At 60.0% G+C, this 55,277-nt stretch carries 59 protein-coding genes and 1 pseudogene (1 of these 60 only partly in view); 34 read left to right on the top strand and 26 right to left on the bottom strand.

The window, feature by feature from the left end; translation table 11 throughout:
* Nucleotides 1–96: 96 nt before the first annotated feature.
* From HX811_RS01700 to HX811_RS01735, 8 genes are all read right to left on the bottom strand, one after another.
* Nucleotides 97–426 carry a GlpM family protein gene (locus tag HX811_RS01700; RefSeq protein ID WP_174717800.1) on the bottom strand — a complete coding sequence of 110 codons (330 nt, stop codon included), beginning with the start codon at nucleotides 424–426 and terminating at the stop codon, nucleotides 97–99.
* Between the two features lie 18 nt (nucleotides 427–444).
* Complete coding sequence (locus tag HX811_RS01705; RefSeq protein WP_003208736.1) at nucleotides 445–1,785, bottom strand: sigma-54 dependent transcriptional regulator; 1,341 nt, start codon at nucleotides 1,783–1,785, stop codon at nucleotides 445–447.
* The gene (locus HX811_RS01710) at nucleotides 1,782–3,683 is read right to left on the bottom strand and encodes a sensor histidine kinase (RefSeq protein WP_177044493.1); all 1,902 of its coding nucleotides are present in this window, start codon (nucleotides 3,681–3,683) and stop codon (nucleotides 1,782–1,784) included. The genes HX811_RS01705 and HX811_RS01710 overlap by 4 nt, the downstream gene beginning before the upstream one ends.
* Nucleotides 3,684–3,883: 200 nt before the next feature.
* Entirely contained in the window at nucleotides 3,884–4,618 is a 735-nt protein-coding gene (locus tag HX811_RS01715) for an amino acid ABC transporter ATP-binding protein (protein WP_003208734.1), read from the bottom strand.
* Entirely contained in the window at nucleotides 4,615–5,286 is a 672-nt protein-coding gene (locus HX811_RS01720) for an amino acid ABC transporter permease (RefSeq protein ID WP_003208733.1), read from the bottom strand. Before HX811_RS01720 ends, HX811_RS01715 begins: the two co-directional genes overlap by 4 nt.
* On the bottom strand, nucleotides 5,286–6,032 hold the full coding sequence (locus tag HX811_RS01725; protein ID WP_003208731.1) for an amino acid ABC transporter permease: 747 nt from the start codon (nucleotides 6,030–6,032) through the stop codon (nucleotides 5,286–5,288). Before HX811_RS01725 ends, HX811_RS01720 begins: the two co-directional genes overlap by 1 nt.
* A 195-nt stretch (nucleotides 6,033–6,227) precedes the next feature.
* Entirely contained in the window at nucleotides 6,228–7,154 is a 927-nt protein-coding gene (locus tag HX811_RS01730) for a glutamate/aspartate ABC transporter substrate-binding protein (RefSeq protein WP_008433481.1), read from the bottom strand.
* A gap of 336 nt (nucleotides 7,155–7,490) precedes the next feature.
* Complete coding sequence (locus tag HX811_RS01735) at nucleotides 7,491–9,815, bottom strand: TonB-dependent siderophore receptor (RefSeq protein WP_177044494.1); 2,325 nt, start codon at nucleotides 9,813–9,815, stop codon at nucleotides 7,491–7,493.
* A gap of 125 nt (nucleotides 9,816–9,940) precedes the next feature.
* On the opposite strand from HX811_RS01735, the gene HX811_RS01740 reads away from it, so the two are divergent.
* Entirely contained in the window at nucleotides 9,941–10,663 is a 723-nt protein-coding gene (locus HX811_RS01740) for a tetratricopeptide repeat protein (protein ID WP_003208726.1), read from the top strand.
* 48 nt (nucleotides 10,664–10,711) lie between these two features.
* Here the strand turns inward: HX811_RS01740 and glpD are convergent, their stop codons facing one another.
* The 4 genes from glpD to HX811_RS01760 form a co-directional block, all read right to left on the bottom strand.
* Nucleotides 10,712–12,250, bottom strand: a complete 1,539-nt coding sequence (gene glpD / locus HX811_RS01745) for a glycerol-3-phosphate dehydrogenase (protein ID WP_177044495.1) — start codon at nucleotides 12,248–12,250, stop codon at nucleotides 10,712–10,714.
* A gap of 173 nt (nucleotides 12,251–12,423) precedes the next feature.
* On the bottom strand, nucleotides 12,424–13,179 hold the full coding sequence (locus tag HX811_RS01750; protein ID WP_003208723.1) for a DeoR/GlpR family transcriptional regulator: 756 nt from the start codon (nucleotides 13,177–13,179) through the stop codon (nucleotides 12,424–12,426).
* 94 nt (nucleotides 13,180–13,273) lie between these two features.
* Entirely contained in the window at nucleotides 13,274–14,779 is a 1,506-nt protein-coding gene (glpK, locus tag HX811_RS01755; RefSeq protein ID WP_063027424.1) for a glycerol kinase GlpK, read from the bottom strand.
* A gap of 80 nt (nucleotides 14,780–14,859) precedes the next feature.
* Nucleotides 14,860–15,714, bottom strand: coding sequence for an MIP/aquaporin family protein (locus HX811_RS01760; RefSeq protein WP_008433490.1), 855 nt, complete (start codon nucleotides 15,712–15,714; stop codon nucleotides 14,860–14,862).
* 359 nt (nucleotides 15,715–16,073) lie between these two features.
* Between HX811_RS01760 and ybaK the strand changes: the two genes are divergently transcribed.
* Nucleotides 16,074–16,544 (top strand): Cys-tRNA(Pro) deacylase, encoded by a 471-nt coding sequence (ybaK, locus tag HX811_RS01765; protein WP_003208718.1) that lies wholly within the window; start codon nucleotides 16,074–16,076, stop codon nucleotides 16,542–16,544.
* A 10-nt stretch (nucleotides 16,545–16,554) separates the two neighbouring features.
* Here ybaK and HX811_RS01770 read toward each other — a convergent pair whose 3' ends face one another.
* Complete coding sequence (locus HX811_RS01770; protein WP_008433494.1) at nucleotides 16,555–17,664, bottom strand: ABC transporter ATP-binding protein; 1,110 nt, start codon at nucleotides 17,662–17,664, stop codon at nucleotides 16,555–16,557.
* On the bottom strand, nucleotides 17,661–18,581 hold the full coding sequence (gene argF / locus HX811_RS01775) for an ornithine carbamoyltransferase (protein WP_003208712.1): 921 nt from the start codon (nucleotides 18,579–18,581) through the stop codon (nucleotides 17,661–17,663). The genes HX811_RS01770 and argF overlap by 4 nt, the downstream gene beginning before the upstream one ends.
* 445 nt (nucleotides 18,582–19,026) lie before the next feature.
* On the opposite strand from argF, the gene HX811_RS01780 reads away from it, so the two are divergent.
* Together HX811_RS01780 and grxD are read left to right on the top strand one after the other, a co-directional pair.
* A complete protein-coding gene (locus HX811_RS01780; protein WP_177019253.1) occupies nucleotides 19,027–21,123 on the top strand; it encodes a molybdopterin oxidoreductase family protein in 2,097 nt (698 codons plus the stop codon).
* Nucleotides 21,124–21,222: 99 nt separating this feature from the next.
* A complete protein-coding gene (grxD, locus tag HX811_RS01785; RefSeq protein ID WP_003208710.1) occupies nucleotides 21,223–21,561 on the top strand; it encodes a Grx4 family monothiol glutaredoxin in 339 nt (112 codons plus the stop codon).
* 78 nt (nucleotides 21,562–21,639) lie between these two features.
* On the opposite strand, the gene bfr is transcribed toward grxD, so the two are convergent.
* Nucleotides 21,640–22,110, bottom strand: coding sequence for a bacterioferritin (gene bfr, locus HX811_RS01790; RefSeq protein WP_008433502.1), 471 nt, complete (start codon nucleotides 22,108–22,110; stop codon nucleotides 21,640–21,642).
* A 200-nt stretch (nucleotides 22,111–22,310) separates the two neighbouring features.
* On the bottom strand, nucleotides 22,311–22,529 hold the full coding sequence (locus HX811_RS01795) for a bacterioferritin-associated ferredoxin (RefSeq protein WP_003208706.1): 219 nt from the start codon (nucleotides 22,527–22,529) through the stop codon (nucleotides 22,311–22,313).
* A 237-nt stretch (nucleotides 22,530–22,766) separates the two neighbouring features.
* On the opposite strand from HX811_RS01795, the gene HX811_RS01800 reads away from it, so the two are divergent.
* Complete coding sequence (locus HX811_RS01800) at nucleotides 22,767–23,369, top strand: peroxiredoxin (RefSeq protein ID WP_003172097.1); 603 nt, start codon at nucleotides 22,767–22,769, stop codon at nucleotides 23,367–23,369.
* Nucleotides 23,370–23,432: 63 nt separating this feature from the next.
* Here the strand turns inward: HX811_RS01800 and rnt are convergent, their stop codons facing one another.
* A complete protein-coding gene (gene rnt / locus HX811_RS01805; RefSeq protein ID WP_003208704.1) occupies nucleotides 23,433–24,110 on the bottom strand; it encodes a ribonuclease T in 678 nt (225 codons plus the stop codon).
* The gene (gene pyrC, locus HX811_RS01810; RefSeq protein ID WP_177044497.1) at nucleotides 24,107–25,153 is read right to left on the bottom strand and encodes a dihydroorotase; all 1,047 of its coding nucleotides are present in this window, start codon (nucleotides 25,151–25,153) and stop codon (nucleotides 24,107–24,109) included. The genes rnt and pyrC overlap by 4 nt, the downstream gene beginning before the upstream one ends.
* 156 nt (nucleotides 25,154–25,309) lie before the next feature.
* On the opposite strand from pyrC, the gene HX811_RS01815 reads away from it, so the two are divergent.
* From HX811_RS01815 to HX811_RS01825, 3 genes are all read left to right on the top strand, one after another.
* Nucleotides 25,310–26,218 carry an OmpA family protein gene (locus tag HX811_RS01815; protein WP_177044498.1) on the top strand — a complete coding sequence of 303 codons (909 nt, stop codon included), beginning with the start codon at nucleotides 25,310–25,312 and terminating at the stop codon, nucleotides 26,216–26,218.
* A 129-nt stretch (nucleotides 26,219–26,347) separates the two neighbouring features.
* On the top strand, nucleotides 26,348–27,565 hold the full coding sequence (locus HX811_RS01820; protein ID WP_003208700.1) for an argininosuccinate synthase: 1,218 nt from the start codon (nucleotides 26,348–26,350) through the stop codon (nucleotides 27,563–27,565).
* Nucleotides 27,566–28,221: 656 nt separating this feature from the next.
* On the top strand, nucleotides 28,222–28,854 hold the full coding sequence (locus tag HX811_RS01825) for a response regulator transcription factor (protein ID WP_003208698.1): 633 nt from the start codon (nucleotides 28,222–28,224) through the stop codon (nucleotides 28,852–28,854).
* 71 nt (nucleotides 28,855–28,925) lie between these two features.
* Here the strand turns inward: HX811_RS01825 and HX811_RS01830 are convergent, their stop codons facing one another.
* The 4 genes and pseudogenes from HX811_RS01830 to metG form a co-directional block, all read right to left on the bottom strand.
* Entirely contained in the window at nucleotides 28,926–29,111 is a 186-nt protein-coding gene (locus HX811_RS01830; protein ID WP_003208696.1) for a PA3496 family putative envelope integrity protein, read from the bottom strand.
* A gap of 107 nt (nucleotides 29,112–29,218) precedes the next feature.
* Nucleotides 29,219–29,857 (bottom strand): endonuclease III, encoded by a 639-nt coding sequence (gene nth, locus HX811_RS01835; RefSeq protein WP_010170146.1) that lies wholly within the window; start codon nucleotides 29,855–29,857, stop codon nucleotides 29,219–29,221.
* A 144-nt stretch (nucleotides 29,858–30,001) separates the two neighbouring features.
* Nucleotides 30,002–30,829 (bottom strand): annotated as a pseudogene (gene rsxB, locus HX811_RS01840) (electron transport complex subunit RsxB); the annotation flags it as partial.
* Between the two features lie 121 nt (nucleotides 30,830–30,950).
* On the bottom strand, nucleotides 30,951–33,002 hold the full coding sequence (gene metG / locus HX811_RS01845) for a methionine--tRNA ligase (protein WP_017480131.1): 2,052 nt from the start codon (nucleotides 33,000–33,002) through the stop codon (nucleotides 30,951–30,953).
* Between the two features lie 172 nt (nucleotides 33,003–33,174).
* On the opposite strand from metG, the gene apbC reads away from it, so the two are divergent.
* Entirely contained in the window at nucleotides 33,175–34,269 is a 1,095-nt protein-coding gene (apbC, locus tag HX811_RS01850) for an iron-sulfur cluster carrier protein ApbC (RefSeq protein WP_177044500.1), read from the top strand.
* Nucleotides 34,270–34,766: 497 nt separating this feature from the next.
* On the opposite strand, the gene fdxA is transcribed toward apbC, so the two are convergent.
* The 4 genes from fdxA to HX811_RS01870 all read right to left on the bottom strand — a co-directional run bounded on the left by fdxA (nucleotide 34,767) and on the right by HX811_RS01870 (nucleotide 38,967).
* Nucleotides 34,767–35,090: a ferredoxin FdxA gene (fdxA, locus tag HX811_RS01855; RefSeq protein WP_003208688.1), complete on the bottom strand. Its 324-nt coding sequence runs from the start codon at nucleotides 35,088–35,090 to the stop codon at nucleotides 34,767–34,769.
* A gap of 142 nt (nucleotides 35,091–35,232) precedes the next feature.
* A complete protein-coding gene (mutS, locus tag HX811_RS01860) occupies nucleotides 35,233–37,812 on the bottom strand; it encodes a DNA mismatch repair protein MutS (RefSeq protein WP_177044501.1) in 2,580 nt (859 codons plus the stop codon).
* A gap of 232 nt (nucleotides 37,813–38,044) precedes the next feature.
* Nucleotides 38,045–38,215 (bottom strand): hypothetical protein, encoded by a 171-nt coding sequence (locus tag HX811_RS01865; RefSeq protein ID WP_003208685.1) that lies wholly within the window; start codon nucleotides 38,213–38,215, stop codon nucleotides 38,045–38,047.
* Entirely contained in the window at nucleotides 38,215–38,967 is a 753-nt protein-coding gene (locus HX811_RS01870) for a zeta toxin family protein (RefSeq protein WP_256344147.1), read from the bottom strand. Before HX811_RS01870 ends, HX811_RS01865 begins: the two co-directional genes overlap by 1 nt.
* Before the next feature lie 142 nt (nucleotides 38,968–39,109).
* Here HX811_RS01870 and HX811_RS01875 point away from each other — a divergent pair, with 142 nt between their 5' ends.
* The 25 genes from HX811_RS01875 to HX811_RS01990 all read left to right on the top strand — a co-directional run.
* Nucleotides 39,110–39,844 carry an XRE family transcriptional regulator gene (locus HX811_RS01875; protein ID WP_032899152.1) on the top strand — a complete coding sequence of 245 codons (735 nt, stop codon included), beginning with the start codon at nucleotides 39,110–39,112 and terminating at the stop codon, nucleotides 39,842–39,844.
* Nucleotides 39,845–40,454: 610 nt separating this feature from the next.
* Entirely contained in the window at nucleotides 40,455–40,793 is a 339-nt protein-coding gene (locus tag HX811_RS01880; protein WP_003208680.1) for a phage holin family protein, read from the top strand.
* A 22-nt stretch (nucleotides 40,794–40,815) separates the two neighbouring features.
* Complete coding sequence (locus tag HX811_RS01885) at nucleotides 40,816–41,331, top strand: hypothetical protein (protein WP_177044502.1); 516 nt, start codon at nucleotides 40,816–40,818, stop codon at nucleotides 41,329–41,331.
* 3 nt (nucleotides 41,332–41,334) lie between these two features.
* Complete coding sequence (locus tag HX811_RS01890) at nucleotides 41,335–41,943, top strand: phage baseplate assembly protein V (RefSeq protein WP_177044503.1); 609 nt, start codon at nucleotides 41,335–41,337, stop codon at nucleotides 41,941–41,943.
* A gap of 12 nt (nucleotides 41,944–41,955) precedes the next feature.
* Nucleotides 41,956–42,288 carry a phage baseplate protein gene (locus HX811_RS01895; RefSeq protein WP_003208675.1) on the top strand — a complete coding sequence of 111 codons (333 nt, stop codon included), beginning with the start codon at nucleotides 41,956–41,958 and terminating at the stop codon, nucleotides 42,286–42,288.
* Entirely contained in the window at nucleotides 42,285–43,280 is a 996-nt protein-coding gene (locus tag HX811_RS01900) for a baseplate J/gp47 family protein (protein WP_177044505.1), read from the top strand. Before HX811_RS01895 ends, HX811_RS01900 begins: the two co-directional genes overlap by 4 nt.
* Nucleotides 43,277–43,915 carry a phage tail protein I gene (locus HX811_RS01905; protein ID WP_177044507.1) on the top strand — a complete coding sequence of 213 codons (639 nt, stop codon included), beginning with the start codon at nucleotides 43,277–43,279 and terminating at the stop codon, nucleotides 43,913–43,915. The genes HX811_RS01900 and HX811_RS01905 overlap by 4 nt, the downstream gene beginning before the upstream one ends.
* Nucleotides 43,912–44,454: a hypothetical protein gene (locus HX811_RS01910; protein WP_003208670.1), complete on the top strand. Its 543-nt coding sequence runs from the start codon at nucleotides 43,912–43,914 to the stop codon at nucleotides 44,452–44,454. The genes HX811_RS01905 and HX811_RS01910 overlap by 4 nt, the downstream gene beginning before the upstream one ends.
* 80 nt (nucleotides 44,455–44,534) lie before the next feature.
* Complete coding sequence (locus tag HX811_RS01915; RefSeq protein ID WP_177044508.1) at nucleotides 44,535–45,152, top strand: hypothetical protein; 618 nt, start codon at nucleotides 44,535–44,537, stop codon at nucleotides 45,150–45,152.
* Nucleotides 45,152–45,412 (top strand): tail fiber assembly protein, encoded by a 261-nt coding sequence (locus tag HX811_RS01920; protein ID WP_043225896.1) that lies wholly within the window; start codon nucleotides 45,152–45,154, stop codon nucleotides 45,410–45,412. The genes HX811_RS01915 and HX811_RS01920 overlap by 1 nt, the downstream gene beginning before the upstream one ends.
* Nucleotides 45,413–45,500: 88 nt before the next feature.
* A complete protein-coding gene (locus HX811_RS01925; protein ID WP_003208665.1) occupies nucleotides 45,501–45,674 on the top strand; it encodes a hypothetical protein in 174 nt (57 codons plus the stop codon).
* A 2-nt stretch (nucleotides 45,675–45,676) separates the two neighbouring features.
* The gene (locus HX811_RS01930; RefSeq protein WP_010170109.1) at nucleotides 45,677–46,843 is read left to right on the top strand and encodes a tail protein; all 1,167 of its coding nucleotides are present in this window, start codon (nucleotides 45,677–45,679) and stop codon (nucleotides 46,841–46,843) included.
* The gene (locus tag HX811_RS01935) at nucleotides 46,843–47,349 is read left to right on the top strand and encodes a phage major tail tube protein (protein ID WP_003208662.1); all 507 of its coding nucleotides are present in this window, start codon (nucleotides 46,843–46,845) and stop codon (nucleotides 47,347–47,349) included. The genes HX811_RS01930 and HX811_RS01935 overlap by 1 nt, the downstream gene beginning before the upstream one ends.
* Nucleotides 47,350–47,400: 51 nt before the next feature.
* Entirely contained in the window at nucleotides 47,401–47,982 is a 582-nt protein-coding gene (locus tag HX811_RS01940; protein ID WP_003208660.1) for a phage tail assembly protein, read from the top strand.
* Nucleotides 47,983–48,109: 127 nt separating this feature from the next.
* Complete coding sequence (locus HX811_RS01945; RefSeq protein ID WP_177044509.1) at nucleotides 48,110–50,308, top strand: phage tail tape measure protein; 2,199 nt, start codon at nucleotides 48,110–48,112, stop codon at nucleotides 50,306–50,308.
* Nucleotides 50,308–50,691: a phage tail protein gene (locus HX811_RS01950; protein WP_003208656.1), complete on the top strand. Its 384-nt coding sequence runs from the start codon at nucleotides 50,308–50,310 to the stop codon at nucleotides 50,689–50,691. Before HX811_RS01945 ends, HX811_RS01950 begins: the two co-directional genes overlap by 1 nt.
* Nucleotides 50,684–50,896 (top strand): tail protein X, encoded by a 213-nt coding sequence (locus HX811_RS01955; RefSeq protein WP_003208655.1) that lies wholly within the window; start codon nucleotides 50,684–50,686, stop codon nucleotides 50,894–50,896. Before HX811_RS01950 ends, HX811_RS01955 begins: the two co-directional genes overlap by 8 nt.
* A 9-nt stretch (nucleotides 50,897–50,905) precedes the next feature.
* On the top strand, nucleotides 50,906–51,913 hold the full coding sequence (locus HX811_RS01960) for a phage late control D family protein (RefSeq protein ID WP_177009847.1): 1,008 nt from the start codon (nucleotides 50,906–50,908) through the stop codon (nucleotides 51,911–51,913).
* A gap of 64 nt (nucleotides 51,914–51,977) precedes the next feature.
* Entirely contained in the window at nucleotides 51,978–52,568 is a 591-nt protein-coding gene (locus tag HX811_RS01965; protein ID WP_177044510.1) for a hypothetical protein, read from the top strand.
* Entirely contained in the window at nucleotides 52,565–52,747 is a 183-nt protein-coding gene (locus tag HX811_RS01970) for a DUF2635 domain-containing protein (RefSeq protein ID WP_087695298.1), read from the top strand. Before HX811_RS01965 ends, HX811_RS01970 begins: the two co-directional genes overlap by 4 nt.
* On the top strand, nucleotides 52,747–54,243 hold the full coding sequence (locus tag HX811_RS01975) for a phage tail sheath subtilisin-like domain-containing protein (RefSeq protein WP_177044511.1): 1,497 nt from the start codon (nucleotides 52,747–52,749) through the stop codon (nucleotides 54,241–54,243). The genes HX811_RS01970 and HX811_RS01975 overlap by 1 nt, the downstream gene beginning before the upstream one ends.
* 64 nt (nucleotides 54,244–54,307) lie before the next feature.
* Nucleotides 54,308–54,655: a phage tail tube protein gene (locus HX811_RS01980; protein ID WP_177044512.1), complete on the top strand. Its 348-nt coding sequence runs from the start codon at nucleotides 54,308–54,310 to the stop codon at nucleotides 54,653–54,655.
* A complete protein-coding gene (locus HX811_RS01985; protein ID WP_102369827.1) occupies nucleotides 54,652–54,948 on the top strand; it encodes a phage tail assembly protein in 297 nt (98 codons plus the stop codon). The genes HX811_RS01980 and HX811_RS01985 overlap by 4 nt, the downstream gene beginning before the upstream one ends.
* Before the next feature lie 5 nt (nucleotides 54,949–54,953).
* Nucleotides 54,954–55,079 (top strand): hypothetical protein, encoded by a 126-nt coding sequence (locus HX811_RS31895; protein WP_010170085.1) that lies wholly within the window; start codon nucleotides 54,954–54,956, stop codon nucleotides 55,077–55,079.
* Nucleotides 55,079–55,277: the 5' portion of a hypothetical protein gene (locus tag HX811_RS01990; protein ID WP_177044513.1), read on the top strand. Its footprint extends 1,418 nt past the window's final position; only the first 199 of its 1,617 coding nucleotides appear in the window; the start codon lies at nucleotides 55,079–55,081; its stop codon lies beyond the right edge, outside the window. Before HX811_RS31895 ends, HX811_RS01990 begins: the two co-directional genes overlap by 1 nt.

Below are 55,277 nucleotides of genomic sequence, written 5' to 3' on the forward strand. Positions count from 1 at the left end.
ATTTTGCTTCTAAACACTCAAGTCGGCCGGTAAGAGCGGAACCAATATCAGCCGTTACCTAAAAAATGGATAAACACACTCATTCGGCTCCACATGTCAGGCGTGCATGCGAACCCACACGCTGACCAAAATCGTAGCCGCCATCAACCACGCCACCGCCGCCACCGCCAGCGAAGCCTCCAGGCGCATCCGGTCAACCATCACATACAACGTCGCCAGGTACACAAAGTACGGAATGATCGACCACATCCCGAACACGATAGTGGTCTTCAAATCCTCCACCGACCGACCCTTGCCAACAATGTAATGCGCAATCAACGCGAACGTCGGAAACAGCGGCACCAACCCGGCGATGTAATAATTCTTGGTCTTGGCCAGCGCCGCCAGGATCAACACCACCCCCGCACCCAATGCCGCCTTCAACAATAAATCCACAATGCGCTCCTAGTGGCTCAGCCCGTACTTCTTGACCTTGTCGAACAACGTGGTTTTGGCCATCCCCAGTTCCTGGCTGGCCTGGGTCAGGTTGCCACCGCTGCGCTGCAACGCGTCATTGAGCAGGTTGCGCTCGAACGCCTCCACCGCTTCGGTAAAGGCCAGCCCATGGTTGCCGCTGCTGGCGCCGCTTTTCTTGAACGCCGGCAAGCCGAGGGCAAACCGCTCGGCCACGTTGCGCAGTTCACGCACGTTGCCCGGCCAGTCATGGCTCATCAGGCTGGATAGGGTCTGGTTGTCGAGGTCCGGCGCGGTGCGGTCGAAACGCAGCGACGACTGCTGCAGGAAGTGTTCGAACAACTGCAGGATGTCTTCGCGGCGTTCACGCAGCGGCGGCAGTTCCAGGGTCACCACGTTGAGGCGGTAGTACAGGTCGCTGCGAAACTGGTTGGCGCGGCTCAGGTCGTCGAGGTCGGACTTGGTCGCGGCGATCACCCGGCAATCCACCGCCACGCTCTGGTTCGAGCCCAGGCGTTCCAGGGTGCGTTCCTGCAACACCCGCAGCAGCTTGATCTGCAGGTTCATCGGCATGCTTTCCACTTCGTCGAGGAACAGCGTGCCTTCGTGGGCGTGTTCGATCTTGCCGATGCGGCGCTTGCCGGCACCGGTGAACGCGTTGGCTTCGTGGCCGAAGATTTCGCTTTCGAACAGGTTCTCCGGCAGGCCGCCGCAGTTCAAGGCGACGAACTGGTGGGAGTGGCGCCGGCTGAAATCGTGCAGGCAGCGCGCGACCAATTCCTTGCCGGTGCCGGTCTCGCCCTCGATCAACACGTTGGCCGAGGTGTCGGCGACGTTGGCGATCAATTCCCGCAGGTTCTGCATGGCCGGAGAGCGACCGATGATCCGGCCTTCCAGCGAATCGCGCTCGGCCAGTTGCCGGCGCAGCGACCAGACTTCCCGGGCCAAGCCGCGTTGTTCCAGGGCGCGGCGGGCTACGTCCACCAGGCGCTCGGGAGAGAAGGGTTTCTCCATGAAGTCATAGGCGCCGTTGCGCATCGCGCCCACGGCCATGGAGATATCGCCGTGGCCGGTGATCAGCACCACCGGCAGGCTTTTATCCAGGGCCTTGAGCCGGGTCAGCAACTCCAGGCCGTCGATGCCCGGCAGGCGAATATCGCTGATGACGATGCCGGCGAAGTTTTCACCGACGAGGGTCAGGGCCTCTTCGGCACTGCCCACGCCCACGCTGGGAATGTCTTCCAGGGCCAGGGCTTGCTGGCAGCCGAGCAATACATGGGGGTCGTCTTCGACGATCAGGACGGTCAGGTCGGTGGTTTTTTCTGCGTTCATTTCGACTCGACTTGTTGAGGGCTCGCCAGCGGCAAACTCAGGACAAAGGCAGTACCACCGCTGGCCGGATGCTCGACGGCGAGGTTGCCGCCGGTCGCCGCCGCGAGGCTGGCCGACAGCGTCAGGCCGAGGCCCAGGCCTTGTTCGCCGGGTTTGGTGGTAAAGAACGGTTCGAACAAATGCTTGCGGGTCTCGGGATCAATCCCGTGGCCGTTATCGCGCACCCGCAGGCGATATTTGCCGTCGGCGATGTCGCCTTCCAGCCACAGTTCGGGGGCCGGTTGCGCCTGCATCGCGTCCAGGGCGTTGCCGATCAGGTTGACCAGGATCTGCTCCAGGCGTGTCTGGTCGATCTGCAACTGCGCGCTGCTGAAGTGGCGGTGCACCGTCAGCGGCAGGGTCTCCAGGCGACTGCCGAGGATCTGGAACGTAGCGTCCACCGCCTTGCCCAGATTGGCTTCGCCCTGGTCATCGCCACGCCGGGCAAAGGAGCGCAGGCTGGCGGTGATGCGACCCATGCGGTCGATCAGTTCGTTGATGGTCTTGAGGTTGGCACTGGCGGTGTCCAGCGCCCCACGCTCAAGGAAGCGCACGGTGTTGCCCGACAGGGTACGCAGGGCGGCCAGTGGCTGGTTCAATTCATGGGCGATGCTGGTGGACATCTGGCCGATGGCCGCGAGTTTGCCGGCCTGCACCAGTTCGTCCTGGGCCCGGCGCAGGGTTTCCTCGGCCTGGCGCCGCTCGCGAATCTGGCTCTTGAGCCGCTCGTTGCTGGCCCGCAGGTCGGTGGTGCGTTCGGCAATCCGTCGCTCCAGCTGGTTATTGGCTTCCTGCAGGGCTTCCCGGGCGGCGAGGCGGGTGGCAATCACCTTGCGGCGCTCGTTCCAGGCAATCAGCAGGAATGCCACCAGCGCAAAGGCTACGGCCACCAGGATGCCCTGGTTGATGGCGGCCCGGCGCAGGTCGTTCAGCGGGGTGAGCAGGGTGAAATTCCAGGGGGTGTCGTTCAGTGGGCGGGTCTGGGCCAGGTAGCTGACCTCATGCTCGTCGGCCACCACTTCGCTGTTGGCCGGGAAGGTCAACTTCTCGGTGCCTTCGTTGAGGCGTTCGCGGGCCAGTGGTTCCAGCTCGTTGAGCGTTGCCCAGTAATATTGCAGGCTGTGGGCGAGGCGGTCCTTGGTGTCATCGCTCAATGGCCGCACGGACTTGAGGCGACGGGCCGGGTCGCTGGAGAGAATGATGATGCCGTTCTCATCACTGACGAAGGCCTCCAGGCGCGCCCGCTGCCAGCGCTCTTCCAGCGCTTCCAGGCGTACCTTGACCACGGCGACGCCGATGATCTTGCCGTGTTCTTCCAGGCCATGGGCCAGGTAATAGCCGGGTTCGCCGTTGGTGCTGCCGATGCCGTAGAACCGGCCGGGCTGGCCGCGCACGGCATTCTGGAAATAGGCACGGAAGGACAGGTCTTCACCCTGGTAACTGTCGGCATCGCGCCAGTTACTGGTCGCCAGCACACGGCCGGTGGTGTCCATCACGTAGATCGCCCGGCTGCGACTGCGCCGGTTCAGGCCTTCGAGGTAGTCGTTGACGGTTTTGCGGGTTTCTTGATTCGGGTCTGCCAACAGCCTGGAGACGCTGGATTCCAGCTCCAGGAGACTGGGCAGGTAGGTGTATTTGCTGAGTTCGCTCTCGACGGTGCGGGCGTGCAATTCCAGTTGGCGTTCGCCGGTATCGCTGAGGGTGCGGATCCCATAGAACTCGCTGATCCAGAAGCCGACGTAACCCAGTCCGATCATCAGGGCGATGATCAGCGGCGGCAGGAACAATTGGCGAATCAGACGAGGCTTCACGGCAAGTGATGGCGGCGCGGCGCGAAAGAGGTTGGGGTCGCATTTCATCACAGATGCCTTGGGTCAACCAGAGCTGCCAGCTTGCGCGGTCCCGTGTGGGAGCAGGCTTGTGTGGGAGCTGGCTTGCCTGCGATTGCATCACCTCGGTGTAACTGACACATCGAGGCGCCTGCATCGCGGGCAAGCCCGGCTCCCACACAAGCCAGCTCCCACACAAGCCCGGTTTTCACTGGGGAGCAGTGGTGCTTTTAGTGCTGCAGGATTTTCTCGAGGAAGTGCTGCGCACGCTCGGAGCGGGCGCTGATGTCGCCGAAGAATTCCTCTTTCGGGCAGTCTTCGATGATCTTGCCGGCGTCCATGAAGATCACCCGGTCGGCTACCTTGCGGGCGAAACCCATTTCGTGGGTCACGCACATCATGGTCATGCCTTCCTGGGCCAACTGCACCATCACGTCGAGCACTTCGTTGACCATTTCCGGGTCGAGGGCCGAGGTCGGTTCGTCGAACAGCATGACGATCGGGTCCATCGCCAGCGCACGGGCAATCGCCACACGCTGTTGCTGGCCGCCGGAAAGCTGACCCGGGTGCTTGTGGGCGTGAGCCGACAGGCCGACGCGCTCCAGCAGTTGCAGGCCCTTCTTGGTGGCTTCTTCCTTGCTGCGGCCCAATACCTTGATCTGCGCGATGGTCAGGTTTTCGGTGATGGTCAGGTGCGGAAACAGCTCGAAGTGCTGGAACACCATGCCGACGCGCGAGCGCAGTTTCGGCAGGTTGGTCTTCGGGTCGGCAATGGATGTGCCATCGACCACCACGTCGCCTTTCTGGAACGGTTCCAAGGCGTTGACGCACTTGATCAGGGTCGATTTGCCCGAGCCGGACGGCCCGCACACCACGATCACTTCGCCTTTTTTAACCTCGGTGCTGCAATCGGTCAGCACCTGGAAGTCGCCATACCACTTGTTGATATTCTTGATAGAGATCATACGGCAAACCTTTTTTGCAGACGCTTGACCAGCAGCGAGGCGGAAAAGCTGATGATGAAGTAGACGACACCGGCGAAGATCAGGAACTCATTGGAGCGGCCGATGATGTCGCCGTTGGAACGGGCGGAGTTGAGGAAGTCCACCAGGCCCACGGTGTAGACCAGCGAGGTGTCCTGGAACAGGATGATCGACTGTTGCAACAGCAATGGGGTCATCTTGCGGAACGCCTGGGGCAGGATGATCAGGCGCATGGTCTGGCCGTAGGTCATGCCCATCGCTTGCGCCGCGGCCATCTGGCCCTTGGGGATCGACTGCACGCCGGCCCGCACGATTTCGCAGAAGTACGCCGCCTCGAACATCATGAAGGCCACGACGCAGGAGGTGAACGCACCGATCGGGGTGTCTTCGCCGGTGATCCAGCGCAGCACGAACGGCACCGCCAGGTAGAACCAGGTGATCACCAGCAGCAGCGGGATCGAGCGGAAGTAGTTCACGTAGGCGCCGGCCAGGCGCGACAGCAGTTTGCTGGACGACAGGCGCATCAGCGCGAGGATCGTACCCAGGATGATGCCGCCGACCACGCCCATGACCATCAACTGCAAGGTCATGACCATGCCGTTCCACAGGCCCGGGATGGCGGGGATGATGCCGCTGAAATCGAAGTCCATTATTTACCCCCCACGGAGATCAGGCCGGGCACGGCGACTTTCTTCTCGACCACGCGCATCAGCAGCATCAGGCTCATGTTCAGGGTGAAATAGATCAGCGTGGCCAGGGTGAAGGCCTCGAACAGGTTCGCCGAGAATTCGGCGGTCTGTTTGGTTTGCGCCAGCAGTTCCATCAAGCCGATCAGGGACGCCACGGAGGAGTTCTTGAAGACGTTGAGGAATTCCGAGGTAAGCGGCGGAATGATGATCCGGTAGGCCTGGGGCAGCAGCACGTTCCAGTAGATCTGCGGCAGCTTGAAGCCCATGGCGCGCGCAGCGGATTCCTGGCCCCGTGGCAGCGCCTGGATGCCGGTACGCACTTGTTCGCACACCCGGGCAGCGGTGAACAGGCCCAGGCACACGACAACGCTCAGGTAGGCCGAGGTGGTCGGGTTGAGGTCTTGTTTGTACCAGTCCTGCAGGTTCTGCGGCAGCAGGTCGGGTATCAGGAAATACCAGATGAACAGCTGAACCAGCAGCGGTACGTTGCGAAACAGTTCCACGTAGCAGGTCGCGATGCCCGATACGATGCGGTTCGGCACGGTGCGCATGACGCCCAGAATGGACCCCAGCAGCAAGGCGATGATCCATGCCACGACGGCGATGGCAATGGTCCAGCCCAAGCCGGCGATGTACCAGTCGAGATAAGTCTCGCTGCCCACGCCGGTGGACTTGAAGAACACGCCCCAGTCCCAGTTGTAATTCATTAGGGTCTCCCCTCGAGATCGATCGATGTACAAGCACCCGCTTGGGGAAGATCCTTTCCCGCCCGACGGTGAACGCCAGGCACACGCGATCGGCTCGAAAACCGCCAGGTCGAGTGTTCCAAAATTAAAGCCAGCAGGTAGCAACAGACGCCTGAGGGAGGGTTGGCTCCCTCAGGACATAAGCTTAGTCAGGTATCAGATTTTTACGTCAGGCGCTGGCTTGTCGCTTGGGTTGGCGATCAGATCCTTGACCTTGTCGCTCATCGGGAAGTTGAGGTTCAGGCCTTTTGGTGGAATCGGGCTCTCGAACCACTTGCTGTAGATCTTGTTGATCTCGCCGGACTTGTACAGGCCGACGATCGCGTCATCCACGGCCTTCTTGAAGGCTGGGTCGTCTTTGCGAACCATGCACGCGTAGGCTTCGAAGGACTGTGGAGTACCGGTGATGACCCAGTCGTCCGGCTTCTTGGCCTTGGCTTCTTCACCGGCCAGCAGGGCGTCGTCCATCATGAAGGCAACGGCGCGGCCGCTTTCCAGCATCTGGAAGGATTCGCCGTGGTCCTTGGCGGAGATGACGTTCATGCCCATCTGCTTGTCGGCGTTCATCGCCTTGATGATGCGCTCGGACGTGGTGCCGGCGGTGGTCACGACGTTCTTGCCTTTCAGGTCGGCGAAATCGCTGTAGGACGGCTTGCCTTCCTTGTCTTTCTTGACCAGCAGGCGGGTGCCGATTTCGAAGATATTGACGGTGAAGTCAACCTGCTGGGCGCGTTCGGCGTTGTTGGTGGTGGAGCCGCACTCGATATCCGCGGTGCCGTTCTGGATCAGCGGGATACGGGTTTGCGAGGTGACCAGGTTGTACTTGGTCTTCAGGTCGGGTTTGTTCAGGTCTTTTTTCAGGGCTTCAACGATAGCCAGCTGAATGTCGTGGGAGTAGCCCACGGGTTTGCCCGAACCATCCGCGATATAGGAAAACGGAATGGAGCTGTCGCGGTGAGCGAGAGTGATCGTGCCGGAGTCGTTGATTTTCTTCAGTGTGCCGGTGAGTTCGGCGGCGAAAACTGGAGTGCTGATCAGAGCAGCAGCGATAGCTGCGCCCAGGATATGGGGAACGATGCGCATCAATACTTCCTCGACATTTGTTTTTTTTATGAGACCGGTTGGGACGGCCACGTTTTTATATAAACAGTACTGCGAAAGCCTGTGACGGCTCCTGAGGCGCCTCAGGCAATCGCCTACGAGTGTAGAGCATGAGTCGTGCCAGACCAGAAATAAAAGGTTAACCATATGATTTATATAGAGATTAACTTTGTGTTACGGGTTTTTTTTCCTGTTTTGGTCCGGCAAACCGAATAGGTTGAGCTATGGCGTTCGGAAAACCGAATGGCGGCGTGGGCCTGTATCGCCCATGAAAAAGCCTCGGGAGTGTGGCTCCCGGGGCTTTTGGGTGTGGCTCTGTCAGAACGTGTAGTCGGCCGATACCACTGCCGCGCGGCCATCGCCGGGCACTGCCCAACCGTTGTTGCGGATACGGGTGAGGTACTCCTTGTCGAACAGGTTGTTGATGTTCAGCTGCAGGTTCAACTGTTTGTTGACCTTGTAACCGAGCATCGCACGCTGCACCGCATAGCCGGGCGAAGTCGGCGAGTTGGCGGCGCTGACCAGGTACTGCTTGGTTTGCGCCGTGATGCCGTAGCCCACCTGGAAGTCGTAGGGCAGGTCGTACACCGTCCAGATGCTGGCTGCATGTTTGGGGGTGAAGGTCAGCGGCTCGCCTTTCTGCACGTCGATGCCGGTGGTCGCCAGGGTGTAATCGCTGGCGCTGCGCAGCACACGAGTGTTCAGGTAGGTGTAGTTGGCGAAGACTTTCCAGCGGTCAGTAAGTTGGCCGCTCAGGCCCAGCGCCACACCGTCTGCACGTGCCTTGCCGTCGAGGGTCTGGGTGCCGCTCAGGTTGCTCGGGTCGTTGTCGGCGACTTTATAGTTGGTGCGGTCATTGCGGAAGATCGCGCCCGTCAGCGACAGGGCATTGTCGAGCAGGTCCCATTTGGTGCCGATCTCATAGCTGACGGCGGTTTCCGGGGAAACATCGCAGTTGTTGGTGGCGATGCTTGAGCTTTTGGCCGGGGTGTAGCAACCCCCATTGACGCTGGCCTGGGACGGCGTCTTGCTGTTGCCGTAGGCGATATAGAAGCTGCCGTTTTCCACCGGTTTGTAGACCAGCGCCAGGCGGTAGGAGGTCAGGTCATCCGCCTGGCCGTAGCGAGTGCCGGGCGTTTCCACGCCAGTGCTGGAATAGGCATTGGTCACCGAGCTGCCGGCGTTGTGCTCGTAACGCAGGCCGCCGTTGATTTCCCACTGTGGGTTGAGCTTGAGCGTGTCGAAGGCATAGGCGGCGCGGTTGTTCAGCGCGCCGTCAATGTGGGCGGCCCGGGTGAAGTTGACGGGGCCGGACCATTCGGAGTTCGGGTCGCTGTAGCTGACCGGTGGTGGGACGATGGTGCTGCCGTTGGCGTTGGTCAGCCATTTACCGGTATCCGCCTCGTATTCCTCGCGGCTGATGGCGATGCCGGTCACCAGCGTGTGGTCGATGAAACCGGTGCTGAAGTGGCTGGTGACGTCGGTCTGGTTGGTGAACATCTTGTTCTGGGTGTTGCGCTCGTTACCCAGTGAGCCGCCGCTTGGCTGGAAGTAGCCCGGCTGCAGGCCTGCGGCGCAAGGGGCGCCGGTGATCTGGGTGCCGCTGGCCAGGCAGCCGGTCAATGCACCTTCGGGGCCGGAAGCGCGCAGGTCCTGGCGAACGCGCTCGACGCGGGTGAAGTTGCGCACCGAGACGGCGTCGTTGAAGTCGTGTTCGAGCTTCAGGCTGAACGAGTCCGAGGTGATTTGCTGGTCATTGATGTTGTGGTAGCCGTAGTAGTCGCTCCAACCCACGCCCGGCATGGGCTTGCCGTTGTAGATCGGGATGCCGTACTGCGGCGTGTTGTTGTCTTTCTGGTGCTCGTAACTGACGGTGACACGTGTCGGCGTGCCCAGGCCAAACGCGATGGAGGGCGCGATGCCCCAGCGTTCGTAATCTTCATAATCGCGGCCAGGCACGTCGTTACCATGGGCCATCAGGTTCAGGCGGAACGCGGTGGTGTCGTTCAGCGTCTGGTTGGTGTCCAGGGTGGTGCGCTTGTAGTTATCGGTGCCGATGCCCGCACTGATGGTGGTTTTGTCGCGTAATTCCGGCTGTTTGCTCACCAGGTTGATGGTGCCACCGACCGCGCCGGAGCCGGAATACACCGAACTTGCGCCGCTGACGACTTCGACCTGCTCCAGGTTGAACGGGTCGGTTCGGCTGTACTGCGCGCTGTCACGCACGCCGTCTACGTAGATGTCGCCGCTGGCGGAGAAGCCGCGCAGGTTGATGCTGTCGCCATACCCGCTGCCGCCTTCGCCGGCCCCGAAGGTGATCCCCGGCACGGTGCTGAGCACGTCGCGCAGGGTCAGCAGGTTCTGGTCATGAATGACTTCCTTGGGCACCACCGTGATGGTCTGCGGCGTGTCGCGCAGGGCCTCGGTGTACTTGGGGGAAGAAGGCGCCACAGGGTTGTAGACGCTCTGGCTCGGGGCCTGGCCTTCGATGCTGGTCGCGCCGAGTTGGATGACCCCTGTGTTGTCTTCTGGTGCGGGCTCCGCCGCGTAACTGAATCCTCCTTGCGCAGCCACTGCCAGGCCCACTGCCGACGCGAGCAAATGCCGCGATGAGAGGGGGGCAGAACTGATGCCGGTAGCCATTGAGTAATCTCTTGTTAGTGTTAGTGAGATGCGATCGTAATTGATAAGCGATCTCAAATGTAATACTTTGTAACCAAATAAATCATGAAACTTTTTGCGGTCCTTGATCGCTACTCGGGGCAGGAATGCAGAGCGCACAGCCAGGCAGCGAGCCCTCGGATATCGGTGATAACCCGCGTGCCTATGTGCGCTGGGTGATGCATGCGGCACAGCTGGGAGATGCCGACGCACAGGCGACCCTGGCCCAGCTGCTGCTCGACGGTCGTGGCGTGCAGAAGGATGAGGCGCTGGGGTTGAGCTGGTTTCGCATCGCTGCGCGGCAGCGTCACCCCATGGCGATCAACATGATCGGGCGCTGCCTGGAGAATGGCTGGGGCTGCGAGGTCGACTTGGAAGACAGTGCGCGGCATTACCGCAAGGCCGCCGATCTGGGGCTGGATTGGGGTTTGTATAACTACGGCCAGTTGCTGACGCGTGGCCGTGGTGTGGAGCGTGACCTTGTCGCGGCATATGAACTGTTCCGCCAGGCTGCGGCCAAGGGGCACGCCAAGTCGATGAACCTGTTGGGGCGGTTCCACCATGAAGGCGTGGTGGTGCCCAAGGATGTTCAACTGGCGCGCCAGTGGTATCAGCGCTCAGCCGAGGCCGGGGATTTCCGCGGGCAATACAACCATGCTGCGGAGCTGGCTCACGACGGCGACGAAGTGCAGGCCTGCCTATGGTTGGAGCGGGCTCTCGCGACGGCCACGCCAGGCTTTTTGCAGGCGGCTTATCCCGTGTTGCTGGGCTCTGCCTTCAGCGGGATTCGTGAAATGGGCCTGCGCTATCAGCGTCATCTGCAGGCATGAAAAAGCCCCTGGACCTTTCGGTGCAGGGGCTTTTTTACGTCGGGCTGATCAGGCCGCTTCGATCTTGCCGCGGTTGTGTTCAACCTTGGACAGGTAACGCTGCACGTTCTCCTGCTCCTGCGGCGTGGTGAACAGGCCCAGCTTGCTGCGGCGCCACAGGATGTCCTGGGGCTGAGTGGCCCATTCTTCAGCGCACAGGTAATCGACTTCGCGGGTGTACAGGCCGCCACCGAGGTGGTCACCCATGTCCGCCAGCGATTGCACGCCCTCCAGCAGGCGCCAGGTGCGGCTGCCGTAAGTGGTGGACCAGCGACGGGCAATCTCGCTCGGCACCCAGTCGTATTTGCTACGGATTGCATCGGCCAGGGCTTCTGGCGTGCTCATGTTTTCGCCGCCGGGCAGGGTGGCTGTAGCCGTCCAGCTTGGGCGCATCTGCGTGAAGTAAGGCGCCAGTTGTGCCATCGCCGATTCGGCCAGCTTGCGGTAGGTGGTCAGCTTGCCGCCGAACACCGACAGCAACGGCGCCTCGCCCGAGGTGCCGGACAGCGCCAGGGTGTAGTCGCGGGTCACCGCCGACGGGTTGTCGGACTCGTCGTTGCACAGCGGGCGCACGCCGGAATAGGTGTGCACGATGTCATCGCGGCTCAGTTGTTTCTTGAAGTGCGCGTTGACCACGTTGAGCATGTAGTCGGTTTCACCTTCGGTAATCGCCACTTTCGCCGGGTCGCCGGTGTATTCGCGGTCGGTGGTGCCGATGATGGTCAGGTGATTCAGGTACGGAATGGTGAAGACGATACGCTGGTCTTCGTTCTGCAGGATGTGCGCGTGGGCGCCTTCATACAGCTTCGGTACGATCAGGTGGCTGCCCTGGATCAGACGGATGCCGTAGGGCGAATCCAGCTTCAAGTCATCCTTGATGAACTTGGCCACCCACGGGCCGGCGGCGTTCACCAGCGCTCGGGCGCGGATCGAGAACACGCTGCCGTCGGCACGTTCCATGTTCATTTCCCACAGGCCTTTGCTGCGGTGTGCGCTGACGCAACGGGTCTGGGTGTGGATGTGCGCACCCTTTTCCCGCGCAGCCATCGCGTTGAGTACTACAAGGCGGGCGTCGTCGACCCAGCAATCGGAGTATTCGAAGCCTTTGGTGATTTCGCTTTTCAGCGGGCTGTCGGGGCCGAACTTGAGGCTCTTGGAGCCTTCGAGTTTTTCCCGCTTGCCCAGATGGTCATACAGGAACAGGCCGGCGCGAATCATCCATGCCGGACGCAGGTGCGGGCGGTGAGGCAATACAAAGCGCATCTGCTTGACGATGTGCGGGGCCTTGGCCAACAGCACCTCACGTTCAGCCAGGGCCTCGCGCACCAGGCGGAATTCGTAATGCTCCAGGTAACGCAGGCCACCGTGGATCAGCTTGCTGCTCGCGGAGGAAGTGTGGCTGGCCAGGTCGTCCTTTTCGCAAAGGAATACCGACAAACCGCGACCGGCTGCGTCTGCTGCAATCCCGACGCCATTGATCCCGCCACCGATAACGGCGACGTCATAGACTTCGGCAAGCGGTGGGGCAGGCAAGGTAGAAGGGTTCATCGGCTGGCCTCGCAATCTTTTTTGTATTGGAATTCGAACATAAATGTTCATTTGCGAAAATGGTAGCTTATAAACGCAGGCACAGCCAGCCCGCTTCGATTGAAAATACTGATCGAAGGGCGAAGAAAGGAAAATTTGTGAACATCAGGGGGCAGGACACCCCCTGTATAGGCTTACACCACTTCCAGTCGAATCTTGTGCTGATTCAGCAACTGCACCAGTGCCGGGACCGGCTGCTGATCGGTGACTAAACAATCAATCAAACTGATCGGTCCCAGGCGAATCATGGCGTTGCGCCCGAATTTGCTGGAGTCCGCCGCCAGGATCACCTTGCGCGCATTGGCAATGATCGCCTGGGAAACCCGTACTTCCTGATAATCGAAGTCCAGAAGGCTGCCGTCTTCATCGATACCGCTGATGCCCACCAGGGCGAAATCGACCTTGAACTGGTTGATGAAATCAACGCTGGCCTGGCCTACCACACCGCCATCCCGGCGCACGTTGCCGCCGGTCAGGAGTACGTCGAAGTCGTCTTTGGCACTCAGCATCATGGCGACGTTGAGGTTATTGGTGATGATTTTCAGGTGGCTGTGGTTAAGCAGCGCACGCGCGATCGATTCGGTGGTGGTACCGATGTTGATAAACAGCGAGGCGTGATCGGGGATTTGCGCGGCGATGGCTTCGCCGATGCGCTGTTTTTCGTCGCGCATCTGGTCGGCACGCATGGCGTACGCGGTGTTTTCAACGCTGGAGTCATAGGCTGCGCCGCCATGGTAGCGGCGCAACAGATTGGCTTCCGCCAGTTGATTGATATCGCGGCGGATGGTTTGCGGGGTGACAACGAAGAGCTGCGCCATTTCCTCGATACTCACATAGCCGCGTTCGCGAACCAGTTCGAGGATTTGTTGCTGGCGGGGAGGCAGATTCATGGTGCGTCCTTTGGGCTGCCGTAAAAAGTGGCCCATGATGACGCAGGAATCTGCTCCCTGCCAGTTACAACCCTATGCGCGTCCGGCGCTTGGCTTATTCAGCGCCTTCGTGGGGTTCCCAGTCGCGGGTGCGGCTGACTGCTTTCTGCCAGCCGGCGTAGAGTTTTTCCTTCGCCGCTTCTTCCAGCTGCGGTTCGAATTGACGCTCGATTACCGCCTTGCCACGCAGTTCGTCCAGGCTGCCCCAGAAACCGCACGCCAGGCCGGCCAGGTAGGCGGCGCCCAACGCGGTGGTTTCGCGCATTTGTGGGCGTTCAACCTGGGTACCGAGGATGTCGGCCTGGAACTGCATAAGGAAGTTGTTGGCGACCGCGCCACCGTCTACCCGCAGGGATTTGAGGCGTTCGCCGGAATCCTGCTGCATGGCATCGAGTACGTCGCGGGTCTGGTAGGCAATCGACTCCAGGGCTGCACGAATGATGTGATCCACGCGTACGCCACGGGTCAGTCCGAACAGCGCACCACGGGCATACGGGTCCCAGTACGGAGCGCCCAGGCCGGTGAAGGCTGGCACCAGGTACACGCCGTTGCTGTCCTTGACCTTGCCGGCGAAGTATTCGGTGTCGGTGGCATCGGCGATGATCTTCAACTCATCACGTAGCCATTGCACGGTGGAACCGCCGTTGAACACGGCGCCTTCCAGGGCGTAGGCCACTTCGCCACGCGGGCCGCAGGCGATGGTGGTGAGCATGCCGTGCTTGGATTTCACCGCCTTGTCGCCGGTGTTCATCAGCAGGAAGCAGCCGGTGCCGTAGGTGTTTTTCGCCTGGCCCGGTTCTACGCACATTTGGCCAAACAGCGCCGCCTGCTGGTCACCGGCGATACCGCCGATGGCGATACCGCTTTTGGTGCGACCGTAGATTTCCGAGGAAGACTTCACTTCCGGCAGCATTTCGCGCGGCACGTCGAGAATCTCCAGCATCTTCGAATCCCATTCCAGCGTGTGGATGTTGAAGAGCATGGTGCGCGAGGCGTTGGTGTAGTCGGTGACGTGGGTCTTGCCGCCGGTAAATTTCCAGATCAGCCAGCTGTCGATGGTGCCGAACAGCAGCTCGCCGTTACGCGCACGTTCGCGACTGCCTTCGACGTTGTCGAGGATCCACTTGAGCTTGGTGCCGGAGAAGTACGGGTCGGTGACCAGGCCGGTGGTGTCGTTGATGTATTGTTCGTGGCCGTCGCGCTTGAGCTGCTGGCAGATCTCGGTGCTGCGGCGGCATTGCCAGACGATCGCGTTGTAGATCGGGCGGCCGGTGATTTTGTCCCAGACCACGGTGGTTTCACGCTGGTTGGTGATACCGATGGCCGCGACCTGGTCATGGTGCAGGCCGGCTTGTGCCAGGGCCTCGACCATCACCGCGCTCTGGGTGGCGAAAATCTCCATCGGGTCATGTTCGACCCAGCCGGCTTGCGGGTAATGCTGGGTGAATTCACGCTGGGCGGTGCAGACCACGTTGGCGTCACGATCGAAGATGATCGCCCGGGAACTGGTGGTGCCCTGATCGAGGGCAATGATGTAGTTCTTATTCTGAATGTCGGTCATGTCGATTGCCTTGGACGGAGAATAGGGAAGTCAGTAAACAGCCTGGGCCGCAAAAGGGCAGTACGGTCCAGGCTATCGCATCAGGAAGTACGGGTTTTGGCGGTGGCAGCCGCTTCGGTTGCATCAGTTGTAGCAGGTGCGGCGCTGGGCAGGTGACGGGCAATCAGCCCGCGATAGGCGGCAGCACCGAGGCAGGCGCCGACAATCGGCGCAAAGATCGGAATCAGGAAGTAAGGAATGTCGCGCCCGCCAGTGAAAGCCATTTCACCCCAACCGGCGAAAAAGGTCATCAGCTTGGGGCCGAAGTCACGGGCCGGGTTCATCGCAAAGCCGGTCAGCGGGCCCATGGCACTGCCAATCACGGCGATCAGCAAACCAATCAGCAGCGGCGCCAACGGGCCGCGGGGCAGGCCGTTGTTGTCATCGGTCAGGGCCATGATCACGCCCATCAGGATCGCGGTGATGACCATTTCCACCAGGAACGCCTGGGCCGTGCCCAGCAGCGGATGGGGGTAGGTGGAAAACACCGACGCCAATTCCAGGCTGGCCTGGGTGCCGCGAATCATGTGGTGGGTTTGTTCGTAATCGAAAAACAGGTTGCTGTAGAGCGTGTAAACCAACGCGGCCGAACAGAAGGCCCCGGCGACTTGGGCGATGATGTAGAACGGCAGTTTGCGCTTGTCGAAATCGGCAAAGATGCACAGGGCGATACTGACCGCCGGATTGAGGTGAGCCCCGGAAATACCGGCGCTCAGGTAGATCGCCATGCTGACGCCGATCCCCCAGATGATACTGATTTCCCACAACCCAAAGCTGGCACCCGCGACCTTGAGCGCAGCAACACATCCGGTACCGAAGAAGATCAGCAACGCAGTGCCCAGGAATTCGGCCATGCATTGACTTGAAAGTGAAGGCTGTTGAAGAGCAGTTGTCATGGAAAACCTCTGTTTTTGTTGTTGTCTGGCGTTTTGCCGCAACGGGCAATCGGCGATTTTCACCGTGGCGAGGATCCCCATCCTGTTCGCGGCTTACTGCTGTGAATCTGTAGGTGCATTCCTACAGTATTCGTAAACGAAAAAATATAGACAAGAATGACGGCTGTCAAAGGTCGAAAGTGAACGATCGGTCATTTTGTAATTATTGGTGTGGTGAATGATCGTGCCGTGGGCGCGGGAAGCGGCAGGGAAGGTGCGCGTGAGCGCGTGGCAGAGGGCTTCGAACTAGAGCCTTTTGCTTGTTGTTGGCCTAGAATTGGCTGTCTGTTTTTCACCTTTTTGCCAAGCCTGGAGCCCACATGACGCCCGCATTGGACCTGTTGAAAAAAGTTCGCGCCGAACATCGAATTCACAGTTACGAACATGACCCCAAGGCAGCGTCCTATGGTCTGGAGGCCGCGGAAAAATTGGGCCTGGACCCGGCGCAGGTGTTTAAGACCCTGCTGGCCAGCAGTGAAAAAGCCGAGCTGCTGGTGGCGGTTGTGCCGGTCGTCGGAAGTTTGGATTTAAAGGCGTTGGCGCAGGCGGCGGGGGTAAAAAAGGTCGAGATGGCAGACCCGGCAGCGGCGCAACGGGCCACCGGTTACTTACTAGGCGGCATCAGCCCGCTGGGGCAGAAGAAACGCCTGCGCACCTTCATCGATGTGACGGCGCAGTCGTTTCCGACAATTTTTATCAGTGCGGGGAGAAGGGGGCTTGAGGTGGAGTTGGCAGCGACAGTGCTGGCCGAACACACCCAGGCCAAGTTCGCGGAAATTGGCCGGGCGTGATGCGTTGACGTCAGGAGGCGGTGCTGTAGCGGCGAACGCCTGACTCAACCTGAGGGATTTGTGCTGCGGTGCTGCCTGAAGCCTGGAACAACACCAGGTGCTCGGCTGCAACGCGAATGCCCACGTCGGCACCGACCAAGTGATCGGCGTGGCTGGGAAAGATCGACTCCAGCTGAGCGCCTGTCGGCAGCTGCAAGCGATACAGGGTCGACGCGCCGAGGAAGGTCTTGCCGACAATCCGCGCCTTCAAGGCGCTGTCCGGTGCATAAACGATGTCGTCCGGGCGCAGCAACACATCCACCGCGCCGCCGGTTGGCCAGGTGTAGGCACGATTGCCGCGCAACTCCCCCAGTTCGGTGGTAACCGATTCCGGCGTGTTCAACTGCCCGCGAATGAAGTAACCCTGACCAATAAAGCTGGCGACAAAGGGTGTCAGCGGTTCGTGATAGAGGTTGTAGGGCGTATCCCACTGCTCCAGGCGACCTTCCTTGAACACACCGACATGGTCACTCACTGCGAAGGCTTCTTCCTGGTCGTGGGTCACCAGAATCGCACTGGTGCCCCGCGCCTTGAGGATATCGCGTACTTCGTGGCTGAGTTTGCGCCGCAGTTCGCCGTCGAGGTTGGAGAAGGGTTCGTCCAGCAGCAACAATTGCGGTTCCGGCGCCAGGGCGCGAGCCAGGGCGACGCGTTGCTGCTGGCCGCCCGAGAGTTCGTGGGGGAAGCGCTTGCCGAGGTTCTTCAGGTTCACCAGTTCCAGCAATTCAGCGACCACACGCTCTTTTTGCGGGTGCTTGCGAATGCCGAAGGCGATGTTGTCGGCCACGCTGAGGTGTGGAAACAGCGCGTAGTCCTGGAACACCATGCCGATCCGACGTTTCTCCGGGGCCAGTGTGAAACCGGCGCTGGAAATGACTTCGCCTGCCAGGCTGATCTCGCCTTCATGCACCGGCTCAAACCCGGCAATCGCTCGCAGGGTGGTGGTCTTGCCGCAGCCCGAGGAGCCCAGCAGGCAACCGATGTCGCCGGCGTTGAGGTGCAGATTGAGGTTCTGCACCACCCGTTGGTCTTGATAGCCGCATGCCAGATTGCGCAGGTTCAGCAGTAGTGGCTGGCTCATGCAGGACGGTACGCCGGCGCAACCAGAAACTCGAGCAGGGCTTTTTGTGCGTGCAGGCGGTTTTCCGCCTGGGCCCAGGCTACTGAACGTTGATCGTCCAGCAGGTCGAGACTGATTTCTTCGCCACGGTGGGCGGGCAGGCAGTGCATGAACAGCACGTCCGGCGCGGCCAGGTCGAGCAGGGCGCGGGTGACCTGGAACGGGGCGAAGAGCTTGAGGCGCTTGGCGGTTTCCTCTTCCTGGCCCATGGAGGTCCACACGTCGGTGCTCACCAGGTGTGCGCCGATGACCGCCTCACGCGGGTCGCGGACGATGGTCACGCGGTCGCCGGCCTGGGCCAGGAAACGTGCATCCGGCTCGTAGCCTTCAGGGCAGGCAACGCGCAATTTGAAGTCGAACTGGATCGCCGCTTCTATATAGCTGTTGCACATGTTGTTGCCGTCGCCGATCCAGGCCACGGTCTTGCCCTGGATCGAGCCGCGCTGTTCGAGGAAGGTTTGCATGTCGGCCAGCAACTGGCAGGGGTGCAGGTCATCGGACAGGCCGTTGATCACGGGCACTCGGGAGTTGGCGGCAAATTCGGTCAGGGTGCTGTGGGCGAAGGTACGGATCATCACCGCATCCAGCATGCTCGACATCACGATCGCGCAATCGCTGATCGGCTCGCCACGGCCCAGTTGGGTATCGCGAGGTGACAGGAAGATAGCCTGGCCGCCGAGCTGAATCATGCCGGCTTCGAAAGACACGCGGGTGCGGGTGGACGACTTCTCGAAAATCATCCCGAGCACGCGGTTTTTCAAAGGCTCGAACAGTACGCCGCGGTTACGCAGGTCTTTAAGCTCAATGCCTCGACGGAGCACGCTGACCAGCTCTTCGGGCGTGCAATCCATCAGGGAGAGAAAGTGCCTTGCGCTCATCATTAACTACCTTTTTGCAACAGACCGCAGATACTCAAAGCCTGGTTTATTTTGAAAACGGGCGAGACCTGCGGCGAAAGCCGCACGGGGCGACGAAATAGGGGAAGGCGCGATCTTATAATTAAATGTCGCGTCTTACCAATAGGGCTACAGTTTTTAGGGGAGTTCAAGGACGCGGGGAGGGCGCTTTTGAAGCCTGTTTCCTGACAGCAGCGGGTCATTTGTACACTGGCGCTGCGCCACATTGCAATGCGTGAGGGCGGGCTGAGGCCGGGCTGCGTCGGTTTCAGCGGGCTGCCGGAAGCTTCTGAAACATTTCCTGATGTTTCCTCATGGCCTGGCCTGATGCCCCTGGATTCACACGACGAACGTTGCTGGCGCTGCTGCCCCCGGCGGGCCATAGTTTTCGTCCGAAGCGCCTAGCCCACAATAAAAGAGACTGGCCATGACCAAGACTCTCCACCACCGTGCCTGCCATCTGTGCGAAGCCATCTGCGGCCTCACACTGGAGACCACCCAGGGCGAAGACGCAAGCCTGGCGATCACCTCGATCAAGGGCGACCCCCTGGATACGTTCAGCCGTGGCCATATCTGCCCCAAGGCCGTGGCCCTGCAAGACATCCAGAATGACCCGGACCGCCTGCACCAGCCCATGTTGCGGGTGGGCAGCGAATGGCAGCCGATCCCGTGGGAAGACGCCTTTGTACTTGTAGCCGAGCGCCTGGCCGCGATTCAGACGCGTCACGGGCAGAATGCGGTGGCGGTGTACCAGGGCAATCCGAGCGTGCACAACTATGGTCTGATGACCCACAGCAACTACTTCCTTGGCCAACTGAAGACCCGCAATCGTTTTTCCGCCACCTCGGTGGACCAGTTACCTCACCACCTCACCAGCCACCTGATGTACGGCCACGGCCTGTTGCTGCCGATCCCGGACATCGACCATACCGATTTCATGCTGATCCTCGGCGGCAACCCGCTGGCGTCCAACGGTAGCATCATGACCGTGCCGGATGTGGAGAAACGCCTGAAGGCCATCCAGGCTCGCGGCGGTAAAGTCGTGGTGGTTGATCCGCGCCGCAGCGAGACGGCGGCGATGGCCGACCAGCATCTGTTCGTGCGCCCGGGCGGTGATGCGGCGTTGTTGTTCGGATTGCTCAATACACTGTTTGCCGAGAACCTGACCCGTGACAGTCACCTGCCGGTGGACGGCCTGGATGACGTGCGCCACGCCGTGGCCGGATTCACCGCCGAGGCCATGAGCCGTCAATGTGCGGTACCCGCCGAGCAGATCCGCCAGTTGGCCCGGGACTTCGCCGCGGCCGATGCGGCGGTGTGCTATGGCCGCATGGGCGTATCGACCCAGGCGTTTGGCACGCTGTGCCATTGGCTGGTGCAGTTGATCAACCTGGTGACCGGTAATCTGGATCGAGTCGGCGGGGCCTTGTGCACCACGCCGGCAGTCGACCTGGTGGCTTCCACCTCCGGCGGGCATTTCAATCGCTGGCAAAGCCGGGTTTCCGGGCGACCCGAGTACGGGGGCGAGCTGCCGGTATCGGCACTGGCCGAAGAAATGCTCACCGAGGGTGAAGGGCAAATCCGCGCCCTGGTGACGGTGGCGGGCAATCCGGTGTTGTCCACGCCCAACGGCCGGCAACTGGAGCAGGCGCTGGATGGCCTGGAGTTCATGGTCAGCATCGACCTGTATATCAACGAGACCACGCGTTACGCCGACCTGATCCTGCCGTCCACCTCGGCCCTGGAAAACGATCACTACGACACCACCTTCAATATGTTCGCGGTGCGTAACGTCACCCGTTTCAATCGCGCCATCCTGCCGAAACCCGAGGGTGCGTTGCATGACTGGGAAATCTTCGTCGGCCTGGCCCGGGCGTTTGCCGAGAAGACGGGTAATACACTCAAACCGACGATGCCGCCTGCGCAGATGATCGACTTCGGGCTGCGGGCCGGGCCTTATGGCGACAGGTTGTCCATTGCCGCGCTGGCCGATCACCCTCATGGCCTGGACCTCGGGCCGCTGAAACCCAACCTCGCAGGCCGCCTGAAAACCGCCAATGGCCATCTGCAGGCCGCACCATCGGTAATCCTCGCCGACCTGGCGCGCTTTGCCGCGCAGCCGGTGCCCGAGGTGAATGAGTTGCTGCTGATCGGCCGCCGGCATGTGCGCAGCAACAACTCCTGGATGCATAACTACCACCGGCTGGTGAAGGGCAAGCCTCGCCATCAACTGCTGATGCATCCGGATGACCTTGCCCATCGCCAGTTGACTGACGGGCAGCGGGTACGGGTCAGCTCGCGGATCGGCATGATCGAGGTGGAAGTGTTGGCCAGTCTCGACATGATGCCCGGCGTGGTCAGCCTGCCTCACGGTTGGGGCCACGGCCGCCCTGGCGTGCAGATGACCATCGCCAGCGGGCAGCCGGGGGCGAGCGCGAATGACCTGACGGATGAGCGGCAACTGGATGAGCTGTCGGGCAACGCAGCGTTGAACGGCGTGCCGGTGCAGGTGGCGGCGGCGTAAGGATTGTCTGTCGGGGAGTCCGAGCGTCACGCTGGGGTTTGCGTTACAATGCGCCACCGTGCCGACCCATGAGTCGGAAAGTTCCAGCCGAGGTGTTCCATGGATATCATCGAAACGATCAAAGAGCAGATTGCCAACAACACTATTCTGCTTTACATGAAGGGCGCCCCTAACGCTCCCCAGTGTGGCTTCTCCGCAAAGGCTTCCCAGGCAATCATGCAATGTGGCGAGAAGTTCGCCTACGTGGATATCCTGCAGAACCCGGAAATCCGCGCCAACCTGCCGAAGTACGCCAACTGGCCAACCTTCCCGCAGCTGTGGGTTGCCGGTGAGCTGGTCGGCGGTAGCGACATCATCACCGAAATGGCGGCTGATGGTTCGTTGCAGGCACTGATCAAAGACGCAGCGGCCAAAGCAGCTGCGAAGACCGAAGCCTGATTTGTTTTAGGCCGCGGCAATAAAAAGCCCCGCTTCTCGAAAGAGAGCGGGGCTTTTTAGTGGCCGGGAATTGAAGGGTTATTCACCCATCTGCGATTGCAGGTAATTCTCGATAGTCACTTTGTCGATCAGGCCGATTTGGGTTTCCAGCCAGTCGATGTGTTCTTCCTGGTCTTCAAGGATATCTTCCAGCAGTTCACGGCTGCCGAAGTCGCCCTTGGATTCGCAATGAGCAATGGCGGCCTTCAGGTCGGTGTGGCTCTTGCGCTCGAAGTTCAGGTCGCAGTTGATCATTTCCTGAGTGTGCTCGCCGATGTTCAGCTTGCCCAGGTCCTGCACGTTCGGCAGGCCTTCCAGGAACAGGATGCGTTTGATCAGCGCGTCAGCGTCCTTCATGGCCTTGATGGATTCTTTGTATTCACGCTTGCCCAGCTTTTCCAGGCCCCAATCGTCATACATGCGCGCATGCAGGAAGTACTGATTGATCGCGACCAGTTCATTGGCAAGGATTTTGTTGAGTTGCTGGATGACTGTGATGTCGCCTTTCATGATTGGGGTCCTGCCCTGTATTAGCTGTATATAAGGCGGAGTTTGAGCTGCGCATTTACTACTGTCAAACCTAAGTTATTGAATAATAAATGAAAATTAATCGGAATAAGAATGTTTGTGTTCCGCGTCTTGGCGCTAACTGTTTGAATTTCGGGCATAAAAAAACCGGACACTAAGTCCGGTTCTTTAAAACACGCTGATTAAGCGTGTGTAAATTCTGCTGAGTAGGGGATCGCAGCCTGGGCAGTTTGCAGCTGCGTCAGGGTTTCCCGTACCACTTGCTTGGCGAGGCAGGCGCATTTGCCGCATTGGCTGGCAACGCCGGTGGTTTCACGTACTTCCTTGTAGCTGCAGCAACCTTCGTAGATTGCTTCGCGGATTTGTCCGTCGGTGACGCCAGTGCAAAGGCAGACATACATTAGGGAGAACCATCGCGGTTTAAGGCTTAAGTGCGACGGATCTTAATGTTAACGAGAATGATTGTCAAAGTAGTTTCTCAAGCCTTGGTGTTTGCATGCGGCTTCACTGACGAACGGCTTTTTTCCGGTATGATGGTCGGTCTTCACGAAGCGTGATCACGTCACAGGCCTGTCGTTTAGCTGCGGCACACTGGGACGGATCCTTTTACTTCAGTCACCACCATCAGGAGATACCCAATGAGCGTACTCGTCGGCAAACAAGCCCCGGATTTCGACGTACCCGCCGTCCTCGGCAATGGCGAAATCGTAGACAGCTTCAAACTGTCTGAAGCCATCAAAGGCAAATACGGCCTGGTGTTCTTCTACCCGCTGGACTTCACCTTCGTCTGCCCATCGGAGCTGATCGCCCTGGATCACCGCATGGACGATTTCAAGGCGCGTAACGTTGAAGTGGTAGCCGTTTCCATCGACTCCCATTTCACCCACAACGCCTGGCGCAACACCGCCATCAATGATGGCGGCATCGGCAAAGTCAAATACACCATGGCTGCCGACATGAAGCACGACATCGCCAAGGCCTACGACGTTGAGTCCGAAGGCGGCGTGGCATTCCGTGGCGCGTTCCTGATCGACGACAAGGGCGTTGTGCGCTCGCAGATCATCAACGACCTGCCGCTGGGCCGTAACATGGAAGAGCTGATCCGCCTGGTCGACGCTCTGCAATTCCACGAAGAGCACGGTGAAGTCTGCCCTGCCAACTGGAAAAAAGGCGACAAAGGCATGAACGCTTCGCCAGAAGGCGTTGCGGCTTACCTGACCGAGAACGCTGGCAAGCTGTAAGCCACGTTCGAAGCAAAAAAACCGGCCTGAGAGGGCCGGTTTTTTTATGCGCGGGATTTGGCTTCAGTCGCCGAAGTCTTCCCAGCCGCCCATCTGTTTCCAACGGTTGACGATGCCGCAGAACAGCTCGGCGGTCTTCTCGGTGTCGTAGCGGGCCGAGTGGGCCTCACGACCGTCGAAGTCGATACCGGCAGCCTGGCAGGCCTTCGCCAGCACGGTCTGGCCATAGGCCAAACCGGCCAGGGTCGCAGTGTCGAAGCTGGAGAACGGGTGAAACGGGTTGCGTTTCATGTCCAGGCGCGCCACGGCGGCATTGAGGAAGCCCAGGTCGAAGCTGCTGTTGTGGCCCACCAGGATCGCGCGTTTGCAGCCATTGGCCTTCAGGGCCTTGCGTACGCCACGGAAGATGTCGGTCAGCGCCGCCTCTTCACTGACGGCCATGCGCAGTGGGTGATCAAGCTTGATCCCGGTGAATTCCAGGGCCGCCGCTTCGATGTTGGCGCCTTCGAACGGCTCGACGCGGAAGAAGTGGGTGTGTTCCGGGAACACGAAACCCTGTTCATCCATGCCGATGGTCGTGGCGGCGATTTCCAGCAGCGCGTCAGTGGCGCAATTGAAGCCGCCGGTTTCTACGTCGATGACAACCGGCAGGTAGCCACGGAAACGCTCGGCCATCGGGTGACGGGAACCGCCACCACCGCCGCCGTGTTCCTGGTCGTCGTCGTAATGGTCTTCACTCACGGGTGTTCCTCCAGCAGGCGCCAGCGCAGTGTTTCACCGGCGCGCAGCGGGATAACGGTCAGCTCGCCAAACGGCAGGCTGGTGGGGGCGGTCCAGTCTTCACGGACCAGGGTAATGCGGTCGGTATTCGCCGGCAGGCCATAGAAACGTGGGCCGTTGAGGCTGGCGAACCCTTCAAGCTTGTCCAGCGCGTTGCGTTGTTCGAACGCTTCGGCATACAACTCGATCGCCGCATAGGCGGTGTAACACCCGGCACAACCACACGCGGCTTCCTTGGCGTGTTGGGCGTGAGGTGCAGAGTCGGTACCGAGGAAAAATTTCTCGCTGCCACTGGTGGCGGCATCGAGCAGCGCTACCTGGTGCGTGTTGCGCTTGAGAATCGGCAGGCAATAGAAGTGCGGCCGAATCCCGCCCACCAGCATGTGGTTGCGGTTGTACAGCAGGTGATGCGCGGTGATGGTCGCGCCGACGTTGGCCGAAGCCTCGGTGACGAACTGCACGGCATCGGCGGTGGTGATGTGCTCGAACACCACCTTGAGGGTCGGGAACAGCTCGACAACTCGGCGCATGTGCTCGTCGATGAAGATCTTTTCACGATCGAACACATCGACATCGCCACGGGTGACTTCACCGTGGATCAGCAACGGCATGCCCACTTCGGCCATGGCTTCGATGGCCGGCAGGATCTTGTCGATACTGGTGACGCCGGAATCGGAGTTGGTGGTCGCGCCGGCCGGGTAGAGCTTGGCGGCGTGCACGAAACCACTGGCCTTGGCCTGGCGGATTTCTTCGGGCTGGGTGCGGTCGGTCAGGTACAGCACCATCAACGGTTCGAAGCGGCTGCCGGCCGGTCGTGCAGCGAGAATGCGCTGGCGATAGGCTTCGGCTTGCGCGGCGTTACGCACCGGAGGTACCAGGTTAGGCATGATGATGGCGCGGCCAAACGTGCGCGCTACATCGGCCACGGTTTGGGGCAACGCAGCACCATCGCGAAGATGAATATGCCAGTCGTCGGGACGCAGCAGGGTCAGGCGGTCGGACATTGGGGATTCCAGGCGGGTCAATCTGGTGGGAATGCTACCGGAAAAGACTCTTGCAGGCACTCGCTATCAAGTTTTGCAGGATGCGACCGATATCCCTGGGTATGCCTTAACGATGTATGACGCCTTGATGTGTTGTAGAAACCAGTGGAGCCTCCCGTGCGCCAGCATTATCTAGCCCTGCTCAGTGTGTTCGCCAGCCTGCCCGCGATGGCCCTCACGTTCCAGACACGTCTGGAGAATATTGAGTGGAAAGTGGAGGGCGATAAATTCGAGTGCCGCTTGACCCAGCCGATCACCGATTTCGGCTCGGGCGAGTTCGTGCGCCGGGCCGGCGAGCAGGCGACGTTTCGCCTGAAAGCCTTTAACGGCTCGTTGGGTGCCGGTTCCGCAACCCTGTTGGCGGCGGCTGCGCCGTGGCAGCCGGGGCGTGGCGATATCAACCTGGGGGCGGTGCGTGTCGGCAGTGGCGATGTGCTGTTCAACAGCTCCCAGGCCCAGGCCGGGCGTTTGTTTACCGGCCTGCTCGAAGGGCGCAGCCCGACGGTGCGTCACTATAGCCGCGACGGCGGTTACTCCGAGATCCGCCTGCTGCCGGCGAAATTCAGCAAGGCCTACAACGACTACCAACTCTGCACCACCAAGCTGCTGCCGATGAATTTCGAGCAGGTCAGACAGACCGAGGTGGGTTTCCCGGGTGGCGGCATCGAACTGGACGCGGCGGCCAGGAAAAAGCTCTCGGTGATTCTCGAATTCATGAAAGCCGACCCGACGGTCAACCACGTCGAGTTGAATGGCCACTCCGACAACAGCGGCAATCGCCTGACCAATCGCGACGTTTCGCGGCGTCGTGCATTGGCGGTAATGGACTACTTCAAGGCCAATGGCATCCAGGAATCGCAGATTACCCTGCGCTTTCATGGCGAAAGCTATCCGCTGGCGCCGAACACCAACGCGGCCAACCGGGCGAAAAACCGCCGGGTGAATATTCAGCTCGAACGGGTGGCAGCCCCCGAGAAACCGGCGCCCCAGGCCAAGGCGCCAGGCAACGCTGCCGCCACCTCATAAGGTGCGGCGTTTCGTCGCCCGCTCGACATAATCTGTCGCTTTATCTTCATTTGCTGTCGCGCCTCTGTAATTTCACGGTTTTGGTCGGTAGAATCGACGCCTTTCCGTACAACCCCGTGGAGTGATGGCATGGCCGACGTAAACAAGGTCGTTCTCGCGTATTCCGGCGGCCTGGACACTTCGGTGATCCTCAAGTGGCTGCAGGATACTTATAACTGTGAAGTGGTGACCTTCACTGCTGACCTGGGTCAGGGCGAAGAGGTCGAACCTGCACGTGCCAAGGCGCAAGCCATGGGCGTGAAAGAGATCTACATTGACGACCTGCGCGAAGAGTTCGTCCGCGATTTCGTTTTCCCGATGTTTCGCGCCAACACTGTCTACGAAGGCGAGTACCTGCTGGGTACTTCCATCGCACGTCCGCTGATCGCCAAGCGCCTGATCGAAATCGCCAACGAAACCGGCGCCGACGCCATTTCCCATGGCGCCACCGGCAAGGGCAACGACCAGGTGCGTTTCGAACTGGGCGCCTACGCCTTGAAGCCAGGCGTAAAAGTGATTGCTCCGTGGCGTGAATGGGACCTGTTGTCCCGTGAAAAGCTGATGGACTACGCTGAAAAGCACGCGATCCCGATCGAGCGTCACGGCAAGAAGAAGTCCCCGTACTCGATGGACGCCAACTTGCTGCACATCTCCTATGAAGGCGGCGTGCTGGAAGACACCTGGACCGAGCACGAAGAAGACATGTGGAAATGGACCGTCTCCCCGGAGAACGCTCCTGACAAGGCCCAGTACCTGGAACTGACCTACCGCAACGGCGACATCGTCGCGCTGGACGGCGTCGAAATGACCCCGGCCACCGTACTGGCGACCCTGAACCGTATCGGTGGCGAACACGGTATCGGCCGCCTCGACATCGTCGAGAACCGTTACGTGGGCATGAAGTCCCGTGGTTGCTACGAAACCCCGGGCGGCACCATCATGCTGCGCGCTCACCGCGCCATTGAGTCCATCACCCTGGACCGTGAAGTGGCTCACCTCAAAGACGAGTTGATGCCCAAGTACGCCAGCCTGATCTACACCGGCTACTGGTGGAGCCCTGAGCGTCTGATGCTGCAACAGATGATCGACGCTTCCCAGGTCCACGTGAACGGCGTTGTGCGCCTGAAGCTGTACAAGGGCAACGTGATCGTGACCGGTCGCAAGTCCGATGAGTCGTTGTTCGACGCCAACATCGCCACTTTTGAAGAAGATGGCGGCGCCTACAACCAGGCAGACGCGGCAGGCTTCATCAAGCTGAACGCGTTGCGCATGCGCATTGCGGCCAACAAAGGTCGCAAGTTGTTCTGAGTGTTGTAAGTTGCAATGAAAAATGGCCCCTCAAGGGGCCATTTTTTTTGGTTGAAAATACATCCGGAATCATCGGGCGTGCGCCTGTGTTTATTGTTCGCTTCGAAAAAGTTCAGGTACTCCAGGAGATGATCTGGAGTGTTTATATTTTTACGGGGGCAATGTTTATTAATTTCGCTCGATAAGTGATGCATTGTTGAAAGTGAGATTTTTTCTTGTAGGCAGGAACTATGTACTACAGAAAATTCACTCAGAAATGTACCGCGAATATGTCAGATGCTGACATGCCTGTAGGATTTATGGAGCGTTAGTAATTATGTCGAATGGAACTTTTAAAAACCCGGTTTCCCTCCGGGTTCACAGGTCTTCTGACAGTGCACAAGGGGCATTTCCTGAAACTTGTGTACGGCGCGTTTACCCGGGCCCGCGTAATCCTGGGAATTTTCACTCAAAATATGTTTGTGCTCGGAAAGTTCTGAAAGCCCCAACAAAACTGAATAGCTCCGATCTGGCGTTTTTTTGTAGGTTAAATCCTATGTCTTTGTGGGTTAGGTCTCTGCTTGCTGTTGCTTGGGGGGGAGCGCTATGCCAAGCGAGAAACGACTAGGCTATTGTGCTTACTCTTAATAATTCGAACAGCGAAATTGGACTTGCCCATGAATAAAGTGCTGATCGTGGATGATCATCCCGTCATTCGTCTTGCTGTACGTATGCTAATGGAACGTCATAGTTATGAGGTCGTTGCCGAGACCGATAACGGTGTCGATGCCTTGCAACTTGCGCGCGAGCATATGCCGGACATTGTCATACTGGACATTGGAATTCCCAAACTCGATGGCCTGGAAGTTATATGCCGGCTGTCATCAACCAAACAGGCACATCCCTTCAAGGTGCTGGTGCTGACGTCCCAGGCGCCCGGGCATTTCTCGATGCGGTGCATGCAGGCGGGTGCTGCCGGCTACGTGTGCAAGCAACAGGATCTCACCGAGCTGTTGAGCGCGGTCAAGGCGGTGCTGTGCGGGTACAGCTACTTCCCCAACCAGGCGTTGAACTCGGTGCGCTCCACGATGGGCAACGCCAGCGAAGCGGACATGGTCGAGCGCCTGTCCGGCCGGGAGATGATGGTGTTGCAGCAGTTGGCCCGCGGCAAGACCAACAAGGAGATCGCCGATGGCATGTTCCTGAGCAACAAGACTGTGAGCACCTACAAGACCCGCTTGCTGCTCAAGCTCAACGCACGCTCGCTGGTGGACTTGATCGAGCTGGCCCAGCGAAACGGCCTGGTGTAGGCCGGCCTCACATTTACATCCAGTCAGAAAAAAGCCTCCGCAAGGGAGGCTTCTGTTTATCGTTGGATCGATTAGAGATCGAAGTCGTAATCGGCCAACTGTTTTTGCAAGCGCCGCTCTTCCAGAAGGTTGTCGATGGTGCGGCGTTTGCTCAAATTGGTCTTGGCCACCTCTACCGGTGCTTCTGCTGCATCATCGTCGGATTCAGCGCCAACAACGTCGTCTTCTACATCCAGTTGTTCTTTGCCAGTGCTCATAAGGTTAACTCCAGGCTAAGACTGCCGTTGGCGCTCCTTATAACGATAATCTCGGGCCTGGTAAAAAAGATTTTTTCAATCGACTCATCGATAAAAGCAATGATGGCTCAATCGTCGGAAGTCTTTTCCTTGTATTCGCACAGGTCTTCGATGCGGCAGCTGCCACAGCGTGGCTTGCGGGCCTGGCAGACATAGCGTCCGTGAAGGATCAACCAGTGATGCGAGTCCAGCAGATACGGCTTGGGCACGAACTTCATCAGCTGTTTTTCCACCTCCACCACATTTTTTCCGCGGGCAATACCGGTTCGGTTGCTGACCCGAAAGATGTGTGTGTCCACCGCCATGGTCAATTGGCGAAATGCCGTATTGAGCACCACATTGGCGGTTTTTCGGCCAACACCCGGAAGGGCTTCCAGGGCTTCGCGCGTTTGCGGTACTTCGCTGCCGTGCAGTTCCACCAGCAGCCGGCATGTCTCGATGACATTCTTCGCCTTGCTGTTGTACAGGCCGATGGTCTTGATGTATTCGGACAACCCCTCAACCCCCAGCGCGTAGATCGCCTCCGGGGTGTTCGCCACCGGATACAACTTGGCGGTGGCCTTGTTGACGCCGACGTCTGTGGACTGGGCCGAGAGAATCACGGCGATCAGCAACTCGAACGGCGAGGAATAGGCCAGTTCGGTTTTTGGTTCCGGGTTGTCTTCGTGAAGCCGACGGAAAATTTCCAGGCGTTTTGCGGCGTTCATGGGGCGAGCGGTTCCTTGCAGACAGTCAGTGTGGTTACGAAAAACGAGCCCAATAACCCTAGCAGGATAAACGCGGCGGTCACCCGCAATACACGCTTCATCACGTGCGGCTTATGATCAAGGGCTTCAAGTGCGAGCATCGGCCGCTACCAGTGCTGCAAGCGCCTGCTCTGCTGTTTCGAAGTGTTGTTGCAGGATGATCAACTGCGACTGCTGTTCAAAGGTCGGCGGGTGACCAAAGGCTTTCAACGATTTGTGCAATTGAGCACGGCTCATGGCCAGGTTGATCTTGGCCTTCTTCAAGGCCGCGTCCATCGCGGCGGCTTTTTGTGCACGAACCCGCTCAATCGCGGCCTGGACCGGGTTCTCCGTCGCCGCAGCCACCGGGGCAGCGCGCTTGGTGCGTGCCAGGCGTTCGGCGAGTTTCTGTTCCTCCTCGCGTTGCAGCCGCGCGTTGCGCTGTTCAAACCGCCGCCGGGCCCGATCGCGTTTGAGGCTGCGTGCCTGGCGCTCATGATCACTGGAGGCCAGCCCGCCGACAATCGGCACCACTGTGGTCAACGGACGCATTTCGATGCAATCAACCGGGCAAGGTGCCACACACAGGTCGCAGCCCGTGCACTCGTCGATAATCACCGTATGCATCAATTTGGCAGCACCGACGATAGCGTCCACCGGGCAAGCCTGGATGCATTTGGTACAGCCGATGCACTCCGCTTCACGGATAAACGCGATCTGCGCGGGCGCCTCGCCTCGGGACGTGTCCAGTTCCAGCACCGGGAGCTTCAGCAGTTGCGCCAGGCCGGCAATGGTTTCCTGGCCGCCCGGTGGGCACTTGTTGATCGCCTCGCCCTGGGCAATGCCTTCTGCGTAGGGCTTGCAGCCAGGATGCCCACATTTGCCACATTGGGTTTGCGGCAGCAGGGCGTCGATACGTTGAATCAGGCTCATGGTTTGATCATTGCGTTGGAACCCGGAAAAGCCACAGCCAACAACGGGCCGACAGCAAACAGAATCCGATTATCCGGCAAGCGAGGAGGGGGTACTAGCTGAAACCGCCCCATGGCCGAGACCATGGGGCAGTCAGCCGATGTTACTTGATGCGCTGACCCGGCTTGGCGCCGCTGTCCGGGCTCAACAGGTAGATCTCTTCACCGCCAGGACCGGCCGCCATCACCATGCCTTCGGAGATACCGAACTTCATTTTCCGTGGCTTGAGGTTGGCGATCATCATGGTCAGGCGACCATCGAGCTTGGACGGATCCGGATAGGCGCTCTTGATCCCGGAGAACACGTTGCGTTGCTCGTCACCGATGTCCAGGGTCAGGCGCAGCAGCTTGTCAGCGCCTTCCACGGCTTCGGCCTTGATGATCAGAGCCACCCGCAGGTCCACCGCAGCGAAGGCGTCGAAGTCGATTTCTGGCGACAGCGGATCTTTCGCCAGCTCGCCATTGCCGGCAGGTGCCGCATCGCCAGTGTCGGTCTTGCTGGCCTCGAGGTCTTCTTTCGAAGCGTCGGTCATGGCCTGGACTTTTACTGGATCGATACGGGTCATCAGGGGCTTGAACTCATTCAACTGATGGTTGCTGAGCAAGGTCGCGTGGTCGTTCCAGGTCAGTGGCGGCACGTTGAGGAACGCCTCTGCGTCGGCCGCCAGCAGTGGCAGTACCGGCTTGAGGAAGATCACCAACTGGCGGAACAGGTTGACGCCCGTGGCGCAGATGGCCTGGACTTCGGCTTGCTTGCCTTCCTGTTTGTTCAGCGACCACGGCGCCTTGTCGGCGATCCAGGCGTTGGCACGGTCGGCCAGGCCCATGATCTCGCGCATGGCGCGGGCAAAGTCGCGGGCTTCATAGGCGTCGGCGATGCTCGGGGCAGCGGCCAGGAACGCGTCGGTCAGCTCCGGCGCGGCGTTTTCCGCCACCAGCACACCGGCATTGCCCTTGTGGATAAACCCGGCGCAACGGCTGGCGATGTTGACGACCTTGCCCACCAGGTCCGAGTTGACCTTCTGTACGAAGTCTTCCAGGTTCAGGTCCAGGTCGTCGACGCCACGGCCCAGTTTGGACGCGTAGTAGTAGCGCAGGTATTCCGGCGACAGATGGTCCAGGTAGGTGCGGGCCTTGATAAAGGTGCCACGGGACTTGGACATCTTCTGGCCATTCACCGTCAAGTAGCCGTGAACCGCGATGCCGGTTGGCTTGCGGTAGCCCGAACCTTCGAGCATCGCCGGCCAGAACAGCGCGTGGAAGTTGACGATGTCCTTGCCGATGAAGTGATACAGCTCGGCGGTGGAGTCCTTGGCCCAGAACGCGTCGAAGTCCAGCTCCGGCGTACGGTCGCACAGGTTCTTGAAGCTGGCCATGTAGCCAATCGGCGCGTCCAGCCATACATAGAAGTACTTGCCTGGTTCGCCCGGGATTTCAAAACCGAAGTACGGCGCATCGCGGGAGATGTCCCACTGCTGCAGGCCGGCGTCCAGCCATTCGGCGATCTTGTTCGCCACGGCGTCCTGCAGGGTGCCGCTGCGGGTCCAGGTTTGCAGCATTTGCTGGAAATCCGGGAGCTTGAAGAAGAAGTGCTGGGAATCCTTGAGCACCGGGGTGGCGCCGGAGATGGCAGACTTCGGATCCTTCAGGTCGGTAGGCGCGTAGGTGGCGCCGCATTTTTCGCAGTTGTCGCCGTACTGGTCCTCAGTGCCGCATTTCGGGCAGGTGCCCTTGATGAAGCGGTCGGCCAGGAACATTTTCTTTTCCGGGTCGAAATACTGGGTGATCGAACGCGTGGCAATGTGCCCGGCATCCTTCAGGCGCAGGTAGATCTGGCTCGACAGCTCGCGGTTTTCTTCGGAGTGGGTCGAGTGGAAGTTGTCGAAATCCACCAGGAACTCGGCAAAGTCGGCGCTGTGTTCAGCCTGGACGTTGGCGATCAGTTGTTCCGGGGTGATGCCTTCCTTCTCGGCGCGCAACATGATGGCCGAACCGTGGGCGTCGTCCGCGCAGACATAAATGCATTGATTGCCGCGATGCTTCTGGAAGCGCACCCACATATCGGTCTGGATGTACTCAAGCATATGGCCAAGGTGGATAGAACCATTGGCATAGGGCAGGGCGCTGGTGACGAGGATCTTGCGTGGCTCGGACATGGGGCTCGGCTACTTGATGAAACGGAGGTCGGCCACTATAAAGCGCCGGGAAATTTATTTCACCCCGTGCGGCTGTTTCAGGATTTTCCCAACGGCCGAAAGCGTGCCGCTAAGGCGCTGGAACGGTTAGGATAGCCGCCTGTTTTAGTCAGTCTTTTTTCGGGAGTAGCCCATGAGCGCCGTCAATCGCGCAGCGGTGGAAGCCGTTCTTCGCCAATACACCGACCCCTACCTGAACCAGGACCCTGTCAGCGCCGGGTGCGTACGCGCCATCGACGTGCAGGGTGACAAGGTTTCGGTCCAGCTTGAGCTGGGCTATGCCGCCGGGCTGTTCAAGAGCGGCTGGGCGCAGATGCTGCAAATGGCCATCGAAGGCGTGGACGGCGTCAGCTCGGCCAAGGTCGACATCCAGTGCGTGATCGCCGCGCACAAGGCCCAGGCGCAGATCCCGGGCCTGGCCAACGTCAAGAACGTGGTGGCCGTGGCCTCCGGCAAGGGCGGCGTGGGCAAATCCACCACCGCCGCCAACCTGGCCCTGGCCCTGGCCCGCGAAGGCGCGCGCGTCGGGATTCTCGACGCCGACATCTATGGTCCGAGCCAAGGTGTGATGTTCGGTATCGCTGAAGGCACCCGGCCGAAGATCAAGGACCAGAAATGGTTCGTGCCGATCGAGTCCCATGGCGTGGAAGTGATGTCCATGGCCTTCCTGACCGACGACAACACGCCGATGGTCTGGCGCGGCCCGATGGTTTCCGGCGCTTTGCTGCAACTGGTCACCCAGACCGATTGGGGCAACCTGGACTACCTGGTGATCGACATGCCACCAGGCACCGGCGATATCCAGCTGACCCTGGCGCAGAAAGTGCCGGTGGCCGGCGCGGTGATCGTCACCACGCCGCAGGACCTGGCGCTGCTGGATGCCCGCAAGGGCGTGGAGATGTTCCGCAAGGTCAACATTCCGGTACTGGGCGTTGTGGAAAACATGGCGGTGCACATCTGCTCCAACTGCGGCCACGCCGAGCATCTGTTCGGTGAAGGCGGCGGCGAGAAGCTGGCGACCCAGTACGGGGTTGAACTGCTGGCGTCGTTGCCGCTGTCGATGGGGATTCGAGAGCAGGCTGACGGTGGCAAGCCGACGGTGGTTGCCGAGCCCGATGGTCAGATTGCCATGGTTTACCAGGAGCTGGCCCGCCACGTAGGTGCGCGGATCGTACTTCAGGAAGCTGAGGCCCAGGCGATGCCGACCATCACTGTCAGCGACGACTGATCCACCTGACGGGAAAGAAGCCTCGACGGTGTCGGGGCTTTTTCTTGCCTGGCGAATACCCAGGCTCCGCCTGTTACCCTTTTACGTAATTGCTGGTGTAAGCATTCACTTACTTTTTCGTAAGTGTTTGGGTTTTTTCGTCGGTGCAGACGTCTTGAATTGATTGCCTATATTTCTATCTATTTGAAATATAACAATTATTTTTTATTGAACGAGCGCGCAAACTTGTAGCCCTGCGATTTGGATCCCGTTGAACTTCCCCGGGAACTCTCTAAGATCAGCCCTGTGTCCACGGATTGACACAGTCATCAAGGAACGATGATTCAGGGAACCTCGCAGGATGCGATTCATCAGGACGATGAAAAGGAACACAGGGACTAGGGAAAAAATGTGGGCGGGTCATACCGCCCCTTTTTTTTGCCTGTAGAAAAGTGAAACCCTGCCCCGCAGAAATGCAAAAAGGCCCGCAAGGGGCCTTTTGGAGGGCATCGACGCTATCAGCGTTCGAGGTCGGCAATCTTGCCTTTTTTGCCATCCCACTCTGCCGCATCCGGCATCGGGTCTTTGCGCTCAGTGATATTCGGCCAGATTTCCGCCAGCTCGACGTTCAACTGAATAAATTCCTGCATCTCTGCCGGGACTTCGTCCTCGGAGAAAATAGCGACGGCCGGGCATTCTGGTTCACACAGCGCGCAGTCAATGCACTCGTCCGGGTGGATGACCAGGAAATTCGGGCCTTCGTAGAAGCAGTCCACCGGACACACTTCTACGCAGTCGGTGTACTTGCACTTGATGCAGTTGTCGGTGACGACGAAGGTCATTTCTAATTTTCTCCTCAGGCGGCGGCAGCGAAACCCTTTGTGGCAGGGCTCGCGAGGTTCGGGAGCGATAGTCTGCAGGCCAGGCTAAAAGCCCGCAGCATCCCAAACCGCGCGAGAGTCTACCAGCTTGCAAGCGTCTGCGTTATATCCGAGTCTTCAGTGCATATAACATTTCGAGCGCTTTTCGCGGCGTCAAGTCATCCAGGTCAAGCTTAGCCAACTCATCCAGTACCGGATGAGGCAGGCTGGCGAACATGTCGCTCTGGTGCGGCGCGCTGGGTTTGTTGCTGGCCTTGGCCGGGCTGGCCACGGGAATCTCATGGGGCAGCGCGGTTTCTTCCAGGCGGCTCAGGTGCTCGCGAGCACGGGTAATCACCTCGGCCGGCACCCCCGCCAGTTGCGCCACGGCCAGGCCGTAACTCTGGCTTGCCGGGCCGGGCAGCACGTGGTGCAGGAACACGATGCGCTCGTTGTGCTCGGTGGCATTGAGGTGCACGTTGGCTACCAACGGCTCGTTTTCCGGCAGCACGGTCAGTTCGAAGTAGTGCGTCGCGAACAGCGTATATGCCCGCAGGTGCGCCAGACGCTCGGCCGCCGCCCACGCCAGGGACAGCCCGTCGAAGGTGCTGGTGCCGCGGCCCACTTCGTCCATCAGCACCAGGCTGCGTTCGGTGGCGTTGTGCAGGATGTTGGCGGTTTCGCTCATTTCCACCATAAAGGTCGAACGGCCGCCGGCCAGGTCATCGCTGGAACCGATCCGGGTGAAGATGCGGTCCACCAGTGACAATTCGCAGCTTGCCGCCGGCACGAAGCTGCCGATATGCGCCAGCAGCACGATCAACGCGGTCTGACGCATGTAGGTGGATTTACCGCCCATGTTCGGACCGGTGATCACCAGCATCCGGGTATCGTCGTCCAGCGACAGGTCGTTGGCGACGAACGGCGTGGTCAACACCTGCTCAACCACCGGGTGGCGACCTTGCACGATGCGCATGCACGGCTCGCTGACAAAGCGCGGGCAGTTCAGGTCAAGGTTCAGGGCACGCTCGGCCAGGTTGCTCAGTACATCCAGCTCGGCCAGGGCGGCTGCGGTGTCCTGCAACGGCGCCAGCTTGTCGATCAGGCTTTCGAGTAAGGCTTCGTAGAGCATTTTCTCCCGGGCCAGGGCGCGGCTTTTGGCCGACAGCGCCTTGTCTTCGAATTCTTTAAGCTCCGGAGTGATAAAGCGCTCGGCACCCTTGAGGGTCTGGCGGCGCTGGTAATCGATCGGCGCCTGCTCGGCCTGCTTGCTTGGCAACTCGATAAAGTAGCCGTGCACGCGGTTGTAGCCGACTTTCAGGTTGGCCAGGCCGGTGCGGGCTTTTTCACGGGCTTCCAGGTCAATCAGGAACTGCCCGGCGTTCTCGCTCAGGGATTGCAGCTCATCCAGCTCGGTGTCGTAACCGGTCTTCAACACGCCACCGTCACGGATGATCGCGGGCGGGTTGTCGATGATGGCTTTTTCCAGCAGCGCCGCCAGTTCCGGGTAGGTGCCGGTGGTGACTGCCAGCTGCTGCAGGTGCGGTGCTTCCAGTTCGGTCATCGCCGCTTGCAGTTGCGGCAGGGCGCCGAGGGCATCGCGCAGGCGTGCCAGGTCGCGGGGCCGCGCGTTACGCAGGCCGATCCGCGCCAGGATCCGCTCGATATCGCCGATTTCCTTGAGCTGCGGTTGCAGCTTTTCAAAGCGGTAGCGGTCGAGCAGGCAGGTAATAGAGGTCTGGCGGGCTTGCAGCACGGTCAAATCCCGCAGCGGGCGGTTCAACCAGCGGGTGAGCAAGCGGCTGCCCATGGCGGTCTGGCAACGGTCGACCACCGATTGCAGGGTGTTGTCGCGCCCGCCGGCCAGGTTGGTGTCCAGTTCCAGGTTGCGACGGCTGGCGCCATCCAGCACCACGGTGTCGTCCAGGCGTTCATGACGCAGGCTGCGCAAATGCGGCAGGGCGGTGCGCTGGGTTTCCTTGGCATAGCTCAGCAGGCAACCGGCAGCGCCGATGGCCAGGGTCAGAGTCTCGCAACCGAAGCCCTTGAGGTCTTGCACGGAGAATTGCTGGCACAGGCTTTTCAGCGCCGAATCACGCTCGAAATCCCACGGCGCACGACGCTTGGTCCCACGGCGACGTTCCGCCGGCAGGTCCTTTGGCCAGTCGTCCGGGATCATCAACTCCACCGGATTGACGCGCTCAAGCTCCGCCAGCAGATTCTCCCAGCCCTTGATCTCCAGCACCGTGAAGTTGCCACTGGTGATATCCAGGACTGCCAGGCCGAACAGGCGTTCGTCCCCCAGTACTGCCGCGATCAGGTTGTCGCGGCGCTCATCCAGCAGCGCCTCATCACTCACCGTACCCGGCGTGATGATGCGCACCACCTGGCGTTCCACCGGGCCCTTGCTGGTGGCCGGGTCGCCGATCTGCTCACAGATCACCACCGACTCTCCCAGCTTCACCAGCTTGACCAGGTAACCTTCCAACGAATGATATGGAATCCCGCACATCGGAATTGCCTGCCCGGCCGACTGCCCGCGCGCGGTCAGGGTGATGTCCAGCAACTTGGCCGCCTTCTTCGCGTCTTCATAGAAGATCTCGTAGAAGTCGCCCATGCGGTAGAACATCAACTGATCAGGGTGCTGGTTTTTCAGGCGCCAGTACTGCTGCATCATCGGGGTGTGGCTGGAGAGGTCGGTCATACGCGGGGTTCAGCTCTTCCTGTCGATTTTTGGCAAGGGTAAATAGGCTAATGGTACATTGATTTTTTATGCATTGTGGGCGGCTATACGATGTTGAATTCTCGCTACGAGCCTTATAAACGATGTGTTTGTCCTATGGTTTACGATGGAAACCAAGACAGATCGGGTTCGGTTGATCAATAAAAAAACCCGACGCTGGGTCGGGTTCTTTATTGCAGTGCCTTAGTAGATGTCAGGCTCGTTTTGCCTCAGCTGCCATCAATACAAGGTTCTGCTGTTTGGTCGCTTCGGTCAGCACTTCGCTGTATACGCGCTTTTTTTGATCAGATTTAGCGTTACGAATAAAGTCGGCAAAGGGGCTTTTTGCACCTTTGGTCAAGCCCAGCTTAATCGAAATCATCATTACGCTCCTGATGGTTGCCCGAGTCTGGCCTCAAGATCGGCCCGCGTGTGTCGCTCAGGAATATGGTAGTCAATTTTTTCGACACCGGCCTTGTACAATCGTCCCGAGTTGTCAATGTGCTTGAGCAGCAAATCCACGTGGATATCGCCGCCGTACTCTAGCTTAAGTGCGTTGACGACGTCACGTGCGGCAAAGTACTGGTCGATGAAATGCTCTTTACGAATCCTTCTTCCTTCTGCTTCTTCGCGAGCTTTGACGAAGTCCCAAGCGAGCCTCGGATCCTGGTAGACGTACAGAATCTGTACGAACCTGCCTTTTCTTAAGGAACGATCCACATTCCGCCTGGCGACATCAATGTTTGAAAATGTTCCGTCAAGGAGGAACGACTGCTGTTGGTCCATCGCAAAATCCAGAATCTTCTCCACCAAAATAGAAACCCCTCTCTGGAATAACCAGGAGTTACCGCCGGTATAGGCAACAAATTCGCTACGAAGCTCATCGGGGTCAATTCGAAGGATCGGGGTGTCGGCAAAAAGATTCACGAGCGCGATTGATGCCTCGGTTTTTCCTGCACCCGGTGAGCCGGCCATGTAGACCGATACAGGCGCCTCTTCCGGAGGATAGATAGCTTTGTCGGTCAGACGCCTGGCAATCATTTTCTTGTTTGAGCGAGCAAAGCGCAGCGCTTCGTCTGAGACTTCTTGCTCTGAGTGCGTCATGACTTTTCTGATTGGATCTGCAAAGTGCGTCATCAACAAACCCAGCATTTTTCCGATAGGCGCAGGTTAGCATGCGAGGCAGACCACAAATGGTTAGGTAAAAACCTGCAATCAATGCATTAAATATGCAAATAAGCATTTGCCAAGCATCAAAACTGCCTGCACTATCCGCGTTATGCAAAAACGCAACGTTTCTATCGTCTTAAGAGAGCTGCTGGACCGCGACCGGATCTCCCCCACGGAGCTTCACCGGCGTACCGGCGTGCCTCAATCCACACTGTCCCGGATCCTCAGCGGCAAGATCGTTGATCCGTCGGACAAGCACATCTCGCGCATCGCCGATTACTTCCAGGTCAGCACCGATCAGCTGCGCGGGCGCGCAGGGCTGGTGCCGGTGCGGTCGGACGAGCGTGACCCGATGCATTCGGAACTCAAGGACATAAGCCTGTGGGACGACGAAACACCCGTTAATGATGACGAGGTGTCGATCCCCTTTCTGCGCGAGGTTGAATTGGCTGCTGGATCAGGAAGATTCGTCATTGAGGAAAGCGAGAAGGCCAGCCTGCGATTCGGCAAGCGCAGCCTGCGGCATAACGGTGTGCAGTTCGACCAGGCCAAGTGCGTGACGGTGCGCGGCAACAGTATGTTGCCGGTGCTGCGCGACGGCGCCACCGTAGGTGTCAATGCGGGCAAATGCGGGATTGGTGACATCGTCGATGGCGATCTTTACGCCATCAATCACAACGGCCAGCTACGGGTGAAACAGCTCTATCGCCTGCCTTCCGGGATTCGCCTGCGTAGCTTCAACCGCGATGAACATCCGGACGAGGACTACAGCTTCCAGGAAATTCAGGATGAACAGATCAGCATCCTTGGTCACGTTTTCTGGTGGGGCATGTACGCCCGCTAACCCTTCTGTGTAAGACAAAGCCCGCCAGTGAGCGGGCTTTTTTTCGTCTGCGTAAAACCACCAAACCCTTTGCCTGCGGGGCTATAAATGCACCTGCGCATTTCTTGCGCAAAAATAAATGCATTTGTGCATTGACTGTATATGCATACATGCATATTCTTCATCTCAAGCCAGCCAAGAAGGCCTGGTGGAGGCGGCAAGGATGCTGCCAAGGAAGACAAGGACGTTACGCAGCACCGGCAAGGACGCCATCGAAGCGATGGCAAGGATGCCAGGCAATACCGGCAAGGATGCCGACGCTCTTTAGTTTCAAACCGCTTCAAGAACAGGCAGCGATGAACCGGCCTTAACGGTTCAGAGGGTTGGCAACTGGCCCGGGTGTGCAGCGTAAAGCACCAGAAGCAGTTATCCGGCAGACAGGGATCGTGGTCGGAAAAACATTGAGGAAAGAACCGTACCGCGCCAGTAGCGCCGAAAGTTCGAGGACAGCATTACTGAAAAGCCCGGGCAACCGGGCTTTTTGGAATGCCTACCTAGAGAACCCATTCAAATTGAAACAAACACCTACAACCGGCGACCTGCCGGTATCACTCATTCCAGGAGGCGTGACATGACAAACGAGCAGCAAGCGTTGGCGGAAATGCCTATCTGGCTGGTCATCGTATTGGCGGTGATTGGCGGGGTTTCCGGAGAAATGTGGCGCGCCGACAAGGAAGGCGCCCGCGGTTGGTCGCTTATGCGGCGCCTGGCCCTGCGTTCGGGGGCCTGCATGGTGTGCGGGGTATCAGCCCTGATGCTGTGCTACGCCGCGGGCATGTCGATCTGGACGGCCGGCGCCATTGGGTGCCTGACCGCCATGGCCGGCGCCGACGTGGCCATCGGCCTTTATGAACGCTGGGCGGCCAAGCGCATCGGCGTCAACGAAGGCCCTGGCCGGGACCCGCAGTAACCGTTGCAAGGACGCTACTTAAATGACACTTATCGAAAAACCCTCCCAATTGCCCCAGGCCATCAGCGAGGCACTGCGCAGGGCGTTTCCGGAACTTAAGGTCGGCACTCATCAGGACTTTCAGGGCGCCGCGAACAACACCGGCGTGTTGATCACGGTCGAAGGCAATGGGCCGGGCCTTCGCTCCCGCGAGGGGCGCAAGGCCCATGCCCTGGGGATTTCACTCAAGGCCATGGTGGCCCCGGGTGCCTTGCCCTTTGATGCCTGCGACCTGGCCAGCCAACTGATGGACCTGGTGCTGGATAACCGCTGGAACCTGCCGCAGGCGCAGTGCGACCTGCCGACCAGCATCGTCGCTGCGCCTTCAATACGCACCAGCGCAGAGACGGACTACGACACCTGGACCGTCACCTTCACCCAAACCCTCTATATCGGACCGCCGCTGCTCAACGATCCCACAGGCCAACCGCTGTTCGCCTGCACTTGGGACGTCTCGAACATCGACGACCCTGACCAATACAAGCCGCTGGCGGAGTAGCCCATGTTCGACGCGCTGTTACGCATGCAACTGGGGCCGATCGTGGAGCGCCTGGCGGAAATGGAAAGCCAGCTCGAAGACCTGTATCGACGCGCCGAAAGTTTCTGTCGCATCGGCGTGTGCCAGGAGGTCGACGCCGCCAGCAATACCTGCAAGGTCAGCCACGGCGAACTGCTCACCCCGGCGATCCGCTTTTTCAACCCCAGCGCCGGAGCGCAGACGGAAACCCGCATCCCGTCAGTGGGCGAGCAATGCTTGCTGCTCAACTACGGCGGCGGGGAGGGCGGGGCGCAATCGGTGGCCTTGTTCGGCTTGAACAGCGACCGTTTTCCGCCGGTCTCAAGCGTTCCGACACTGACCCGGCGCCGCCATCAAGACGGCACACAAAGCGACTACGACGACGCCAGCCACACCTTCAACTGGGTCAATGGCCCCACCACGTTCATCGGTTCCCGCGAGCAGGTCGACATCAAGGTCGGCGCCGCCAGCCTCACGATGAGCGCCCAGGGCATCACGCTGCAAGTCGGCGGCACCAGCCTGTTGCTGGACGCCGGCGGCGCGCACTTCAGCGGCCCGGTGGTGGACCACCAGGGTCGAGTCATCAGCCCCTGACAAGGACATCCCATGATCGGAATCGATAGAAACACCGGTGCGGCGGTCGATGACTGGCTGCAATTTGTGCAGCGCGCTACCCGAGCGCTGACCACGCCCTTGGGCACTCGCCAGAAGCGTCCGCTGTACGGCTCGATGATCCCGCAACTGCTCGGGCAAAACCTCGGCGATGACCTGCTGATTCTCGCCCAGAGCCATGCCGCCCAGGCGTTCTACAACCCGCAGAACGGCATCGCCGACTTCGAGCCGCAAGTCATCGTCGCCAACCGCCAGGGCGCCGGCCTGTTGCTGCGCTTCGCCGGCACCTGGAAAAACCGCAAACAATCCTTTGAGGTGGTGACATGAGCATGCTGATACCCGGCCAGAACCAGCTGGCTGAGCCAGCGATCATTGCCGTCGATGAGTTCGAACCGTTGCTGGCGGAGTTCAAGGCGTTTGTCGTCGATTACGTCGCCACTCGTGCACCAGAAAATGCCGCCAAGCTGAAGGTCAGCCTGGAGAACGAGAGCGAGTTGCTGACGTTGGCGCTGGAAGCTTTTTGCGTTCGCCTGCAAACCCATGAGCGCAAATACAACGCCCGCATCAAGCAGATGCTGGCGTGGTGGGCCACCGGCAGCAACCTCGATGCGCGCCTGGCCGACATGGGCCTGCAGCGCCAGGTGCTCGACCCTGGTGACCCGGCGGCTTTCCCGCCGGTACCGCCAACATTGGAGAGCGACGATGACGCCCGGTTGCGTTATTACCTCGCGCCTCACGCTCCGGCGGCGGGTTCGCGGATGCAGTATCGCCGGGAGGTTTTCACCCTCGGTGAGCGTCCATCGGTGAAAGTGCAAAGTGCTACGCCGGGTGTGGTGACGGTCACTTATACCTTCGACCCGGACGGCTACGCGGCACGGGTCAAGGATGGTAATGGCCGTCGAACCGCGCCCGGCGAAGTGATGGTCACGGTCCTGTCCCGAGACGGGGATGGCACACCTTCTGCTGATTTGCTCGACGGTGTACGCCGGCATTTCGCCCGGCCTGATGTGCGACCGGAAACGGATCTCGTCACGGTGCAGGCGGCTCAGATCCTGCGCTACAAAATCCGCGTGGTGGCCAAGATCAACGCGGGCCCGGATTCCGGGCTCACTCAAGTCGCCGCCCAGAAACTGCTGCAAGACTATGCAGAGTCCTGCCATCGCCTGGAAGGGCGGGTGGACCCGAGCTGGATCGACTACGCCATCCACTCGGCGGGAGCTGCACAACTGCAAATCCTTGAACCGCTGGAGCCGATCGTCACCACCGCGTTCCAGGCTCCGTATTGCACGGGTGTCGAGGTGGAGGTGCGCACGCTATGAACGAGCCAAAAGGCAGCTTGCTGCCCGCCAACAGTTCGCCGTTGGAGAAGGCGCTGGACCTGGGTTTCGGGCAATTGCTCGATCGGGTGACGCCACCCTTTCCCGCCTTGATGAATCCGCTGCAGACGCCGGCTGAATTCCTTCCCTACCTTGCCGCTGATCGCGGCGTCAGTGAATGGGACGCCGCTGCCAGCGAGTCGGAGAAACGCCTCACCGTGGCCTTGTCCTGGCAAATCCAGCGTCAGGCCGGTACGCCCAAGGCGCTGAGCTACGCCGTCGAATCCCTGGGATTCACCCCCAATATCAGTGCCTGGTATCAACAGCGGCCAACCGGTCTGCCTTACACCTTTGATGTGCAGGCAATCATCGGTCGCAGTTGGTCCAGTGGCGATCACAACCGTTTGATCCGCCGCATCAACGCGGCCAAGAGCGAGCGGGACCTGGCCACCATCACCATCGTGCACGAGACGGCTGGTGGGCTGGCGCTGAGCGGTGTTGCTCATGCTGCACTTTGCGACAGCGAGCTTTCTCTTGCGGGGGCGCTGCCTGTACTCGTGCTTGGCGCCCGACTTCACAGCACCGGGGTCGCCCGGTACTACACCATTAACGATTACGACCTCAGGGCGCAGCCATGACAGAAGATATTACGCGCCTGGTGCGCTTCACCTCCAAAGGTTTGGGTGAAGTGTTGCAGGCAAAAAACCAGGGTTTGAAAGGTGAAATTACCCATATAGGCGCCGGGACTGGCCGTTATAACCCCGACGGCAGTGAGATTGCCTTGCGGGATGAACGCCAGCGGGTAGCAATTGCCGATTACGAAGACCTCGGTAATCAACAACTCAGAATGGCCGCGCTGTTTGATGGCGAGGCTGAGTATGAGATTGGAGAGTTTGGGTTTTACCTGGCTAGCGGGACCTTGCTGGCAGTTTATTCTGTTGCCGGGAAACTGCTCACCTACAAAGCGGCCGCGGCCCGTGTATTGCAGAAGTTCACGCTGGACCTAACACCACTGCCGGTCGATAGTGTCACGGTAGTAGTGGGTATGGAAAATCTTAATATTTTAATTGCAGAAGAACTGGCCGCTGTGGCTACAGCCAATATTGATAATATGGCTCGTCATCTGGGGGTTTTGTTTCGTGTTATGAAGTTGGAAGATGCTAGGGTTGCGAACTAGATATTGGGCTGGCCTCTTTAGTTATGGCTAATTGCCGGTACTGAGTGGTCTGAGAATGACAAAGTAAAGGAGCTTCTATTTTGAGTACGGAAACGCAGATAGCCAACTTGGTTCAGGCCTCCAATAACCTGACCACCGCCGTAAATGGCAAGATTGGCGATATTGATAAACGAATGGATCAAGCCCGTGCGGAATTTGATCAGTTTCGTGCACTTAAGGACGTTGTCGGAGAGCCCGGTGCCCCAGGGACATTGTTGATGAGCGTCTTCCAAGGGCTGATTTGGGGGACGGGAGCGCCTTATAACGTCGGTGCTTCCGGGGGGATCACAGCGACGGATCTTGGCTCCTCGATGGAGGTTTATGTCCACTTCAAGTTGCCATTCTCCATCAATACGGATGACCAGATGTTCTGGCTCAATATTCGTGGTTATAGTTACGGCAGTTCGTTGGTGTTGGACGAGACATTTGCTGGGTACGTGTATGCACCTCAGCGTGCGGTCATAAATCAATCTTGCTTTGGGAAGTTTGCACCCGCTATTTATGCTGATACGGCTGGTAATGCAATCTGCCGTATTAAAGTTCCCAATGTATATGTGACGTCCTTGCGAATTGACACTATGCAGGTTGGTGGCTATCGCGCGATCAAAGTTGGTGAGATCAAGTCGAAACTTTCCCTTTCCCCTACGGTGATTTTCTAATGACTGAAGCACTTATTACGCTAGCGCCATCTCATATTCCCAGCAAAGAAGGTCTTGAATGTTTGGAATGGTCCTCCATTCGCGTCCGTCGCGATCAACTTTTGCGAGAAACAGACCATACCCAAGTCCAGGACAGCCCTCTGAGTGAAGTTCAGCGTGCGGAAGTCGCTGCTTACCGCAAACTGTTGCGGGATGTCCCGCAAGATGTAGGCGATCCTTTCACTGTTGTATGGCCAGAAAAGCCTGGTTTCCTTAAATAACGATAGCCACCGCGAAAGCGGTTTTTTTTCGCCCGCCAAAGCCCCTCTCGCAGGGGCTTTGGCGTTTTCCACCCGGAGAATTCCACTCATGTTTAACCGCCAAACCTACACCGTCCTCATTCCATTCCCCACCGGCAACGGCCACTGGTCTACCGCCGGCGAGGAACTGGAACTGCTGGACGTCGAAGCATCCGCCCTGCGCACCGCTGGCCGCCTGGAACTGACCAGCGTCCTCAACTCCACCCCGAAGAAGGCTGACTGATCATGGCTGAGGTTTTGAACTTCGAACACAACGGCATCACCGTGAACGCCACCGAATCCCCCGAGGCCATGGGTGGCCTGGGCGATAACGTCATCGGCCTGGTGGGCACTGCCCCCAACGCCCATGCGTCGATTCCGAAAAATGCCCCGTTCCGCATCAACAGCTTCACCACCCAGGCGCTGCTGGACCCCACCGGCGCTGAAACCGGCACGCTGTTCCACGCCGTGTACCAGATCCTCAAAGTGGTCAAGGTGCCGGTCTACGTAGTGATCGTCGACGAGGGCACCACCCCGGCCGACACCCTCAATAACGTAATCGGCGGTGAAGAGCCGGTCACCGGCCGCAAACTGGGCCTCGCCGCCCTGGCCAGCGTCCCCGAAGACCTGACCATCATCGGCGCCCCGGGCTTCACCGGCACCAAGGCCGTGGCCGGCGAATTCGCCTCCTTCGGCAAGCGCATCAAGGCCCGTGTGGTGCTGGACGGCAAGGACGCAACCGTCGCCGACCAGGTGACCTACAGCGGCGAACTGGGCGGTGCCGATCTCGGTTTCGACCGTTGCCTGCTGGTGCACAACATGCCGTCGGTGTACTCCAAGGCCGCGAAGAAAAACGTGTTCCTGGCGCCGTCGTCCCTGGCCATCGCCGCGCTGGCCAAGGTCAAGCAGTGGGAAAGCCCGGGCAATCAGGTGACCTTCGCCGAAGACGTGTCCCGCGTGGTTGAGTACAACATCCTCGACACCTCCACCGAAGGCGACCTGCTCAACCGCTACGGCGTGAGCTACTACGCCCGCACCATCCTCGGCGGTTTCTCGCTGCTGGGTAACCGCTCCATCACCGGCAAGTTCATCAGCTACGTGGGCCTGGAAGATGCGATCAGCCGCAAGCTGGTCAAGGCCGGCCAGAAAGCCATGGCCAAGAACCTCACCAAGTCGTTCATGGACCAGGAGGTCAAGCGCATCAACGACTGGCTGCAAACCCTGGTGGCCGACGAGACCATTCCCGGCGGCAGCGTGTACCTGCACCCGGAATTGAACAGTGTCGAGAAATACAAGAACGGCACCTGGTTCATCGTCATCGACTACGGCCGCTACGCGCCGAACGAACACATGATTTATCAACTCAACGCCCGCGATGAAATCATCGAGCAGTTCCTGGAGGACGTTCTCTAATGTTTACCAACCGAATCAGACAGGCCATGGCGGCCACCCTTCAAGGCCTGCCGTTGTCGGCGACGGTCACCTCGTTCGCACCGCCGAAGATCGACTTCGACATGGAACAGATGACCGGCGGACGTTTCATCGCCGAAGAAATGGCCAAGAGCGCCAAAGTGCTCAACGCCACATTGGAGCTGCAAGGTGCGGGTCCGGAAATCATGCTTGCCCTGGGGGTGCGCCTGGGCGATGACATTTTGCTGAACGTGCGTGAAGCCGGCCAGGACCAGGACGGCAAGACTTACTTCACCTACCACACCATCGGCGGCAAGCTGAAAACCCTGACCGAGACAACCCTGAAGATGGGCGATAAACCCGCCATCACCCTGGAGTTCTCCTGCCGCACCTACAACCGCCTGGAAAACGGCATCCCGGTGATCGACATCGACGTGCGTACCCAGAAGTTTGTGCTCAACGGCGTCGACATCCTCGGCGATGCCCGCCGCGCGGTACTGATGCCTTAAGCCCCCGGGAGCGGGTTTTCCCGCTCCCATACTTCACCAAGGAATTGATTCATGGCCTGGATGCCTCCGCTGCACATCCTGCTGTCGCCGATCACCGCTGATACCGGCGCGCTGATCGAGCAGATTCAACTCAAGCCGTTGTTCTACGCCGCGCAAAAAGACGCGCTGGCCCGGGCCGGTGATGACGAGGACGATCAGTTCTTCGAACTGGCCAAACTCGCCACCGGCCTGTCGGAAAAAGAACTCGACCAACTCAAGCGTCCGGACTATGTGAGCATCGCCCAGTACGTGCACGACATGTCGACCCGGCCTGCCTCGTACTTCCTCGACGCCGACGAGCAGCCCCGCGAATCGGCGACCAGTGAGCACGTCTCGCTGCTGTTGCCCCTTGACACCGGCGGCCGCCGTCTCACCAGCCTGATCCTGGAAATGCCCGCCCTGCGCGCCACCAAGGCGATGAAAAAACTCGCCACCAACAAAGAGCGCGCCGAGTTCATCACTGCCCACTGCACCGGCCTGATGATCCCGGATCTCGCCGACCTCAGCGTGCCCGACTGGACCGAACTGCAGGGGCGTATCGACGATTTTTTAAACAAACCGGCGGACTTCTTTCGGAGCGCGACATCGAAGTAATTCTCGACATCGTGCCGCTCATTTACTCGGTAAATGAAGCGGAAATCCTGGACTGGGACGCCGGAAAAGCATTGCGCCGCTACGACATCGCGATCACTCGCCTTGGCGTCAAACAGGAGTAGAGCGGATGGCAGACAGTAAATTTGGATTGAGGTCGCTCATCGCCAGGGACGGCGAGGCGATTTACGGCTCGCTTGAAACGGCCGCGGCAGGCGCCAGCATCCAGCCGATTGCGCCGATGCTTGCCGGCCCGTCCTTGCTTGATGCCGTACCCGAGGACGTGCCGGGCCAGGAACTGGCGAATGTCGGTGCGCAACTGACGCAACTGGTCACGGGGCAGACCCGGCTCATCGACACGCTGGAGAGGTTCAACGGCTCATTGCTCGATGTGATGGGTGCCCTGAAAACCGGCAAGGGCAATAGCACGGGCGGCGCCTCATCCGATACCGTCAAACCCTCGCAGGCGCTGGACACGGCGATGACCGACCTGCATGAAGTGGTGGGGTTTGCCGGGTATGAGCGCACACAACTGCGCGAAGCCAACCTGGCCTTGGCGTCCGACCCGATGGTTGCCGCAAGTGGCGCAGATGCTGTCGACCTGGCAAGGGTGGAGCAGGTGGGGGCCCGGTCCGGCGTAGGCAAGGACCTTGAAACTCGCCAGGCTGATTTGCTGCAGTTCGCCCGCGATAGCGCGCTCATCGCCGCGGCCTTTCAGACCGATATCAAGACGGCCGGCGAGATGATGGGCGGCTGGCGTGGGTCGATGAAGCTGGATCGCCCGCAGGCGCTGGATCTGGCTGACGCCACCAACGTGCTGGGTTCCCACGCTTCGCTCAAGGCCGATGCGGTGGATATTGGTTCGATTGTGCGCCAGAGCACTGCCGCGAGAACGTCGGGCATGAGCCCCGAGCAGGTAGCGGCGTTTTCGGCGGCGTTGCTGACGGTTGGTAACAACCGGGCGTCTGCCGGGCTTGCGGTGGAAAAAGTCGGCGCCGCGCTGGCCAAGGGTGACGGTGCCTCCGAGGGGCAGCGTGCTGCCTGGGCAGAGCTCAAGCTTGACCCGAAGGTGCTTGCGGCAGGCATGAAGCAGGACGCACCGCAAACAGTGCTGACGGTCCTCGAGGCGCTCAAGGCGCAGCCCCAGGAAAGGCAGGCGGCACTGGCCACGCAGTTGTTCGACGGTAACCGCTCGATTCTGAGCCTGGTGCCGGTGATCGAAACGCTGAAGCAGGCCTTTACGGCGGTGGCCGACAAGTCGACTTACGCGACTTCGGTCCTGGGAGACCAGGGCTCGGTCATGCGTTCGGCGACCGGGCGGGCAGACTCCACGCAAGCTCATGAACAAGCCTTCCAGGCCAGTACCACCCGCCTGGAGACAGCTTCCGATACGGCGATTGCACCCCTGAAAAACGGCGCACTGACGGTGCTGACCTCGGTGGTCAATGGCTTGGGCTGGCTGGCTGAATCGCTGCCCAAAGCCACGGCCGCCCTCACATTGGCCGCGGTGGTGATGGTGCCGCTGGCGAAGAAGCTCGGCGGCACTGTCGTGGACAAAGTCTTCGACAAGGTCGCCGGGAAAGTCCTGGGCGAGGGTGACGCGCCCCGCGATGCCGGTGGCAACAAGTCCGACCCGTCCGGCAGCAAAGGGAAGTCACAAGGCAACGACACACGCCAGGGCGAGCGCACGCCAGGCAAAAACTCAGGCCCTGATGCGCCCACGAAAACCAACAGAGCCAGCCGAATCGCGAAGCGCGGTTCGTTGGCGTTGGTGGTGGCAGACGCGGGTATCAATCTCATCAAGGGCGCGAGCAATGGCACCCTGAAAGAGTCCGTTGGCGCCAGTGTGGGGTCGATAGGCGGTGGCGTCGCGGGTGGTGTGGCCGGCGAGGTTGCAGGGCTGGCCATTGGGCGAGCCGTTGGCACGCTCGCCGGGGCGGCGCTGGGTTCGATTATTCCGGGCGCCGGCACAGTGTTGGGCGGTGTGATCGGCGGCTTTGCCGGCGGTGCAATCGGTAAGGTGGTGGGCGGCGTCGTCGGCACGTTCGTCGGCAGCGACGTCGGGGCGAGCCTGGGCGAGAAAGTCATGAGCAGCGACGACCGTCTCCCGCCACCCGAACAGGTCAGCCAAAGCCTTCCCAACGCTCAAACAGACAACCGGCAAATCAACTTCGCCCCGCAGATCAACATTACCGCACCCGAGCAGACCAGTTACCAGGCGCTGGCGGCGCTCGTCGTGCAACAGATCGAGGCGCAGTTTACGCCGCTGTCGATGGACAACCTGCTGGCGACGCGACGCGACGCGGCACTCACCGATGGAGCGGTTTAATGCGACAACAAATGGTGTTGGGCAGCTTTATTTTCGGGCTGTCGCGCGGGTTTGCCTACGCGACCCTCGACCGTAACAGTAGCGGTGGCTGGGTCGCGCTGGACATCATTGCCGGCAAACCCAAGTCCAGCCAGACCGGCCAGGCCCTCGAAACATTGACCTTTGCCGGCAAGGCGGCGCGTGGCATCGGCATGGCCAGGCTCGACGAACTGCGCGACTTGCAGGCCTTGCGTACACCGCTGCCGTTGGTGGACGGGATTGGCCGTAACTGGGGGCTGTGGACGATCAAATCGGTGGACGAGAAACAAGCCAACGTGATCGACGACGGCACCGCCATGCTGATCAATTGGACGTTGATACTGGAGGAATTCGTCAATGCGTAGAGTCCGAAGTATTGCCGGTGACTCCGTCAACCTGCTGCTCTACCGCGAACTGGGTCGCAGCGACGACGCTGCCGAGGAAGCACTGTGGCATCTCAACCCGGACCTCGCGGAACACGGGGCGGTATTGCCGGCCGGCATCGGTGTAATCGTACCGGAGCTGGACGCGCGGCCCGCCGCAAAAAAACCGGTTTCGGTTTGGGATTAAGGAGGAACCATGGCACTTGGATTCACACCGGCGGTGGAAATTTACGGGACCAATGCCGCGCTGCTCAACGAGCGATTACTGGAGTGGGAACACACCGATGCCGCAGGCTTCGTCTCCGACCAGCTCAAGCTGACCCTCGACATCGAAGGGCTTGAGGGATTGCCCAGCCTGGGTGGGAGGATCGGCCTGCGGGTCGGTTACCTGGAGACCGGCCTGGAGGACAAGGGGCTCTTCAAGATTACCCAGCGCACCCCGTACCTGTTCCCCCTGCGCCTGGTGCTGGTGGCCACGGCGGCGCCGTTCGACCAGGACGAATTCAAACAGCGCCGCACAGCCAGCCATGGGCCGACCACCCTGGGCGCACTGTTCCGCCAACTGACCATACGATATGGATTCTCACCCAGGGTCGCGCCGGATCTGGACGCTGAAAAGATCGCTCACATCGACCAGACCAACGAAAGCGACATGAGCTTCCTGACCCGGCTTGCCAAGCGTTTTGATGCGGTGGCCAAGCCTGTCGACGAGCTGTATGTGCTGGGCCGTAAAGGCCAGATCACCTCGCTGTCGGGCAAGCCGCTGCAAGAAGTGCGGCTGTCGGTCACCCGTGATAACCGTCCGGGCGACCGCGCGTTTATCAGCGCCAGTTTTACCGAGACCAGCCGGGCCAAATTCGAAGGAGCCAAGGCGTCCTGGTGGGATGTCGCTACCTGCAAGAAACGTGAGGTGGAGGTGGGCGGTGCGCCGTTCAAGGTCCTTGCCCAGCGCTACCAGAGCGAAGACGAAGCCAGGACGGCGGCCGAAGGCGAGATGCGCCGGGTTAGCCGTGAAGGCCTGCAGATCAATGTGATATGCCCCGGCAACCCGGCGTTCCAGGCCGAAGGGCTGCTGGTACTGGATGAAACCTGGCCCGGCTTCATGCAGGGGCGCTGGTCCATCGACACGCTGACGGCCGTCGGCAAACGCAAGGAAAGCTACCGATGCACGATCAAGGCGAACGGATTGTCGTCACCGCAATGACGTGCTCGATCGGTTCCTTCCACCCACCCGCTTCGGCGGGTTTTTTATTGCCTGGTGAGATGCCATGAAGATAACCCCTCTGGTCAGTCATCTTCGGGATCACTGCCCATCGTTCAACCAACACATCCACGCCGGCCTCGACCTCGACGCGCTGCAAAACCTGCCAGTGCTCGACTCACCCCAGGCGGTCGTGACGCCGATCAGTGACAAGGCCAGCCCTAACGCTGCGCAAAACAGCAGTCGCCAACCCCTGCGCGAACATTTTGGCGTGGTGCTGGTGCTGGATTTGCCGGAGGGCCAGCAAGCCCAGGCGATGGACCAGCTGCATGCCTTGCGCGCCGAGGTCTGGCGGGCGCTGGTGGGCTACAGGCCCGAGGGGTTCTACGAGCCCATCCAGTACGACGCTGGCGAATGGCTGTTGCTCAGCAAGGTTCGCGGGTTGTACCGGCTGCGGTTTTTTCTCGAGAGCCAGTTGGGACGCAACCTCAGCACGCAGCCGGCGGAAACCTGGCTCGAGCTTGAACTGGACGCTTTGCCGTCCTTCAACGGGGTGACGGTGCGGGTCGATGCCATTGACCCAGCCGACCCCAACCTGCAACGCCCAGGCCCCGACGGGCGCCTGGAAATGACGTTTTCTGCCGAGGTAAAACCATGAGCAAACGCATCACCGTACTGCCGGTTTCCGGCCGTGCCGTACCTGACCCGGAGGCGGGCGATCTGTTGCCCGCCGAAGGCCGCGAAGTCCCGGACAACGCCTGGTGGCGTCGACGTCTGGCCGATGGCGACATCACAACCAAAGCCGTCAAGGCGGCAAAAACACAGGGAGCCAAGTAATGGCGATCGGATTCAGTCATATTCCGGCGGACATTCGTGTGCCGCTGTTCTACGCCGAGATGGACAATTCGGCAGCCAATAGTGCGTCGTCCGCCTTGCGCCGATTGATCGTGGCCCAGGTCAACGACAACGTCACCAGCCCGGAAATCGGCAGCCTGGTGCTGGTGTCGAGCGAGGCCATGGCCAAACGTATCGGTGGCCAGGGTTCGATGCTGGCATCGATGTACGAGACGTTCCGCAAGAGTGACCCTGTGGGCGAAATCTGGTGCCTGCCGCTGCACAGCACCGAAGGCAGCGCGGCCAAGGCCGAGCTCAAGCTGACCGGCGCCGCGACCCAGGGTGGCATTCTCAGCCTGTACGTCGGCGGCACCCGGGTTCAAGCGACCGTGATCAATGGTGCGACGGCTGCCGTGGCTGCCACCGCCCTGGCGCTGAAAATCAACGCCAGTGCCGACCTGCCGGTCAATGCGGTAGCCGCCGATGGCACCGTCACCCTGACCGCCAAGTGGACCGGTGAGAGTGGCAACGACATCAGCCTGCAGCTCAACCGCCTGGGCCAGAGCAACGGCGAACAAACCCCCGACGGCCTGACCGCCGTGCTCGGAAAAATGGCGGCGGGCGCCGGTGTGCCGGACCAGCTCGCGGCATTGGCTGCGCTGGGCGACGAGCCGTTCGAGTTCATCTGCATGCCCTGGGCCGACACCACCAGCCTCAACGCCTGGCAAGCGGTGATGGATGACAACAGCGGTCGTTGGTCGTGGGCCAAGCAACTGTTCGGCCACGTCTACACCGCCAAGCGCGGCACTATCGGCACCCTGGTGGCGGCCGGGCAAGGGCGAAATGACCAGCACGTGACCATCCAGGCCATGGAGCCGGGCGTGCCGCAACCGTTCTGGGTCCAGGCCGCAGCATTGGCTGCACGCACGGCGGTGTTCATCTCTGCCGATGCCAGTCGTCCGACCCAAAGCGGCAGCTTGCCGGGCCTCGATCCGGCCGACGCGAGCGAGCGCTTCACTCTGACCGAGCGCCAATCGCTGCTCAACTACGGCATCGCCACCGCTTACTACGAAGGCGGTTACGTGCGCATTCAGCGGGCGATCACCACTTACCAGAAGAACGCGTTCGGCCAGGCGGACAATTCCTATCTGGACAGCGAAACCCTGCACCAGTCGGCCTTTATCGTGCGCCGCCTGCAGAGCGTGATCACCAGCAAGTACGGGCGCCACAAACTCGCCGCCGACGGCACGCGCTTTGGCGCCGGCCAGCCGATCGTCACCCCGAGCACCATCCGCGGTGAGCTGATTGCCCAGTACGCCAAGCTCGAACTGGAAGGCCATGTGGAGAACGCCGAGCTGTTCGCCGAGCACCTGATCGTCGAGCGTGACAGCCAGGACCCGAGCCGGGTCAACGTGCTGTTCCCGCCGGATTACGTCAACGGGCTGCGGGTGTTCGCGCTGCTCAACCAGTTCCGTTTGCAGTACGACGCGGCGGTGTAGACCCCGCGCTTTTCGCAACTGATTCCAGCCCGCCGAGTGCGGGCTTATTTTTGGGAGAAACATCATGGGTCAACTGATTGCGGGCACCTGCTACGTCAAAGTGGACGGCGCTCAACTGACCATCAACGGCGGCTGCGAAGCACCGTTGATGGCCGTCAAGCGGGAAACCGTGGTGCCGGGTTTCTATAAGGAAACCGACATCACCCCGTCTTTCAAAGTTACCGCGCTGCACACGCCGGACTTTCCATTGAAGCAACTGATCGTCGGCACCGACATGACCGTCACCTGCGAATTCAACAACGGCAAGGTCTACGTGCTGGCCGGCGCCTACCTGGTGGAAGAGCCGGTGGCCAAGGGCGATGACGCGGTGATCGAGCTGAAATTCGAAGGCATCAAGGGGACCTGGCAATGACCGATACGGTGAAGCTGCAAGCGGCCATCGAGGCCCACGGCGAGTCATTGACCGAACTCACCCTGCGCCGCCCGACGGTGCAGGAGGTGCGGGCAATCAAGGCGCTGCCGTACAAGATCGACAAGGGCGAAGACGTGAGTCTGGACCTTGACGTCGCCGCCAAGTACATCGCCGTGTGCGCGGGTATCCCGCCGTCGTCGGTCAACCAGCTCGACCTGATGGACTTCAACGCGCTGAGCTGGGCCGTCGCCGGTTTTTTCATGAGTGCGGCGCAGGCTCCGTCGCCGAGCTGATTGCGGTGGCCTATGACCTGGCCTGGTTCTGGAAGGTTGATCCCGAACAGATGCTGGCCAGGCCTTTGGATACGCTCCGGGAATCCCTGGAGCATGCGCAACGGATCAATGCGATGCAGCAGGTGCAGTGATGGCAGAAGCTCAGAAAGTAGAAAGTACCGCCGTGCGCCTGACCGGCATCGACCAGCTGTCGCCCAAGCTTGCTGCGCTGCAGGCCATGGTCGGGCGCTTCAGGCAGAAACTGGAACAGACCGGTCTCGGCAAGCTGGATATCGCCGGTTTGGTGAAGGGCGGCGGGCTGGCGGCGCCGTTTGTCAGCGGCATTAAAT

Origin of the sequence: Pseudomonas sp. F8002 (genome assembly GCF_013385495.1) — a bacterium.
Classification (GTDB): domain Bacteria; phylum Pseudomonadota; class Gammaproteobacteria; order Pseudomonadales; family Pseudomonadaceae; genus Aquipseudomonas.

What these genes read in the sequence shown, in the direction of transcription:
- HX811_RS01705 (WP_003208736.1), bottom strand. Translation starts at nt 1,785, where the DNA reads ATGAACGCAGAAAAAACCACCGACCTGACCGTCCTGATCGTCGAAGAC.
- HX811_RS01710 (WP_177044493.1), bottom strand. Translation starts at nt 3,683, where the DNA reads ATGAAATGCGACCCCAACCTCTTTCGCGCCGCGCCGCCATCACTTGCC.
- HX811_RS01715 (WP_003208734.1), bottom strand. Translation starts at nt 4,618, where the DNA reads ATGATCTCTATCAAGAATATCAACAAGTGGTATGGCGACTTCCAGGTG.
- HX811_RS01720 (WP_003208733.1), bottom strand. Translation starts at nt 5,286, where the DNA reads ATGGACTTCGATTTCAGCGGCATCATCCCCGCCATCCCGGGCCTGTGG.
- HX811_RS01725 (WP_003208731.1), bottom strand. Translation starts at nt 6,032, where the DNA reads ATGAATTACAACTGGGACTGGGGCGTGTTCTTCAAGTCCACCGGCGTG.
- HX811_RS01730 (WP_008433481.1), bottom strand. Translation starts at nt 7,154, where the DNA reads ATGCGCATCGTTCCCCATATCCTGGGCGCAGCTATCGCTGCTGCTCTG.
- HX811_RS01735 (WP_177044494.1), bottom strand. Translation starts at nt 9,815, where the DNA reads ATGGCTACCGGCATCAGTTCTGCCCCCCTCTCATCGCGGCATTTGCTC.
- HX811_RS01740 (WP_003208726.1), top strand. Translation starts at nt 9,941, where the DNA reads ATGCAGAGCGCACAGCCAGGCAGCGAGCCCTCGGATATCGGTGATAAC.
- glpD (WP_177044495.1), bottom strand. Translation starts at nt 12,250, where the DNA reads ATGAACCCTTCTACCTTGCCTGCCCCACCGCTTGCCGAAGTCTATGAC.
- HX811_RS01750 (WP_003208723.1), bottom strand. Translation starts at nt 13,179, where the DNA reads ATGAATCTGCCTCCCCGCCAGCAACAAATCCTCGAACTGGTTCGCGAA.
- glpK (WP_063027424.1), bottom strand. Translation starts at nt 14,779, where the DNA reads ATGACCGACATTCAGAATAAGAACTACATCATTGCCCTCGATCAGGGC.
- HX811_RS01760 (WP_008433490.1), bottom strand. Translation starts at nt 15,714, where the DNA reads ATGACAACTGCTCTTCAACAGCCTTCACTTTCAAGTCAATGCATGGCC.
- ybaK (WP_003208718.1), top strand. Translation starts at nt 16,074, where the DNA reads ATGACGCCCGCATTGGACCTGTTGAAAAAAGTTCGCGCCGAACATCGA.
- HX811_RS01770 (WP_008433494.1), bottom strand. Translation starts at nt 17,664, where the DNA reads ATGAGCCAGCCACTACTGCTGAACCTGCGCAATCTGGCATGCGGCTAT.
- argF (WP_003208712.1), bottom strand. Translation starts at nt 18,581, where the DNA reads ATGAGCGCAAGGCACTTTCTCTCCCTGATGGATTGCACGCCCGAAGAG.
- HX811_RS01780 (WP_177019253.1), top strand. Translation starts at nt 19,027, where the DNA reads ATGACCAAGACTCTCCACCACCGTGCCTGCCATCTGTGCGAAGCCATC.
- grxD (WP_003208710.1), top strand. Translation starts at nt 21,223, where the DNA reads ATGGATATCATCGAAACGATCAAAGAGCAGATTGCCAACAACACTATT.
- bfr (WP_008433502.1), bottom strand. Translation starts at nt 22,110, where the DNA reads ATGAAAGGCGACATCACAGTCATCCAGCAACTCAACAAAATCCTTGCC.
- HX811_RS01795 (WP_003208706.1), bottom strand. Translation starts at nt 22,529, where the DNA reads ATGTATGTCTGCCTTTGCACTGGCGTCACCGACGGACAAATCCGCGAA.
- HX811_RS01800 (WP_003172097.1), top strand. Translation starts at nt 22,767, where the DNA reads ATGAGCGTACTCGTCGGCAAACAAGCCCCGGATTTCGACGTACCCGCC.
- pyrC (WP_177044497.1), bottom strand. Translation starts at nt 25,153, where the DNA reads ATGTCCGACCGCCTGACCCTGCTGCGTCCCGACGACTGGCATATTCAT.
- HX811_RS01820 (WP_003208700.1), top strand. Translation starts at nt 26,348, where the DNA reads ATGGCCGACGTAAACAAGGTCGTTCTCGCGTATTCCGGCGGCCTGGAC.
- HX811_RS01825 (WP_003208698.1), top strand. Translation starts at nt 28,222, where the DNA reads ATGAATAAAGTGCTGATCGTGGATGATCATCCCGTCATTCGTCTTGCT.
- HX811_RS01830 (WP_003208696.1), bottom strand. Translation starts at nt 29,111, where the DNA reads ATGAGCACTGGCAAAGAACAACTGGATGTAGAAGACGACGTTGTTGGC.
- nth (WP_010170146.1), bottom strand. Translation starts at nt 29,857, where the DNA reads ATGAACGCCGCAAAACGCCTGGAAATTTTCCGTCGGCTTCACGAAGAC.
- metG (WP_017480131.1), bottom strand. Translation starts at nt 33,002, where the DNA reads ATGTCCGAGCCACGCAAGATCCTCGTCACCAGCGCCCTGCCCTATGCC.
- apbC (WP_177044500.1), top strand. Translation starts at nt 33,175, where the DNA reads ATGAGCGCCGTCAATCGCGCAGCGGTGGAAGCCGTTCTTCGCCAATAC.
- fdxA (WP_003208688.1), bottom strand. Translation starts at nt 35,090, where the DNA reads ATGACCTTCGTCGTCACCGACAACTGCATCAAGTGCAAGTACACCGAC.
- mutS (WP_177044501.1), bottom strand. Translation starts at nt 37,812, where the DNA reads ATGACCGACCTCTCCAGCCACACCCCGATGATGCAGCAGTACTGGCGC.
- HX811_RS01865 (WP_003208685.1), bottom strand. Translation starts at nt 38,215, where the DNA reads ATGATGATTTCGATTAAGCTGGGCTTGACCAAAGGTGCAAAAAGCCCC.
- HX811_RS01870 (WP_256344147.1), bottom strand. Translation starts at nt 38,967, where the DNA reads ATGACGCACTTTGCAGATCCAATCAGAAAAGTCATGACGCACTCAGAG.
- HX811_RS01875 (WP_032899152.1), top strand. Translation starts at nt 39,110, where the DNA reads ATGCAAAAACGCAACGTTTCTATCGTCTTAAGAGAGCTGCTGGACCGC.
- HX811_RS01880 (WP_003208680.1), top strand. Translation starts at nt 40,455, where the DNA reads ATGACAAACGAGCAGCAAGCGTTGGCGGAAATGCCTATCTGGCTGGTC.
- HX811_RS01885 (WP_177044502.1), top strand. Translation starts at nt 40,816, where the DNA reads ATGACACTTATCGAAAAACCCTCCCAATTGCCCCAGGCCATCAGCGAG.
- HX811_RS01890 (WP_177044503.1), top strand. Translation starts at nt 41,335, where the DNA reads ATGTTCGACGCGCTGTTACGCATGCAACTGGGGCCGATCGTGGAGCGC.
- HX811_RS01895 (WP_003208675.1), top strand. Translation starts at nt 41,956, where the DNA reads ATGATCGGAATCGATAGAAACACCGGTGCGGCGGTCGATGACTGGCTG.
- HX811_RS01900 (WP_177044505.1), top strand. Translation starts at nt 42,285, where the DNA reads ATGAGCATGCTGATACCCGGCCAGAACCAGCTGGCTGAGCCAGCGATC.
- HX811_RS01905 (WP_177044507.1), top strand. Translation starts at nt 43,277, where the DNA reads ATGAACGAGCCAAAAGGCAGCTTGCTGCCCGCCAACAGTTCGCCGTTG.
- HX811_RS01910 (WP_003208670.1), top strand. Translation starts at nt 43,912, where the DNA reads ATGACAGAAGATATTACGCGCCTGGTGCGCTTCACCTCCAAAGGTTTG.
- HX811_RS01920 (WP_043225896.1), top strand. Translation starts at nt 45,152, where the DNA reads ATGACTGAAGCACTTATTACGCTAGCGCCATCTCATATTCCCAGCAAA.
- HX811_RS01925 (WP_003208665.1), top strand. Translation starts at nt 45,501, where the DNA reads ATGTTTAACCGCCAAACCTACACCGTCCTCATTCCATTCCCCACCGGC.
- HX811_RS01930 (WP_010170109.1), top strand. Translation starts at nt 45,677, where the DNA reads ATGGCTGAGGTTTTGAACTTCGAACACAACGGCATCACCGTGAACGCC.
- HX811_RS01935 (WP_003208662.1), top strand. Translation starts at nt 46,843, where the DNA reads ATGTTTACCAACCGAATCAGACAGGCCATGGCGGCCACCCTTCAAGGC.
- HX811_RS01940 (WP_003208660.1), top strand. Translation starts at nt 47,401, where the DNA reads ATGGCCTGGATGCCTCCGCTGCACATCCTGCTGTCGCCGATCACCGCT.
- HX811_RS01945 (WP_177044509.1), top strand. Translation starts at nt 48,110, where the DNA reads ATGGCAGACAGTAAATTTGGATTGAGGTCGCTCATCGCCAGGGACGGC.
- HX811_RS01950 (WP_003208656.1), top strand. Translation starts at nt 50,308, where the DNA reads ATGCGACAACAAATGGTGTTGGGCAGCTTTATTTTCGGGCTGTCGCGC.
- HX811_RS01955 (WP_003208655.1), top strand. Translation starts at nt 50,684, where the DNA reads ATGCGTAGAGTCCGAAGTATTGCCGGTGACTCCGTCAACCTGCTGCTC.
- HX811_RS01960 (WP_177009847.1), top strand. Translation starts at nt 50,906, where the DNA reads ATGGCACTTGGATTCACACCGGCGGTGGAAATTTACGGGACCAATGCC.
- HX811_RS01965 (WP_177044510.1), top strand. Translation starts at nt 51,978, where the DNA reads ATGAAGATAACCCCTCTGGTCAGTCATCTTCGGGATCACTGCCCATCG.
- HX811_RS01970 (WP_087695298.1), top strand. Translation starts at nt 52,565, where the DNA reads ATGAGCAAACGCATCACCGTACTGCCGGTTTCCGGCCGTGCCGTACCT.
- HX811_RS01975 (WP_177044511.1), top strand. Translation starts at nt 52,747, where the DNA reads ATGGCGATCGGATTCAGTCATATTCCGGCGGACATTCGTGTGCCGCTG.
- HX811_RS01980 (WP_177044512.1), top strand. Translation starts at nt 54,308, where the DNA reads ATGGGTCAACTGATTGCGGGCACCTGCTACGTCAAAGTGGACGGCGCT.
- HX811_RS01985 (WP_102369827.1), top strand. Translation starts at nt 54,652, where the DNA reads ATGACCGATACGGTGAAGCTGCAAGCGGCCATCGAGGCCCACGGCGAG.